The sequence below is a fragment of the Microbacterium deferens genome, from assembly GCF_045517775.1.
Lineage (GTDB): Bacteria > Actinomycetota > Actinomycetes > Actinomycetales > Microbacteriaceae > Microbacterium.
This window is the reverse complement of record NZ_JBEUWT010000001.1, coordinates 1,214,849-1,272,519: the sequence shown is the minus strand read 5'-3', so window position 1 is coordinate 1,272,519 and position 57,671 is coordinate 1,214,849. Positions and strand designations below refer to the sequence as shown.

At 70.2% G+C, this 57,671-nt stretch carries 47 protein-coding genes (2 of these 47 running past the window's edge); 40 read left to right on the top strand and 7 right to left on the bottom strand.

All coding sequences use genetic code 11. The annotated features are described in order from the left end of the window. On the bottom strand, positions 1 to 946 hold the 5' portion of the coding sequence (hydA, locus tag ABTU82_RS06075) for a dihydropyrimidinase (protein ID WP_407172352.1). It extends 485 nt beyond the left edge of the window; 946 of the gene's 1,431 nt are visible here — the first part of the coding sequence; it begins with the start codon at positions 944 to 946; the stop codon falls past the left edge of the window. Between the two features lie 88 nt (positions 947 to 1,034). After that, on the bottom strand, positions 1,035 to 1,883 hold the full coding sequence (locus ABTU82_RS06070) for a nitrilase-related carbon-nitrogen hydrolase (RefSeq protein ID WP_407172350.1): 849 nt from the start codon (positions 1,881 to 1,883) through the stop codon (positions 1,035 to 1,037). 139 nt (positions 1,884 to 2,022) lie between these two features. Between ABTU82_RS06070 and ABTU82_RS06065 the strand changes: the two genes are divergently transcribed. The 4 genes from ABTU82_RS06065 to ABTU82_RS06050 all read left to right on the top strand — a co-directional run bounded on the left by ABTU82_RS06065 (position 2,023) and on the right by ABTU82_RS06050 (position 6,294). Beyond that, positions 2,023 to 3,162 carry a sensor histidine kinase gene (locus ABTU82_RS06065; RefSeq protein WP_407172348.1) on the top strand — a complete coding sequence of 380 codons (1,140 nt, stop codon included), beginning with the start codon at positions 2,023 to 2,025 and terminating at the stop codon, positions 3,160 to 3,162. Then, entirely contained in the window at positions 3,159 to 3,812 is a 654-nt protein-coding gene (locus ABTU82_RS06060; protein WP_407172347.1) for a response regulator, read from the top strand. Before ABTU82_RS06065 ends, ABTU82_RS06060 begins: the two co-directional genes overlap by 4 nt. A gap of 242 nt (positions 3,813 to 4,054) precedes the next feature. After that, a complete protein-coding gene (locus tag ABTU82_RS06055) occupies positions 4,055 to 4,834 on the top strand; it encodes an ABC transporter ATP-binding protein (protein WP_116648256.1) in 780 nt (259 codons plus the stop codon). Next, complete coding sequence (locus ABTU82_RS06050; RefSeq protein ID WP_407172344.1) at positions 4,831 to 6,294, top strand: ABC transporter permease; 1,464 nt, start codon at positions 4,831 to 4,833, stop codon at positions 6,292 to 6,294. The genes ABTU82_RS06055 and ABTU82_RS06050 overlap by 4 nt, the downstream gene beginning before the upstream one ends. Positions 6,295 to 6,452: 158 nt before the next feature. Here ABTU82_RS06050 and ABTU82_RS06045 read toward each other — a convergent pair whose 3' ends face one another. The 4 genes from ABTU82_RS06045 to ABTU82_RS06030 all read right to left on the bottom strand — a co-directional run bounded on the left by ABTU82_RS06045 (position 6,453) and on the right by ABTU82_RS06030 (position 9,002). After that, the gene (locus ABTU82_RS06045; RefSeq protein WP_116648258.1) at positions 6,453 to 6,959 is read right to left on the bottom strand and encodes a hypothetical protein; all 507 of its coding nucleotides are present in this window, start codon (positions 6,957 to 6,959) and stop codon (positions 6,453 to 6,455) included. 36 nt (positions 6,960 to 6,995) lie between these two features. Continuing rightward, complete coding sequence (locus ABTU82_RS06040; protein ID WP_407172342.1) at positions 6,996 to 7,484, bottom strand: SprT-like domain-containing protein; 489 nt, start codon at positions 7,482 to 7,484, stop codon at positions 6,996 to 6,998. 44 nt (positions 7,485 to 7,528) lie between these two features. Continuing rightward, entirely contained in the window at positions 7,529 to 8,056 is a 528-nt protein-coding gene (locus ABTU82_RS06035; protein ID WP_116648260.1) for a hypothetical protein, read from the bottom strand. Between the two features lie 79 nt (positions 8,057 to 8,135). After that, the gene (locus tag ABTU82_RS06030; RefSeq protein ID WP_407172341.1) at positions 8,136 to 9,002 is read right to left on the bottom strand and encodes a spermidine synthase; all 867 of its coding nucleotides are present in this window, start codon (positions 9,000 to 9,002) and stop codon (positions 8,136 to 8,138) included. A gap of 158 nt (positions 9,003 to 9,160) precedes the next feature. On the opposite strand from ABTU82_RS06030, the gene ABTU82_RS06025 reads away from it, so the two are divergent. The 6 genes from ABTU82_RS06025 to ABTU82_RS06000 all read left to right on the top strand — a co-directional run bounded on the left by ABTU82_RS06025 (position 9,161) and on the right by ABTU82_RS06000 (position 20,877). Beyond that, positions 9,161 to 9,916, top strand: a complete 756-nt coding sequence (locus ABTU82_RS06025; protein ID WP_407172339.1) for a 5-oxoprolinase subunit PxpA — start codon at positions 9,161 to 9,163, stop codon at positions 9,914 to 9,916. A 10-nt stretch (positions 9,917 to 9,926) separates the two neighbouring features. Continuing rightward, positions 9,927 to 10,571, top strand: coding sequence for a 5-oxoprolinase subunit B family protein (locus ABTU82_RS06020; protein ID WP_407172337.1), 645 nt, complete (start codon positions 9,927 to 9,929; stop codon positions 10,569 to 10,571). Then, positions 10,568 to 11,437, top strand: coding sequence for a 5-oxoprolinase subunit C family protein (locus ABTU82_RS06015; RefSeq protein WP_407172336.1), 870 nt, complete (start codon positions 10,568 to 10,570; stop codon positions 11,435 to 11,437). Before ABTU82_RS06020 ends, ABTU82_RS06015 begins: the two co-directional genes overlap by 4 nt. Before the next feature lie 1,021 nt (positions 11,438 to 12,458). After that, the gene (gene rpoB, locus ABTU82_RS06010; RefSeq protein WP_407173297.1) at positions 12,459 to 15,959 is read left to right on the top strand and encodes a DNA-directed RNA polymerase subunit beta; all 3,501 of its coding nucleotides are present in this window, start codon (positions 12,459 to 12,461) and stop codon (positions 15,957 to 15,959) included. 107 nt (positions 15,960 to 16,066) lie between these two features. After that, positions 16,067 to 19,957 (top strand): DNA-directed RNA polymerase subunit beta', encoded by a 3,891-nt coding sequence (gene rpoC, locus ABTU82_RS06005; RefSeq protein WP_407172334.1) that lies wholly within the window; start codon positions 16,067 to 16,069, stop codon positions 19,955 to 19,957. 179 nt (positions 19,958 to 20,136) lie between these two features. Beyond that, positions 20,137 to 20,877, top strand: coding sequence for a hypothetical protein (locus ABTU82_RS06000; protein ID WP_407172332.1), 741 nt, complete (start codon positions 20,137 to 20,139; stop codon positions 20,875 to 20,877). Between the two features lie 82 nt (positions 20,878 to 20,959). Here ABTU82_RS06000 and ABTU82_RS05995 read toward each other — a convergent pair whose 3' ends face one another. Next, the gene (locus ABTU82_RS05995) at positions 20,960 to 21,556 is read right to left on the bottom strand and encodes a hypothetical protein (RefSeq protein ID WP_407172331.1); all 597 of its coding nucleotides are present in this window, start codon (positions 21,554 to 21,556) and stop codon (positions 20,960 to 20,962) included. Between the two features lie 127 nt (positions 21,557 to 21,683). On the opposite strand from ABTU82_RS05995, the gene ABTU82_RS05990 reads away from it, so the two are divergent. From ABTU82_RS05990 to rpsS, 30 genes are all read left to right on the top strand, one after another. Continuing rightward, positions 21,684 to 22,736 carry an ABC transporter gene (locus tag ABTU82_RS05990; protein ID WP_407172329.1) on the top strand — a complete coding sequence of 351 codons (1,053 nt, stop codon included), beginning with the start codon at positions 21,684 to 21,686 and terminating at the stop codon, positions 22,734 to 22,736. Between the two features lie 12 nt (positions 22,737 to 22,748). After that, complete coding sequence (locus ABTU82_RS05985; protein WP_407172328.1) at positions 22,749 to 23,234, top strand: hypothetical protein; 486 nt, start codon at positions 22,749 to 22,751, stop codon at positions 23,232 to 23,234. 62 nt (positions 23,235 to 23,296) lie between these two features. Then, positions 23,297 to 23,971, top strand: coding sequence for a spermidine/putrescine ABC transporter substrate-binding protein (locus ABTU82_RS05980; RefSeq protein WP_116648379.1), 675 nt, complete (start codon positions 23,297 to 23,299; stop codon positions 23,969 to 23,971). Positions 23,972 to 24,100: 129 nt separating this feature from the next. Beyond that, the gene (locus ABTU82_RS05975; RefSeq protein WP_116648271.1) at positions 24,101 to 25,234 is read left to right on the top strand and encodes a serine/threonine-protein kinase; all 1,134 of its coding nucleotides are present in this window, start codon (positions 24,101 to 24,103) and stop codon (positions 25,232 to 25,234) included. Then, the gene (locus ABTU82_RS05970; protein WP_407172327.1) at positions 25,235 to 31,153 is read left to right on the top strand and encodes an Ig-like domain-containing protein; all 5,919 of its coding nucleotides are present in this window, start codon (positions 25,235 to 25,237) and stop codon (positions 31,151 to 31,153) included. Positions 31,154 to 31,184: 31 nt separating this feature from the next. Then, the gene (locus ABTU82_RS05965) at positions 31,185 to 32,150 is read left to right on the top strand and encodes an AAA family ATPase (RefSeq protein WP_407172325.1); all 966 of its coding nucleotides are present in this window, start codon (positions 31,185 to 31,187) and stop codon (positions 32,148 to 32,150) included. A gap of 28 nt (positions 32,151 to 32,178) precedes the next feature. After that, on the top strand, positions 32,179 to 33,552 hold the full coding sequence (locus ABTU82_RS05960) for a DUF58 domain-containing protein (protein ID WP_407172323.1): 1,374 nt from the start codon (positions 32,179 to 32,181) through the stop codon (positions 33,550 to 33,552). Next, a complete protein-coding gene (locus ABTU82_RS05955) occupies positions 33,549 to 36,008 on the top strand; it encodes a transglutaminase domain-containing protein (protein WP_407172321.1) in 2,460 nt (819 codons plus the stop codon). Before ABTU82_RS05960 ends, ABTU82_RS05955 begins: the two co-directional genes overlap by 4 nt. Continuing rightward, positions 36,005 to 37,504, top strand: coding sequence for a DUF5684 domain-containing protein (locus ABTU82_RS05950; RefSeq protein ID WP_407172319.1), 1,500 nt, complete (start codon positions 36,005 to 36,007; stop codon positions 37,502 to 37,504). The genes ABTU82_RS05955 and ABTU82_RS05950 overlap by 4 nt, the downstream gene beginning before the upstream one ends. Further along, positions 37,501 to 38,130, top strand: coding sequence for a flagellar biosynthesis protein FlhF (locus ABTU82_RS05945; protein WP_407172318.1), 630 nt, complete (start codon positions 37,501 to 37,503; stop codon positions 38,128 to 38,130). Before ABTU82_RS05950 ends, ABTU82_RS05945 begins: the two co-directional genes overlap by 4 nt. A gap of 102 nt (positions 38,131 to 38,232) precedes the next feature. Beyond that, on the top strand, positions 38,233 to 39,321 hold the full coding sequence (locus tag ABTU82_RS05940) for an RDD family protein (RefSeq protein WP_407172317.1): 1,089 nt from the start codon (positions 38,233 to 38,235) through the stop codon (positions 39,319 to 39,321). Beyond that, the gene (locus tag ABTU82_RS05935) at positions 39,318 to 43,790 is read left to right on the top strand and encodes an FtsK/SpoIIIE domain-containing protein (protein ID WP_116648277.1); all 4,473 of its coding nucleotides are present in this window, start codon (positions 39,318 to 39,320) and stop codon (positions 43,788 to 43,790) included. The genes ABTU82_RS05940 and ABTU82_RS05935 overlap by 4 nt, the downstream gene beginning before the upstream one ends. A gap of 120 nt (positions 43,791 to 43,910) precedes the next feature. Further along, positions 43,911 to 44,198 (top strand): WXG100 family type VII secretion target, encoded by a 288-nt coding sequence (locus ABTU82_RS05930; protein ID WP_116648381.1) that lies wholly within the window; start codon positions 43,911 to 43,913, stop codon positions 44,196 to 44,198. Positions 44,199 to 44,289: 91 nt separating this feature from the next. Continuing rightward, a complete protein-coding gene (locus ABTU82_RS05925) occupies positions 44,290 to 44,586 on the top strand; it encodes a hypothetical protein (protein WP_116648278.1) in 297 nt (98 codons plus the stop codon). Beyond that, on the top strand, positions 44,583 to 45,953 hold the full coding sequence (locus ABTU82_RS05920) for a hypothetical protein (RefSeq protein WP_407172315.1): 1,371 nt from the start codon (positions 44,583 to 44,585) through the stop codon (positions 45,951 to 45,953). Before ABTU82_RS05925 ends, ABTU82_RS05920 begins: the two co-directional genes overlap by 4 nt. Positions 45,954 to 45,963: 10 nt before the next feature. After that, complete coding sequence (locus ABTU82_RS05915) at positions 45,964 to 46,794, top strand: hypothetical protein (RefSeq protein WP_407172314.1); 831 nt, start codon at positions 45,964 to 45,966, stop codon at positions 46,792 to 46,794. Continuing rightward, a complete protein-coding gene (locus tag ABTU82_RS05910) occupies positions 46,791 to 47,384 on the top strand; it encodes a hypothetical protein (RefSeq protein ID WP_407172312.1) in 594 nt (197 codons plus the stop codon). The genes ABTU82_RS05915 and ABTU82_RS05910 overlap by 4 nt, the downstream gene beginning before the upstream one ends. Next, entirely contained in the window at positions 47,381 to 48,034 is a 654-nt protein-coding gene (locus ABTU82_RS05905; protein ID WP_133241762.1) for a hypothetical protein, read from the top strand. The genes ABTU82_RS05910 and ABTU82_RS05905 overlap by 4 nt, the downstream gene beginning before the upstream one ends. A 317-nt stretch (positions 48,035 to 48,351) precedes the next feature. Further along, a complete protein-coding gene (gene rpsL, locus ABTU82_RS05900) occupies positions 48,352 to 48,720 on the top strand; it encodes a 30S ribosomal protein S12 (protein WP_017201609.1) in 369 nt (122 codons plus the stop codon). Positions 48,721 to 48,725: 5 nt separating this feature from the next. After that, complete coding sequence (gene rpsG, locus ABTU82_RS05895; protein ID WP_116648283.1) at positions 48,726 to 49,196, top strand: 30S ribosomal protein S7; 471 nt, start codon at positions 48,726 to 48,728, stop codon at positions 49,194 to 49,196. Between the two features lie 91 nt (positions 49,197 to 49,287). Next, positions 49,288 to 51,402 carry an elongation factor G gene (gene fusA / locus ABTU82_RS05890; protein WP_116648284.1) on the top strand — a complete coding sequence of 705 codons (2,115 nt, stop codon included), beginning with the start codon at positions 49,288 to 49,290 and terminating at the stop codon, positions 51,400 to 51,402. A gap of 166 nt (positions 51,403 to 51,568) precedes the next feature. Further along, complete coding sequence (gene tuf / locus ABTU82_RS05885; protein ID WP_116648285.1) at positions 51,569 to 52,762, top strand: elongation factor Tu; 1,194 nt, start codon at positions 51,569 to 51,571, stop codon at positions 52,760 to 52,762. Positions 52,763 to 52,904: 142 nt separating this feature from the next. Next, positions 52,905 to 53,120: an Rv0909 family putative TA system antitoxin gene (locus ABTU82_RS05880; RefSeq protein ID WP_121148509.1), complete on the top strand. Its 216-nt coding sequence runs from the start codon at positions 52,905 to 52,907 to the stop codon at positions 53,118 to 53,120. A 178-nt stretch (positions 53,121 to 53,298) separates the two neighbouring features. After that, positions 53,299 to 54,249, top strand: coding sequence for a hypothetical protein (locus ABTU82_RS05875; protein WP_407172309.1), 951 nt, complete (start codon positions 53,299 to 53,301; stop codon positions 54,247 to 54,249). A 469-nt stretch (positions 54,250 to 54,718) separates the two neighbouring features. Further along, positions 54,719 to 55,027, top strand: coding sequence for a 30S ribosomal protein S10 (gene rpsJ / locus ABTU82_RS05870; protein WP_116648288.1), 309 nt, complete (start codon positions 54,719 to 54,721; stop codon positions 55,025 to 55,027). Positions 55,028 to 55,035: 8 nt separating this feature from the next. Further along, on the top strand, positions 55,036 to 55,695 hold the full coding sequence (gene rplC, locus ABTU82_RS05865) for a 50S ribosomal protein L3 (RefSeq protein ID WP_116648289.1): 660 nt from the start codon (positions 55,036 to 55,038) through the stop codon (positions 55,693 to 55,695). Positions 55,696 to 55,699: 4 nt separating this feature from the next. After that, a complete protein-coding gene (rplD, locus tag ABTU82_RS05860; protein WP_116648290.1) occupies positions 55,700 to 56,362 on the top strand; it encodes a 50S ribosomal protein L4 in 663 nt (220 codons plus the stop codon). Further along, positions 56,359 to 56,655 carry a 50S ribosomal protein L23 gene (gene rplW / locus ABTU82_RS05855; RefSeq protein WP_116648291.1) on the top strand — a complete coding sequence of 99 codons (297 nt, stop codon included), beginning with the start codon at positions 56,359 to 56,361 and terminating at the stop codon, positions 56,653 to 56,655. Before rplD ends, rplW begins: the two co-directional genes overlap by 4 nt. A 25-nt stretch (positions 56,656 to 56,680) precedes the next feature. Continuing rightward, the gene (rplB, locus tag ABTU82_RS05850; protein WP_116648292.1) at positions 56,681 to 57,520 is read left to right on the top strand and encodes a 50S ribosomal protein L2; all 840 of its coding nucleotides are present in this window, start codon (positions 56,681 to 56,683) and stop codon (positions 57,518 to 57,520) included. Positions 57,521 to 57,533: 13 nt separating this feature from the next. Further along, a protein-coding gene (gene rpsS, locus ABTU82_RS05845) for a 30S ribosomal protein S19 (RefSeq protein ID WP_116648293.1) crosses the window boundary here: on the top strand, positions 57,534 to 57,671 show its start. Its footprint extends 144 nt past the window's final position; the window shows 138 of its 282 coding nt (coding positions 1-138); the start codon lies at positions 57,534 to 57,536; the stop codon falls past the right edge of the window.

Genomic DNA, 57,671 nt, shown 5'->3' with positions numbered 1-57,671 from the left:
ACATGTGGTGCTGGTGGCCCTCGGCGCGAGAGCGCAGCGGTGTCGAGCACACCCACTTCGCGCCCTCGAACTGGCCCCACTCCTCGCTGAAGGCGCCGAGCTGCTCCTCGAGCGAGAGGTAGAGATACTGCGGACAGGTCTCGCCGAACACGTTCCAGCCCTGGTCGCGCGCCCAGGCGAGCTGGTCGACGGCCTGCTTCGCCGACACGTGCACGACGTAGAGCGGGGCGCCGGTGAGGTTCGCGAGCATGATGGCGCGGTGCGTCGCCTCCTCCTCCATCTGCCAGGCGCGCGCGATGCCGTGGTAGTACGGTGCGATCTTGCCGGCTTCGGCGAGCTGGGCGGCCAGCACGTCGATCGCCGGGCCGTTCTCGGCGTGCATCATCGTGAGAAGGCCCGTCTCGGCCGACTTCTGCATGGCTCTGAGGATCTGCCCGTCGTCGGAGTAGAAGACGCCGGGGTAGGCCATGAACAGCTTGAAACTCGTGATCCCCTCGTCGACCAGCGAATCCATCGCCCGCAGTGACGCGTCGTCGACGCCGCCGATGATCTGATGGAACCCGTAGTCGATCGCGCAGGTGCCGGCGGCCTTCTCGTGCCACGCGGCGAGTCCGTCCTGCACCCGCTCACCGGTCTTCTGCACGGCGAAGTCGACGATGGTGGTCGTACCGCCCCAGGCGGCGGCGCGCGTGCCCGTTTCGAAGGTGTCGGACGCGTTCGTGCCGTCGAACGGCAGCTCCATGTGGGTGTGCGCGTCGATGCCTCCGGGGATGACGTACTTGCCCGTCGCGTCGATCACGGTATCGACGTTCGCGGCGATGTCGAAGCCCAGCAGCGCCGAGCCCGGCGCCAGCACCGCGGCGATCGTCTCGCCGTCGACCAGCACGTCGGCCAGGCTCGAGCCCGTCGCCGTGACGACGGTGCCACCCGTGATGAGTGTCTTCATGGCCTAACCTCCGTCGCTCCGCTCGGTCTGGAGGCCGACCCGATACCCAGGTGCTCGAGGCGGGCGGTGGCCCGGGCAGTCGCGGCGCTCACGGCTGCGCGATCCCGGTGTAGGAGTCGGGGCGGCGATCCCGATAGAACTGCCAGTCGTCGCGCATCTGCCGCACCATGTCGAGGTCGAGATCGCGCACCAGCACCTCCTCGTGCTCGCCCGAGCCGCGCTCGCCGACGAAATTCCCCCGCGGGTCGATCACCTGGCTGGTGCCGTAGAAGTCCACCGCGAGCTCCCCGTACTCGTTGTCTTCGCGGCCGACGCGGTTGGGCTGCAGCACGAAGTAGCCGTTCGCGACGGCCGCGGCCGGGCCCTCGACCTCCCACAGGCGGTTCGACAGCCCGGGCTTGGTGGCGTTGGGGTTGAACACCATGTGCGCGTCGTTCAGACCCAGCTCGCGCCATCCCTCGGGGAAGTGGCGGTCGTAGCAGATGTACATCCCGATCCGACCGACCGCGGTGTCGAAGACCGGGTAGCCGAGGTTGCCCGGGCGGAAGTAGAACTTCTCCCAGAACCGATCGAGGTGGGGGAGGTGGTGCTTGCGATACTTCCCCAGGATCGAGCCGTCGGCATCGACGAGCACCGAGGTGTTGTAGTAGACGCCGGTCTGCGCCTCCTCGTAGATCGGGAGCACCATCACCGTGCCGAGCTCTCGAGCGAGGTCGGCGAACCGCTGCACGATCGGCCCGTCGGCCGCCTCGGCGAAGCCGTAGTACTTCTTGTCCTGCGTGATGCCGAAGTACGGGCCGTAGAACAGCTCCTGGAAGCAGACGACCTCTGCCCCGTCGGCGGCGGCGTCGCGCGCGAAGCGCTCGTGCTTGTCGAGCATCGAGGCTTTGTCGCCCGTCCACGTCGTCTGGGTGATGGCCGCTCGTACTGTCGTCACTGCTACCTCCATGCTGATCGTGGTGGTGCTCGCCCGCACTGCATCCCTACCGCACCTCGGCCGTCGCCACAACGGTCGGGGCCTCATCTACATCGCGAGGCGGATGCTGGGGGCGGCCCCGACGCGTACGGTGAAAGCGATGTTCCGCCCACTCCGCCCGCACCAGATCGCCCTCGATCTGTCCCTCGCCGGTGTGTTCGCCGCCCTCGCGCTGTCCTTCGAGCTCTCCGCGGGCGGCGGTTCGATCACGAGCTACCTGCCGGTGACCGTGGTGGCCCTGATCTTCACGACCGCGCTGGCGATCCGCCGACTGCAACCGGGGCTGGCGCTGGGGGTGGCGTGGCTGGCGGCGATCCTCCAGATGCTGTTCCTGCTGCAACCGGGCCCGGTCGACGTCGTCGTTTTCGCAGTGCTCTACACGTCGGCCGCGTATGGATCGCGCCTGGTCTTCTGGTGGGGGTTCGCCTCGGCCATCGGCGGTGCGGTGGTGATCACCGTGTATGTCTTCGGCGTGCTTGCCTCGACGGGGGTGGAGAGCCTGCCCCTCGCGGTCGTGGTGCTCGTCGCCGCCCTGTTCGCCCTCCTGCTCTCGTGGGTGACCGGAGCGCTCGTCCGCACCGCGATCCGCGGTCGCGAAACCCGGCGCGCGCAGGAGCTCGCCGAGGGCCAGGCGGCCGCCGAACAGGAGCGCGTGCGCATCGCCCGTGACATGCACGACGTCGTGGCGCACTCGCTGACGGTCGTGATCGCGCAGGCCGACGGGGCCCGGTATGCGGCAGCATCCGATCCCGCCGCCGCCGCCGTCGCGCTCGGCACGATCTCGACCACCGCCCGTGCGGCTCTTGCCGACGTGCGGCTGCTGCTCACGCAGCTGCGGCACAGCCAGGCGCCCGGTCCGCAGCCGACTCTCGCCGACGTCGAGGCGCTCTATACGCAGGTGCGTGCGGCCGGGGTCGAGCTCAGGGTGGACGTCGATCCGGCGCCCGCCCACGAGCAACCCGCCTCGGTGCAGCTGGCCGTGTACCGCATCTTGCAGGAGGCGCTCACGAACGCCCTGCGGCACGGCGACGGCGGCGTCGTCTCGGTGCGGCTGGCGTGGTGGCCCACCCGTGTCGACCTGACGGTCACGAACGGACGGACGAGCGACCCCGCCCCCGGTGGCCACGGGCTGATCGGCATGCGCGAGCGCGCGCAACTCGTCGGCGGGCGTCTCGACGCCGGCGCCGAAGACGCCGACTTCGTCGTTCGGGCGACGATCCCGCTGGGGGTGGAGTCGTGATCCGGGTGGTGCTGGTCGATGACCAGGCGCTCTTCCGCGCGGGCATCCGCATGATGATCGACTCGCAGGACGACCTCGAGGTCGTCGGTGAGGCGGCCGACGGCGCCGAGGGCATCGACGTCATCCGCGCGACGCGCCCCGACGTGGTGCTCATGGACATCCGGATGCCGCGGATGGACGGCCTCGCCGCGGCCGCGGTCATCCTCGCCGACCCCGTTGCCGATCACGTCGAGGGGCCGCCGCGGATCGTCATGCTCACGACCTTCGACCTCGACGAGGCCGCCGCGCGGGCCATCCGCCAGGGGGCCAGTGGATTCCTGCTGAAGGACGCCGACCCCGAGTTCCTGCTCGCCGCGATCCGCACGGTGCATTCCGGGTCGGCCGTGATCGCCGCATCTGCCACCCGCGAGCTGTTCGCGGCCACGACCCCCGCGCCGGTGCCCGTTCCCGCCGTCTTCGAGACCCTCACCGACCGCGAGCGCGAGATCTTCGCGCTCGCCGCCCGCGGGCTCAGCAACGCCGAGATCGCCGCCCGCGAGTACCTGTCGGAAGCCACCGTGAAGACGCACATCAGCCGCATCCTGTCGAAGCTGTCCCTGCGCGACCGCGTGCAGCTCGTCGTCTTCGCCTTCGAGCACGGACTCGCCTGACCCCGAAGCATCCGCGGGGCACTCCTGCCTCTTTCGCAGGACTGTGGCACCCCCTGTCTCTTTCGCAGGAATGTGGCGCATTCCTGCGAAAGACTGCACATGTCGCTGCGGGCATTCGCCGAGAAGTGGCGCATTCCCGAACGGAGGGCGGCCGGATGCTGCGGCAACGTCATCCTCGCGATGTACGCGAATGCGCCGCTCGGGCGACGCGGGGCGCGTGGCCCGATTCGTAGCGTCGAAGCATGGAAATCACCTCGACAGATCTCGGGCTCGCCGCCCGGGTGCAGCAGCTCACCAAGTCCTACGGCGGCGGCGAGAACGCCGTCCGCGCCCTCGACGGCGTCTCGGTCGGCATCCGCCGGGGACAGTTCACCGCGATCATGGGCCCCTCCGGTTCGGGCAAGTCGACACTGATGCACGTCATGGCCGGACTCGACGCCCCCACCTCGGGTCGAGCCTGGATCGGCGACACCGAGATCAGCGGCCTCGGCGACCTCGAGTTGACCCTCCTGCGCCGTCGCCGCGTCGGCTTCGTCTTCCAGGCCTTCAACCTCGTGCCGACCCTCGATGCGATAGGCAACATCCTCCTGCCGTTCGACCTCGACGGGCGCCGCCCCTCGGCGATCGAGCGGGCGCGCATCGAGGGACTCGTCGAGACGCTCGGCCTCACCGCGCGCCTCACCCACCGCCCGCACCAGCTCAGCGGCGGGCAGCAGCAGCGTGTCGCGATCGCCCGGGCGCTGGCCACCGCGCCCGACCTCGTCTTCGCCGACGAGCCCACGGGCAACCTCGACTCGCGCTCGGGCCGGGAGGTGCTGAGGCTCCTCGCCGCGGCCAGCCGCGACCACGGCCAGTCGATCGCGATGGTGACCCACGATGCGCTCGCGGCCTCGCACGCCGACCGCGTGCTGTTCCTCGGCGACGGACGCATCGTCGCCGACAAGCCGCGGCAGAGTGCCGAGCAGATCGCCGCGTACATGCTCGAGACCGAGAGCGCCCTGGCGCCCGAGGTGACGGCATGACCGCGGTCGCGGTGGAGGAGCGCACGGTGCGTCCCGCAGCATCCGCCCGACCGCTGGCGTGGCTGCGCGAACGCGGGATGGGCGCGAGCGTGCTCGTCGCCGCCCTGTCGAGCGCCTTCGCGGTGGTGCTCATGTCGACGACGGCGTTCATCTCGCTCGTGCTGCGCTCCGACCCCTTCATCGGGGGGAGCGAGACGCTGGTCTTCATCCTGGGCTTTCTCACCGTGCTGCTCGTCGGGGTCGCCGTCTACGTCGCCGCGATCGTGACGGCCAACACCTTCGCCACCGTGGTCGCGGGGCGCACGCGTCAGATCGCGCTGCTGCGGCTCATCGGCGCGTCGGCCAAGGCGCAGCGCGCCGAGGTCGCCCAGCAGGGACTGATCGTGGGGGCGATCGGCGCCACGCTCGGCTTCGTCATCGGCACCGTGCTGTCGCTCGGCGGGGCGCAGCTCGCGGTGCAGCTGATGGGCCTCGCGCTGGTCGACGACGTCTCGACGCAGCCGCTGCTGGTGCTCCCCGTCGTCGTCGTCGCCCTGACCACCTGGGGAGCAGCGTGGGCGGGATCGCGCCGCGTGCTGACCGTGACGCCGCTGCAGGCGCTGGGCGGCTCGGTGGAACCGACCCGCGAAACGGTGGCGCGCCGGAGCGGTCGGAACATCGCCGCCCTGGTGCTGTTCGTCATCGGCGGGGGGCTGCTCGCCCTGGGCATCGCGGTCGGTCTGGTCACGCCCCTGGGCGTTGCGATCTCGTTCCTGGGCGGCATTTTCTCGTTCACGGCCCTCGCCCTCGGGGCGACCCTGGTCATGCCGCCGGTGCTCCGCCTGGTCGGGCGTCTGTTCGGACGCTCGGCGACGGCGCGACTGGCCGCGGAGAACGCGCTGCGCTACCCGGAGCGCTCGTCGCGGATGGCGATCGGCGTCGTCATGGGAGTGACGCTGGTGACGATGTTCGCCGTGGCCCTCGAGACCGTCAAAGCGGTGCTGACGGCATCCAGCGGCGGGGAGCTCGACCCCGGGATGGCGACCCTCATCGACTCGTTCTCGGCCATCATGATGACGCTCGTGGCGGTGAGCGCCGTGATCGCCGGCGTGGGACTGGTCAACCTGCTCACGATCGGGGTGGTGCAACGGCGACGCGAGCTCGGGTTGCTGCGGGCGCTGGGGATGTCGAACGCGCAGGTGCGTCGGATGGTGCTGCTCGAGGCCGCACACGTCACGATCGCCGCCCTCTCGGCGGGCCTGGTGCTCGGCATCGCCTACGGCTGGGCGGGCGCGCAGTCGGTGCTCGGGTCGGTGCGGTTCCCGCCCGCATGGCTCTCGCCGACCTTCGTGCTTCCCGCGGTGCCGCTGTGGCCCGTGCTCGCCGTGGTCGTCGCGACCGCGATCCTCACCCTGGTGGCCGCGGTCGTTCCCACCCGGCTCGCCACGCGCGTCGCCCCCGTCGCCGCGCTCGCCGAGTAGCCCCTCCGCCGTCCGTGCCGCAGCATCCGATCAACACGCTCGTGTTCGAATCCACATCCCGTTGCAGCGGCGGGATGTGGATTCGAGCATCACGGGGTGGAGCGGATGCCGCGCAGGGTCGGGGACTCTCACACCGCGCAGCCGGGCCGCCGCGCGGGTCAGGCCTCGGGCTGGGGCTCGGGGTCGTGGGCCCAGGTCGGGGCGAGGGCGCGCAGCCGTGCCGCACGCCACTGCCACGCCGCCCAGAGCGTCGGCCACAGGAGGGGTGCCGCGCGACCACCGATGACGAGGCGATCGCGCCACAGGGTGCGCGTGGGGTCTCCGGGGGCGGGTGACACGGCCATCTGGTGGTCCCACACGTCGAGGGCGGCGAGCGGGCCGGTCAGCGGCATGCCGCTGTCGCGGAAGATGCGCACGCGGGCGCCCGCCGCATCCGTCGTCTCGCGGTCGGACACCGAGATGAGCTGACTGCCGACGGGCACGACGCCGGCCACGCTCAGGCTCACCGGGGCGTCGGTGCCCGTCTCGAACGAGGTCGGAGGGTCGGCCAGCGGCTGCATCTGCATGAGCGGCCCGTAGAGCTCGGCGACCGCCGTCGGGGAGTGGAGGGCGCGCCACGCGGCATCCGCGTCGCAGTCGATCACGAGCTTCAAGAGGATGCGCATGCCTCATCCTCTCTCAGCGGCGACTGCACGAGCGCCTCAGCGCGGAGTTCGTGCGGCGAGCCGGTCGGCGGAGCTGATCTCGCGCCTGGTCCAGGTGAAGAGGAACCGCTGGTCGAAACGCGGCGCGCACGTCGAGCACGACGTGGCCCGCGGTGCGCGGCGATGGCGGTACGCGACGTGGCCCGCGGGGCAGACCCCCACCCAGGGCGCGAGTTCGACGGCGGTCTCGCCGTGGTGGGTGGTGCCGCCGACGTAACCGAGATCGCGGGCGATCGCCTTCCACCGGGGGCCGTGACCGGCACCCGGGCCGGCGATCGCGTGGGCGACCTCGTGCAGCAGTGTCTGGTGGTTCTCTTCGTCGTCGTACCGCGCGGAGAGGTAACGCGACACGGTGATGCGTTTGCGTCGAAAGTCGCACAGCCCGGCACGCAGCTTCGCGTTGTCGAAGCCGAACGACCACGAGGCATCGAGGTGGAGGGCGAGGAGCGCCTCAGCCCAGGTGCGAACGCGCTGCGGTTCGGTCATGCTCGCGACGATAGAACGTACGTGCGACACTCGGCCATCGGGGGTCAGCTGGCGACGGTGGTCCGAGCGCGTCGTCGGTCGGCGGCGTCGATCGCGAGCAGGGTCGCCTCCAGCTGCTCGTCGGTGGCCCCGGCGTCCTGGCGGAGGAAGAGTGCGCGCTTGAAGTCGGTGCGCGCCGACTCGTAGTCTTCGCCGTCGTAGGAGGTCTTGCCGCGGTGCTGGTAGGCGAACGCGGCGATGCCCGACCAGCGCTGGCCCTCGGCCTCTTCGGCGCAGGCGGTGAGCTCTTGCAGCGCGGCGGCGAACGCTCCGCGGTTCTGCAGCACGGTCGCGTGCAGGATGCGGGCACGAAGGAGGTCTTTGCGGGTGCCGCCCATGCGGGCCACGCGCACCGACTGGTCGGAGACCACCAGGGCCTCGTCGAGTCGGTCGAGCACCTTCAGCAGCCACACGCGCTCGAGGAGCGCGGGCAGGCTGCGCTGCACGCCGATCTCTTCGAGACGCTCACGGCATTCCTCGAGATCGACGATCTCGCGAAGCGTGTCGGGGTCGTACCCGTGGATGTAGCTCACTCGCGACTCCTTCCGCCCGTGCCGGCCGCTCAGCAAGTCTGCGGCACGTCGCCGGGTGCCTCGCCCAGGCGCGCCGATCTCACCGGTCGAACAGCGACGGCAGAGGTTTCGGAGACGCCGTGGCGTCGCCGTCGGTCGCCGGTCGGGCACCGCGGACGAACTCGTCGATCTCGGCGCCCTGGGCCACTTTCGCGGGGTGCGGTCCGGCCGCCATCAGCCTCGGCAGCCACTCGACCGGAAGCGGGGACGCCGATGCGACGATCACCAGATTGCCGAACCGGCGGCCCTTCAGCACCTGCACCTCCGCGAGCACGACGACGTGCTCCAGCACCTCCCGGACGGTCGCGACCTGCCGGCGGGCGAAGGCGAGCCCCGCCCCGTCGGCGACGTTCACGAGCAACACCGCGTCGGGGGCGAGCAGGCGCGCAGCATCCCGGTAGAACTCCACCGTGGTCAGGTGCGCGGGGGTCTGCGCCCCGGCGTAGACGTCGGAGACGAGCAGGTCGACTGCGCCGGTCAGTCCTGCCGGGAGCTTCGCGGTGACCACGCGGGCATCGCCGATGCGCACCCTCAGCGAGGCGTTCCGCGGCAGGGGGAGGTGCGTGCGCACCAGGTCGACGAGCGGTTGCTCGAGCTCGACCACCTGCTGGCGCGACCCCGGGCGCGTGGCCTCGACGTAGCGCGGGATCGTCAGGGCGCCCGCCCCGAGGTGCACGGCGGTCAGCGGTTGTCCCGGCAGGCGGAGGAGATCGATGACCGCGCCCATGCGCGCGACGTACTCGAAGTGCAGGTGCGTCGGGTCGTCGAGGTCGACGTGCGACTGCGGCGTCCCGTCGACGTCGAGCTCGTATCCGGAGGTGTACGCCGAAGGCAGCACGCGCGCGATCGTGCCGTCGCCCAGGCGCGCGCGGCCGAGCTCGTCGTTCTCTATCCGCGCCCTGGCCACGCTCCCACGCTAGTGGCGCCGCTCGGTCGCGCCCGACCTCCGAACGTCGGAGCATCGCACGGCCGTCGGAGGTTCGGCGGCGAAAGCTCCGACCTCCGCGCGTTCCTCCGACGCCGTGCGGCGGTCGGGAGCGAGCGGACCGCCGCTACCGTGGGGTGATGGGCACGATCGACCTGAACGCCGACCTCGGCGAGACGATCCGCGGGGTCGCCACGGCCGATGACGAGGCCATGTTCGCGCTCATCTCGAGCGCGAACATCGCCTGCGGAGGGCACGCGGGCGACGCGGCGTCGATGCGGGCGTCGGTGACGCGCGCGGAACGATTCGGCGTCGCCGTCGGCGCCCACCCGTCGTACGTCGACCCCGAGAACTTCGGCCGCGTGCGCCGCGACCCCGGGGCTGTCGCCCTGCGCGCGCAGATCGCGGCGCAGCTCGACGCGCTCCGCGCCGCGGGCGCCGAGATCCGATACGTCAAGCCCCACGGAGCGCTCTACCACGCGGTCGTGGACGACGCGGGGCAGGCCGACGCGCTCGTGGATGCCGTCGCCGACCTCGCGTCCGACCTCGGTCGTCCCGTTGCGCTCCTGGGCGTGGGCGGCGAGGTCGAGCGGGCAGCGGTCGCTGCGGGTCTACCGTTTCGTCGGGAGGCCTTCCTCGACCGCGGCTACCTCTCGACCGGCGCTCTCGTTCCGCGCGGGGAGCCGGGCGACCTCCTCGACGACCCCGAGGCCGTCGCCGCCCGCGCGCGGCGCCTCGTCGCCGACGGCGAGCTCGACGCGGTCGACGGCACTCGGCTGCGACCGAACGCCGACTCGCTCTGCGTGCACGGCGACACCCCGGCCTCCGTCGCGATGGCGCGGGCGGTGCGCCGCGGTCTCGCGGCCGACGGCGTGAGCGTGAGGGCGCCGTGGTGAGGTGTCGGCGATGAGCGGCGGCGACGCCGCATCCGTCGTCGTCCGTCCGATGGGCGACCGGGCGCTCCTGGCCGAGGCCGGCTCGCTCGACGCGGTGCTCGCCCTCCATGCGACGCTGGATGCGACCAGGCCCGCCGGCGTCATCGACCTCGTGCCCGCCGCGCGCACGATCCTGATCGCCGTCGACCCTGCCGTGCTGGCAGTGTCGCGAGCGCGCGCATGGATCGTCGACGCGGCCGAGGCCGCGGGGACGGATGCTGCCGGGCCCGGCCCGCTCGTCGAGATCGCGGTGCGGTACGACGGGCCCGACCTCGCCGGCACCGCCGAACTGCTCGGACTGACGCCGCGCGCTCTCGTCGAGCGCCATCTGGCGACCGAGTGGTCGGTCGCTTTCACCGGTTTCGCGCCGGGGTTCGCCTATCTCGTCGGCGCGGGGTGGCCCTTCGAGGTGCCGCGGTTGGCCGCGCCCCGCACGCGCGTGCCGGCCGGGGCCGTCGGACTGGCCGGATCGTTCTGCGGCGCCTACCCCCGCGAGACCCCCGGGGGGTGGCACCTGATCGGCACGACACGGGCGACCCTGTTCGACCCCGACGCCGACGATCCGGTGCTCCTCGCACCCCGCAGCCGTGTGCGCTTCACCGAGGTGACGGGGTGAGACTGCGCGTGCTCGCGCCGGGCCTGTTCTCGACCGTCCAGGACCTCGGCCGGGCGGGGAGGGCGGCGCTCGGCATCGCGCGCTCGGGTGCCCTCGATCGCGGCGCGCTCCGGCTGGCGAACCGTCTCGTGGGCAACCGCGAGGGCGCCGCGGCGATCGAGGTGGCCGTCGGCGGGTTCCGCGCCGTCGCCGAGTGCGACCTGTGGGTGGCCGTCGCCGGGGCGGGCGGTGACCTGCGCCTGGGCGGCCGCGGGGTCGACTCGCACGCGGCGGTGCGTTGGCCCGCGGGGGAGGAGCTGTCGCTCGCGCCCTTCGTCGCCGGTGTCAGGGCCTACGTGGCGGTGCGCGGCGGGATCGACGCGCCCGTCGTCGCGGGCTCGCGGTCGACCGACACGCTGGGCGGGCTCGGCGGGGCGCCGCTGCGCGTCGGCGACGGGCTCGCCGTCGGGCGGGAGGTTCTCGGCGAGGTGCCGACGATCGACGCCGTCCCCTGGCGCACGCACCCCGAGTCGCCGATCGAGGTGCGTCTGGCTCCCGGTCCGCGGACCGATTGGTTCGCCGCATCCGCCCTCTCCCTCCTCTTCGACGGTGCGTGGACGGTCGGCAGTGCCGCCGACCGGGTGGGGCTGCGCCTCGACGGGCCATCGCTCGAGCGCGTGCACGACGGGGAGCTGCCGAGCGAGGGCATGGTGCCGGGTGCCCTGCAGGTGCCGCCGAGCGGGCGTCCGACGATCCTTCTGGCCGATGGTCCCGTGACCGGCGGGTATCCCGTGATCGCGGTGGTGGCGGATGCGTCGCTGGACGCCCTCGGTCAGGCCAGGCCCGGCGACCGCGTGCGCTTCTCCCACGCGCGCCTGATCGAGTAGGCGACGGCGGCGGCGACGCCCGCCCCCCGCGCGCGCAGCCCCCATCTGCCTCAGTGTCCGCGGCTCGGGCGGGGCTCCGGCAGGCCGGTACCCCGCCGCTCCCGCAGCTCCGGCGTTCCCGGGGTCCCGGGCATCCGCAGTTCCGGCGTTCCCGGGTCCCGGGCATCCGCAGCTCCGCGTTCCCGGGGGTCCCGGGCATCCGCAGTTCCGGCGTTCCCGGGGTCCCGGGCATCCGCAGTCTCCGCGTCCGACGGCGCCGGCGTCCTCCGGCAGTGACCGCAGTCCCGGCAGCTCCTGACTCCCCGGGTTCCGCCCTCCCTTGCGCCCTAACTAAGGATGGGCCCGGTGCATCGCGCGCGACACGCCGTTCAGAGGGCTATGGGCTCGCTCGTATCCTGAGTTCGTGCTGGGCGGGGGATTCGTCCCGGCCTCGCTGCCGAGGCGGCCAGGGGGACGGGCGATGGCCGAGGCCGAAGAGGGCGGTCCGTCCGAGGCCGAAGAGGGCGCGCTGGCCGAGGCCGAAGAGGGCGGTCCGGCCGCGGCGAAGGGGGCACCGGTCCGGCCGAGGCGAAGGGGCAGCGGGCCCGCCGAAGTCCGAGAGGCGGCGCGCGGGGCGGCGCGACACGAACTCAGGCTGAGGCCACAGAGCGAGCCGAAACGACGCGGGGAAGAGGGCGGCGCGCCGCCCTCATCCTGAGTTCGGGCTCGAAGGTAGGGGAGGGCTGGGGGAGGGATGGGGCGGGCTGGGGGAGGGCTGCGGGCGGGAATGCCGAACGTCGGCGCGCGGTTATACCGCAGCGGATCACACGCGTCAAGATTCCGGCTGGACACGGCGCGGGATTCGACATATAGTTGGTCTTTGCGCTCCTCGTATCTCCCTGCCCTCATATGGTGGTCGGCTGTCTCTGCGCGTCCCCGCGATTCCGCGGTGTGCGACGCACAGGGTTTCGGGGCCGAGGAGCACTCCACCTGACGACGAGGAATCATGAGCCCCCTGCCCGGGCTCTGCGGAGGATATCTTTTGGCTGCTGCGCGCAACGCATCCAACACCACCACCAACCAGAAGAACGGTCGCGGCACTTCCCGCCTCTCGTTCGCCAAGATCTCCGACACCCTGCAGGTCCCCGACCTCCTGGCGTTGCAGACCGAGTCCTTCGACTGGCTCGTCGGTAACGAGAAGTGGAAGGCGCGGGTCGCCGAGGCCCAGGCCGTCGGACGCGCGGATGTCTCCGAGATCAGCGGTCTGGAGGAGATCTTCGAGGAGATCTCGCCGATCGAGGACCTCAGCGAGACGATGCAGCTCTCGTTCACGAACCCCTACCTCGAGCCCGAGAAGTACTCCATCGAGGAGTGCAAGGAGCGCGGCAAGACGTACGCCGCCCCGCTCTACGTCGAGGCCGAGTTCATGAACCACCAGACCGGTGAGATCAAGACCCAGACGGTCTTCATGGGCGACTTCCCGCTCCAGACCGGCAAGGGCACGTTCATCATCAACGGCACCGAGCGTGTCGTCGTGTCGCAGCTCGTCCGTTCGCCGGGCGTCTACTTCGACAAGACCCCCGACAAGACGTCCGACAAGGACATCGTCTCCTCGCGCATCATCCCCAGCCGCGGTGCATGGCTCGAGTTCGAGATCGACAAGCGCGACCAGGTCGGCGTCCGCATCGACCGCAAGCGCAAGCAGTCGGTCACCGTGTTCCTCAAGGCCCTCGGCCTCACGAGCGAAGAGATCCTCGCCGAGTTCGCCGGCTTCGACTCCATCGAAGAGACGCTGTCGAAGGACACCATCCTCACGAAGGAAGACGCGCTCCGCGACATCTACCGCAAGCTCCGTCCGGGCGAGCAGGTCGCCGCCGAGGCCGCGCGTGCGCTGCTCGACAACTTCTACTTCAACCCGAAGCGCTACGACCTCGCCAAGGTGGGTCGCTACAAGATCAACCAGAAGCTCGGCCTCGCGGGCCCGCTCAGCGACTCGGTGCTGACCGTCGAAGACATCGTCGCGACGATCAAGTACCTGGTGCGCCTGCACCGCGGCGACACGACGTTCGACGGCCTGCGCGCGGGCAAGCCCGCCGAGATCCGTCTCGACACCGACGACATCGACAACTTCGGCAACCGTCGCATCCGCGCCGTCGGCGAGCTCATCCAGAACCAGGTCCGCACCGGTCTGTCGCGCATGGAGCGCGTCGTCCGCGAGCGCATGACCACGCAGGACATCGAGGCGATCACGCCGCAGACCCTGATCAACGTGCGCCCCGTCGTCGCCGCGATCAAGGAGTTCTTCGGAACGTCGCAGCTGTCGCAGTTCATGGACCAGAACAACCCGCTCGCGGGTCTGACCCACAAGCGTCGCCTCTCCGCGCTCGGCCCCGGCGGTCTGTCGCGTGAGCGCGCCGGCGTCGAGGTCCGTGACGTCCACCCGTCGCACTACGGCCGCATGTGCCCCATCGAGACCCCTGAAGGCCCGAACATCGGTCTGATCGGTTCGCTCGCCTCGTTCGCCCGCATCAACTCGTTCGGGTTCATCGAGACGCCGTACCGCAAGGTCACTGCGGGCAAGGTCTCGGAGCAGATCGACTACCTCACGGCCAGCGAAGAGAGCGACTACATCGTCGCCCAGGCCGGCGCCGAGCTGAAGGCCGACGGATCGTTCGTCCAGGACCGCGTGCTCGCACGTCGCGGCCAGGGTGGCGAGGTCGACCTCTTCCCGATCGACGAGATCGGCTACATGGACGTCTCGCCGCGCCAGATGGTCTCGGTCGCGACATCGCTCATCCCCTTCCTCGAGCACGACGATGCCAACCGCGCCCTCATGGGTGCGAACATGCAGCGTCAGGCCGTGCCGCTGGTTCGCAGCGACTCGCCGTTCGTCGGAACCGGTATGGAGGGCTACGCCGCGATCGACGCCGGTGACGTCGTCACCGCGCAGAAGGCCGGCGTCGTGCAGGAGGTCTCGGCCGACGTCGTGACCATCCAGCTCGACGAGGGCGGCACGCAGGACTACTTCCTGCGCAAGTTCGACCGCTCCAACCAGGGCACGTCGTACAACCAGCGCGTCATCGTCTCGGCGGGCGACCGCATCGAGGTCGGCGAGGTCATCGCCGACGGTCCGGCCACCGAGAACGGTGAGCTCGCCCTCGGAAAGAACCTCCTCGTGGCGTTCATGACGTGGGAAGGCCACAACTTCGAAGACGCGATCATCCTCAGCCAGGAGCTGGTGAAGGACGACACGCTCTCCTCGATCCACATCGAGGAGTACGAGGTCGACGCGCGCGACACGAAGCTCGGCAAGGAGGAGATCACCCGTGATCTCCCCAACGTCAGCCCCGACCTGCTCAAGGACCTCGACGAGCGCGGCATCGTCCGCATCGGCGCCGAGGTTCGCCCCGGCGACATCCTCGTCGGCAAGGTCACGCCCAAGGGCGAGACCGAGCTGTCGGCCGAGGAGCGCCTGCTCCGCGCGATCTTCAACGAGAAGAGCCGCGAGGTGCGCGACACGTCGCTGAAGGTCCCTCACGGTGAGCAGGGCACGATCATCGCGGTCAAGGAGTTCAACGCCGAGGACGGCGACGACGAGCTCGGCTCGGGCGTCAACCGCCGCGTCGTGGTCTACATCGCCCAGAAGCGCAAGATCACCGAGGGCGACAAGCTCGCCGGTCGTCACGGCAACAAGGGCGTCATCGCGAAGATCCTCCCCGTCGAGGACATGCCGTTCCTCGCCGACGGAACGCCGGTCGACGTGATCCTGAACCCGCTCGGCATCCCCGGCCGCATGAACTTCGGCCAGGTGCTGGAGCTTCACCTCGGCTGGATCGCCAAGCAGGGCTGGAAGGTGGAGGGCACCCCCGAGTGGGCGGCCAACCTCCCGAAGGAAGCCTTCGAGGCCGCTCCGAACACGAAGGTCGCCACCCCGGTGTTCGACGGCGCGTTCGAGCAGGAGATCGCGGGTCTGCTCGACTCGACGACCCCCACGCGCGACGGCGACCGTCTGATCGACTCCTCGGGCAAGACGAAGCTGTTCGACGGCCGCTCCGGCGAGCCGTTCCCGGCTCCCGTCTCGGTCGGCTACATGTACATCCTGAAGCTGCACCACCTCGTCGACGACAAGATCCACGCCCGTTCGACCGGTCCGTACTCGATGATCACCCAGCAGCCGCTCGGTGGTAAGGCGCAGTTCGGCGGACAGCGCTTCGGTGAGATGGAGGTGTGGGCCCTCGAGGCCTACGGCGCGGCATACGCGCTCCAGGAGCTCCTCACGATCAAGTCCGACGACATCCTCGGCCGCGTCAAGGTGTACGAGGCGATCGTCAAGGGCGAGAACATCCAGGAGCCCGGCATCCCCGAGTCCTTCAAGGTGCTCATGAAAGAGATGCAGTCGCTCTGCCTGAACGTCGAGGTGCTCTCGGCCGACGGCACGGCGGTCAACCTCCGCGACACCGACGACGACGCCTTCCGCGCCGCCGAAGAACTCGGCATCAACATCTCGAGCCGTTTCGAGTCCTCATCCATCGACGAGATCTGATCCGGAACCGGATGCTGCGGCCCTCCGCCTGAGGGCGACCGGCCGCAGCATCCGACCCCGGACGTCGACCCAAAATTTCAGCGACTGAATTTCTACCAGGAGAATTCGTGCTCGAGTCAACAACTTTCGATCAGCTTCGCATCGGCCTCGCGACCGCCGACGACATCCGTCGTTGGTCCTTCGGCGAGGTCAAGAAGCCCGAGACCATTAACTACCGCACCCTGAAGCCCGAGAAGGACGGTCTGTTCGGCGAGCAGATCTTCGGTCCCTCCCGTGACTGGGAGTGCGCGTGCGGCAAGTACAAGCGCGTCCGCTTCAAGGGCATCGTCTGCGAGCGCTGCGGCGTCGAGGTCACCAAGTCCTCCGTCCGTCGCGAGCGCATGGGCCACATCGAGCTCGCCGCTCCCGTGACCCACATCTGGTACTTCAAGGGCGTCCCCTCGCGCTTGGGCTACCTGCTCGACATGGCGCCCAAGGACCTCGAGAAGGTCATCTACTTCGCCGCCTACATGGTCATCTCGGTCGACGCCGACGCGCGTCACCGCGACCTGGCCACGCAGGAGAACAACATCCGTCTCGAGCTGAAGACGCTCGGCGACCGCCGCGACTCCAAGATCGCTGCCCGCCTCGCCAAGCTCGAGGAGGAGCTCGCCGCTCTCGAGGCGGAGGGTGCCAAGGCCGACGCCAAGAAGAAGGTCAAGGACGCCGCCGAGAAGGAGATGTCGCAGGTCCGCAAGGGCGCTGACGAGCAGATCGCCAAGCTCGAGCGCGTGTGGGAGGACTTCCGCACGCTCGAGGTCGGTGCCCTCAAGCCCGAGGACGACGTCTTCCACGAGCTGCAGGACCGCTTCGGACAGTACTTCGAGGCCCACATGGGCGCCGAGTCGATCCAGCGTCGTCTGGCCGCGTTCGACCTGCAGGAAGAGGCCGACAGCCTCCACCTGCAGATCTCCGAGGGCAAGGGCCAGCGCAAGATCCGCGCGATCAAGCGCCTCAAGGTCGTCAACTCGTTCCTCCAGACCGGCATGAGCCCGGCCTCGATGGTGCTCGACGTCGTCCCGGTGATCCCGCCGGAGCTGCGCCCGATGGTGCAGCTCGACGGTGGCCGCTTCGCGACCTCCGACCTCAACGACCTCTACCGTCGTGTGATCAACCGCAACAACCGTCTGCGGCGCCTGCTCGACCTCGGTGCTCCCGAGATCATCGTGAACAACGAGAAGCGGATGCTGCAGGAGGCCGTCGACGCGCTGTTCGACAACGGCCGTCGTGGCCGCCCCGTCACCGGTACCGGCAACCGTGCGCTGAAGTCCCTGAGCGACATGCTCAAGGGAAAGCAGGGTCGTTTCCGTCAGAACCTGCTCGGAAAGCGCGTCGATTACTCGGGTCGTTCGGTCATCATCGTCGGTCCGCAGCTCAAGCTCCACCAGTGCGGTCTGCCCAAGCAGATGGCGCTCGAGCTGTTCAAGCCGTTCGTGATCAAGCGCCTGATCGACCTCGGTCACTCGCAGAACATCAAGGCCGCCAAGCGCGCCGTCGAGCGCACGCGTCCCGAGGTGTGGGACGTGCTCGAGGAGATCATCCGCGAGCGTCCCGTGCTGCTCAACCGTGCGCCGACGCTTCACCGTCTCGGCATCCAGGCGTTCGAGCCGCAGCTCGTCGAGGGTAAGGCCATCCAGCTCCACCCGCTCGTCTGCGCGGCGTTCAACGCCGACTTCGACGGTGACCAGATGGCCGTCCACCTGCCGCTGTCGGTCGAGGCCCAGGCCGAGGCCCGCATCCTCATGCTCGCCTCGAACAACATCCTGAAGCCGTCCGACGGCCGCCCGGTCACCCTGCCCTCGCAGGACATGATCATCGGCCTCCACCACCTGACCACGGTCAAGAAGGGTGCGATCGGCGAGGGTCGCGCGTTCGGTTCGGTGGGCGAGGCGATCCTGGCCAAGGACGAGGGAACCCTCGACCTGCAGGCCAAGGTCCGCATCCGCATCCCCGGTCTGTCGTTCCTCGAGTCGGAGGGTGAGACCCCCGAGACGATCGAGGCGTACGAGCGCAACGGTCTCGTCGAGGCGTCGCTCGGACAGGCGATCTTCAACGACACGCTCCCCAAGGGCTACCCGTTCGTCCGCGAGCAGGCCGACAAGGGCAAGCTGTCGCAGATCGTGAACATGCTGGCCGAGGAGTACCCGAAGACCGAGGTCGCCGCCTCGCTCGACCGGATCAAGGACGCCGGCTTCTACTGGGCCACCCGTTCGGGTGTCACGGTGGCGCTCAGCGACATCCTGACCCCGCCGAACAAGGCCGAGATCGTCGGCGGCTACGAGAAGCAGGCCGCGAAGGTCCAGTCGCAGTACGAGAAGGGTCTCACCACCGACGCCGAGCGTCGTCAGGAGCTCATCAAGATCTGGACCGAGGCGACCGACGAGGTGCAGAAGGCGATGCGCGCCAACTTCCCCGAGGACAACACCATCAACCGCATGGTGTCGTCGGGTGCTCGTGGTAACTGGCTGCAGATCCGGAACATCGCCGGTATGCGAGGGCTCGTCAACAACCCCAAGGGTGAGATCATCCCGCGTCCGATCATCTCCTCGTACCGCGAGGGTCTGTCGGTGGCGGAGTACTTCATCGCGACGCACGGTGCCCGTAAGGGTCTGGCCGACACGGCCCTCCGTACGGCCGACTCGGGCTACCTGACGCGTCGTCTGGTCGACGTCTCGCAGGACGTCATCATCCGCGAAGAGGACTGCGGCACGTCGAAGGGCCTCGAGCTCCCCATCGCCCTGGTGGGCGCTGACGGAACGCTCACCCGCGACCCGAACGTCGAGAACTCGGTGTTCGCCCGTACCCTCGCCTCCGAGGTCGTCGACGCCCAGGGCACCGTCCTGGCCGACGCCGGCGACGACGTGGGCGACGTGCTCATCAACAAGCTGGTCGAGGCCGGTGTCGAGACCATCAAGGTGCGCTCGGTGCTGACCTGTGACTCCGCTGTCGGCGTCTGCGCGAACTGCTACGGCCGTTCGCTGGCCACCGGCAAGATCGTCGACATCGGCGAAGCGGTCGGCATCATCGCGGCCCAGTCGATCGGTGAGCCCGGAACCCAGCTGACGATGCGTACCTTCCACACCGGTGGTTCGGCGTCGGCGGAGGACATCACCCAGGGTCTTCCCCGTGTGCAGGAGCTCTTCGAGGCCCGTACCCCCAAGGGTGCGTCGCCGATCGCCGAGGCCGATGGCCGCATCACGATCGACGAGACCGAGAAGGCCAAGAAGGTCATCCTCACGCCCGACAACGGCGACGAGGCGGTCGTGTACCCCGTCCTGAAGCGCGCGACGCTCCTGGTCGAGGACGGCCAGCACGTCACCGTCGGTCAGCCGATCCTCGTGGGAACGCTCGACCCCAAGGAGGTCATGCGTGTCATGGGTGCCCGCGAGGTGCAGCGTTACCTCGTGAACGGCGTCCAGGGCGTGTACCGCTCGCAGGGTGTGCCGATCCACGACAAGCACATCGAGGTCATCGTCCGTCAGATGCTGCGGAAGGTCACCGTGGTCGACCACGGCGACACCACGCTGCTCCCGGGCGAGCTGGTCGACTTCAAGAAGTACCAGAACATCAACCGCGAGACCGTGGGCGAGGGCAAGCGCCCCGCGTCGGGTCGACCGGAGCTGATGGGTATCACGAAGGCGTCGCTCGCGACGGAGTCGTGGCTGTCGGCCGCATCGTTCCAGGAGACGACCCGCGTTCTCACGCAGGCCGCCATGGAGGGCAAGAGCGACCCGCTCGTCGGCCTCAAGGAGAACGTCATCATCGGAAAGCTCATCCCCGCCGGAACCGGACTTGCGAAGTACCGCAACGTCGCGGTCGAGGCGACGGAGGAAGCGAAGAGCGAGCGGTACCCCAACCGCATCTTCGCCTCGGACGGCGCGTACAGCGACGCCGACCTGAGCTACGTCGATTTCGACAGCTTCTCGACCGACGACTTCACGCCCGGTACCTACAACTGAGTGAAGAACGGATGCTGACAGCATCCGTGTGACGAAGGCCTCCGCCCCTCACGGGTCGGGGGCCTTCGTGCTGCGTGGCCCCGACGCTGCGCTGCTCCTCGACGGGTTCGGGGCGCGTTCTTCGCTCCGGGGCGGAGTATTGCGCGCCCCAAGAGTCGGAATGCGCCCCAAGGGTCGGAATGCGCCCCACACCGCGAGGGATGGATGCCGGCCGCACGCTCGACCGCCGGCGGAAGGTCCCGCAGCGCGCACGTCGGGCGTGCCGCAGCCGGGGGTTCGACGCCCCGGTGCGTACCGTGGTGGGAGGGGAGGTCGAAGACATGGCCAAGGTGGGTGGACGCAGCGCCTGGATCGCGTGGCCGGCGTTGCTGTTCTGCGCCGCTGTCGTGCTCGTTCTGCTCTGGCTCGCCGCCCCGGGAGTGCCGGGCGCGATCTCGTTCGTCGGCGACACGCTGCGCAGTGCCACGACGGCCTCCGTCGCCAGCGCGCCGGACGAGGCCGAGGAGCCCGCGACCGATTGCCGCACGCTCTACCCCGACCGGCTGTGGGCCGAGCTGACCTGGACGCCCGAGGTGCTCCTCTCGCAGAACGTGTCGGCGCCGGCGACCACGACCACCCTCGCCCAGGCGCTCGCGCCGACGGTGCGGTTCACGTGCACGTGGACGACCGAAGACGGCCGGAGCGCGTCGACGACCCTCTCCGATGTCGCCACCGGGGCGGGGGCGATCGCATCGGCCGCCCTCGCGAGCGAGGGATTCTCGTGCGGGGACGAGGGCGGGCGCCTGCACTGCGAGCGCACGACGGGCGATGTCGTCGAGCTGCACGACCTGAGGGGCACGGCGTGGCTCTCGACGGTGCTGACGAACTGGCAGCCCGAGGAGTACGGCGCCCAGACGGTGGCTCGCGCGTTCCCGCGCTGACCGCGTCAGACACGCCTTCCGGCCGAGGGTCCCCGCCTGGCGGTGTGTCTCAGCCGAGCGCGGTGTCCCGAACGGCGGGCGGTCAGCCGAAGACGCGCTCGATGATGCTGCTGGTGTAGCCGCTGGGTGCCAGGTTCGAGTACGACGTGTCGATCAACAGCCCCTCGCGGTAGAAGAGCGTGCGGCCGTCGGTCGTGCCGTACGTCGGGTTCTGGAACGTCTTCTCGCACCGCGTGCCCTTGTCGGGGGTGAAGCAGGTGAACCCGTCGGAGGCGACGAGGCCGTTCAGCAGGTCGAGCGCCGGCCCCGACGACATCCTCGTGATCGTGGTGACCAGGCTCGTGGTGTCGGCGGCCGGGTCGCGCCAGATGCACGTGAGGGTGTCGCCCCGCGCGCCGGAGGGTCCGAACGACGGGTCGTTGAGCGAAACGCCCGCGAGCTCGGCCAGGACCGAGGCGGACAGGATGCTGCGGCAGTCGGTCGGCAGCGCGGATGACCCCGGCGAACCCGACGGCGACGGCGAGAGGGCGGGGCTGGCCGATGCGCCCGGCGTCTGGCTCGTGGTGGGCGCGGTCGACGGGGTCGCCTGCCCGTCGCCCTCGGGGGCGCATCCCGCGAGCACCACGATTCCCGCCACCGCGACGGCGAGGGCGAGGGTGCGGACGCGGAGACGGGTCATGGGCACACCCTACCGGCGCCGATCGCGACCCCGACATCGACACACGACGGCACGCCTCACCGCCTGGCGAGCACCACGGGGTTAACCTCGTAACGCGGGATCGTGCCCCCGCGGGAGGAATGCGGCGATGAGTGATTCCAGGTCGTCCTACGGCGAACCGGTCGATGAGCCGAAGGATGTCGTCGACCACGACGTCGTCAGCCGCGCCCACGAGGGGCTTGCAGAGGCCGAGGCCGCGCGCCGCGAGGCGGAGGCGGCCGACGCCCCCGGCCCCGAGCGCGCCCCGGTCGACAGCGCCGCCGACGAGCGCGTCGAACCCGTGGCGCAGGATCGCGCGGAGCCCGTCTCCCACGAGCGCGTGGAGCCCGACGGCGTCCCCTGGTACGAGCGCGACGACGTTCCCCTCGACGACGAGCCCGCGGTGACCGCGAGCGAACCCGCCGCCGAGCGCGACACGTCGTACGCGCCCGCCGCGCGGACCGGCGGCACCGCGCAGGCGTCGGAGCCGGCCTCCGTCGCGCCCGAGCAGACCTACGCCGCGCCCGAGCCCGCCTCCGCGCCTGAGCCGTCCTACGCGGCCGGGGCCGCGGCGGCGACGGCGCCCGCCGCCCAGCCGATCTTCGTACAGGCACCCGAAGCTCCGCGCGCGCGGGGCAACCGCGGCGCCGCCGGCGCCATCGGGCTGCTCGCGGCGCTCGTCTTCGCCGTGCTCTTCCTGGCCGCCTGGCTCGGTCTCGAGCTGCTGTACGACGGCGGGATCACGCTCGCCGAGGTGCCGCAGGCCGCCCTTGCGGCGCTCACGACGTGGACGCTGTGGGTGCCGGTCGTCGCCTTCTACATCGGCTTCTGGCTGCTCGGCGCCTTCATCAACCGTGGGCGCTGGGGGCACTGGGTCGTCTGGGGCATCCTGGTCGGTCTGTTCGCCTACGCCGGCAACCTGCTCGGCGAGCTCTTCCAGGCACCGTTCTGGATGCTGACGGCGCGAGAGGGCGCGACCCTGGTCGAGGAGCAGCTGCTGGCGCCTCTGTCGATCGTCGCCTTCGTGCTCGGACGCGAGCTCACCATCTGGTTCGGCGCATGGGTCGCCGCCCGCGGACGCCGCGCCACCGAGCTCAACGACGAGGCGCAGCGCGAGTACGAGCGCACTCTCGAAGCGGGTCCGCAGCTGCGCCAGGGCTGATCGGATGCGGCGATGACGGGCGCGTCGGAAACAGAGGGCGGCCCCGTCCGCCGCTCGATCGCGGTCGCCTTCGCGAGCGTCGGGTTCGCCGCCCTCGCGATCTGCGGGCTCGGCGTGACGAGCCTCGTGCTCGATGCGGACGTGATCACGACCCCCGGGGGCGGACAGATCCCCGGCATCGTCGGGATGATCGTCGCGCTCGCCGTCTTCGCCGGGTCTCTCGCCGCCGCGCTGCGGGCGCCGCATCCGTCTTTCTGGAGTGCGCCGGTCGTCGCTCTCGCGGTCTTCCTGCTCTACGGCGGGGGAGTCGCGATGGGCGCGGCGATCGCGGGTGTCGACCCGGCGGCGGCGGTGGCGGCCGCGGGCCGCACGCTCGTCAGCTGGTTCGGTGTGATCGTCGTGGCCGCCGCCGTCGTCGCGGCGTGGGCCGGTATCGCACTCGTCCGCACCCGCGCCCGACGCCCCCGGTGGGGCTGGGAGGGCGACGAAGACGAGTGACGCGCCGCGCCGCCGATGGCCGGTGCCTGGGAAGTCCGGGCGTGTCGGACTACCGTGGGACCGTGGAGCGGTCGCTCGAAACCCAGGTCAGCCAGGCCGTCGATACCTGGCTGCGGTGGTTGCCGCGCTGGGAACCCGCCACCCACCGCGGGCGCGTGGCCCCGTGCCGGCGCTGCTTCGGCTCACCGGTGCTGTCGGCCGCGGGTCTCGGATCCGACGTGCCCCACGGTGTGCAGCACGGCCTGTCGACCCGGGTGAAGACGATCGTCGACCACGCCGTCGCCGAGTACACGGCCCGAAACCTCCCGATGCTCCAGGCCGAGCTCGACCAGCAGGCCGAGCGCAACCGCGTCCGCAGCTATCGTCCGGCCGAGGGGCTCGACCCGGAGTTCGAGGGACTCCCGCTCGACCCCGACCCCGACCCTGCGTCGCCCTTCCTCTTCACCCTCTCCGGGCTGGCGGCCGAGGAAGAAGCGGCGATCCCGGCGCTTCCTCCGCTCAGCGACGAGGCAAAGGCGGCGCTGCGGCAGGAGGTCGGGCTCGCCGACGACTACGCGAACATGATCGGCCGGGAGGTGTGCGCGATCCTGCTGCACCACCGGTTGCGCATCCAGGCGGCCGTCGCACAGTACGTCGAGCCCCAGATCGCCGCGATGCTGGAAGAGCTCACCCGCACGCTCGACGCGCCGTTCGAGGCGCCGGCGGATCCGGGCGAGCCGGGCCTGCCGAACCTCTGACCGGATCGGCCGCTCCACGGGCGGGCGGTGGGCGTTCGCGGCGTCGATCTTGTTAGCATTGCCGGGCTCGTACCAGGAGCTGCCCGCGCCGATGTCGGCGCGCTGGGACTGCAAGAATCGGGAGGCCGGGTGCCGACACGCCTGCCTGCCGCGCCCCCGATCCTCCCCGGGCTCGGCTACATCAGACCGCTCGGTTCGGGCGGCTTCGCCGATGTGTTCCTCTACGAGCAGGACATGCCGCGCCGGAACGTCGCGGTGAAGGTGCTGCCGAGCGACGTGCGCGACCCCGACCTGCTGCGCATGTTCAACGCCGAGGCCGACGTGCTCGCGCACCTCTCGGCGCACCCGTCTATCGTCACCGTCTATCAGGCGGGGATCTCGGCCGACGGGCGGCCGTACATCGTGATGGAGTTCTGCCCCGGGTCGCTGTCGCAGCGCTACCGCGTCGAGCGCATGCCCGTTCCCGAGGTGCTCACCATCGGGGTGAAGATGGCGAGCGCACTGGAGTCCGCTCACCGTGCCGGGCTCGTGCACCGCGATGTGAAGCCGAGCAACATCCTCATCACCACGTTCGGTGCCCCGGTTCTCGCCGACTTCGGCATCTCGTCGTCGCTCGCGCGCGAGTCGGCCGACGAGATGCTCGCGATGTCGATCCCGTGGAGCGCCCCCGAGGTCGTCGCCGAGCAGACGGCGGGGTCGATCGCGAGCGAGGTGTGGAGCCTGGGCGCCACGGTCTATTCGCTCCTCGCCGGGCACAGCCCGTTCGAACGGCGCGAGCGCGGGCAGAATACGCGCGATCAGCTGCGTCGGCGGATCGCCCGCGCGTCGTACGTCGAGATCGCCCGCGCCGACGTGCCCGCCTCGGTGCAGAAGGTGCTCGCCCGCGCCATGCATCGCGATCCGCAGCAGCGGTTCGCCAGCGCTCGAGAGGTCGGCGACGCCCTGCGCGAGGCGCAGTCCGAGCTCGGACTCCCCGTCACGCCGCTCGAGGTCGCGGCGGACGAGTGGGCGCCGACGTCGCGCCCGATCGACTTCGCCGACGGCTCCCTGCGGGGTCCGGTGCGCTCGCGCGTGGAGCACACCAGCTCACGCAAGGTGCGCACCGCGTCGGGGATGGCGGGCCTGGCGCGCGACGAGGACACCGACATCTCCGCGTCGCCCGGTCGTCGGCGCAGGGTTTCGCCGTGGATGCTGGCCGGGGGCGGTGTGCTCGCGGCCGGCATCGTCGTCGTGACCACCCTCTTCGTCACGGGGGTGCTCTAGATGCGCCGCCGCACCGCGGCCGGGATCACGGCATCCGCTGTCGCGGCCGCTCTGATCCTCGGCGTCAGCGTGGTGTGGCCCGGTCTCGACGCCCAGCAGACTCCCGAGGTCGACACCTCGGTCTGGGCGCTTCAGACGGGGGAGAACTTCCGCTACGCGCGGGTGAACACGACGATCCGCGAGCTCGACACGGTGCGCAGCGTCACGAACCCCAGCGCCGTCGTGCAGGGCGCCGACGGCGCGTACCTCTATTCCGACAGCTACAGCAAACTCACTCGCATCGACGAGTCGCTTCCCGTCGACCTCGACGACGAGGTGCTCCGCACGTCGCCGTCCACGCCCGCGGGCACCACCCGCGTGGCCACGGCCGGCGATTTCACGGCCTACCTCACCGACACCGGGGCGGTCTTCGCCGGCCGCCTGTCGTCGGGCGACGCCGTCCAGGTCGATCCGTTCGCGTCCGACGACGACGCCCCGCAGTACGCGGCGGACGCCGTCGCGGTCGACCGCACCGGTCGTCTCTTCGCCTACTCCTCGGCCGACGCATCCGTCGTGCGCTACGACATCGCGACGTCGGAGGTGCGCGGTCGCGATCCGCTCGACGCGGATATCGCCTCGCCGTCGCTGACGGCCGCCGGCGACGCGTGGGCGCTCGTCGACGGCGAGTCGGGAGACGTGCGGGTGCGCGATGTCGAGGCGCCGGTCGTCACCGATCTCACCGGCACGATCGCGGTGGGCGAGCCCGACCCCGCCGGTTCGTCGGTCTACCTCGCCGACGAGTCGACCCTGGTGGGCGTGCCCGTCGACGGGTCGGGCGTCGCCACGCAACGCGACGCGGGCGCGTCGGTGCTCGGCACGCCCGCCCCGCCGATCGTGCACGACGGCGTCGTCTACGCCGCCTGGCTCGGCCCGGGCGGCGGTGGCGGAACGCTCTGGCGCAGCGACGTCGGGGAGACGACGCTCGACTACGGCGGCGAGACCGCCCCCGATCAGCGCCGACCGGTCTTCGTGGCGACCGATGACGCGGTCATCCTCAACGAGACGCGCACGGGCTGGGTGTGGACGGTACCCGACGGAGAACTCGTACCGTCGAGCCAGGATTGGTCGCTCGATGACCGCACCGATCCCGACGCCGTGCCCAGCGAGGAGCAGCTGAGCGTCGTGATCGACCCCAAGCCGCCCATCGCCGAGCCCGACGCCTTCGGCGTCCGGGCCGGGAGCCTGGCGACGCTGCCGGTGCTGATGAACGACCACGACCCGAACGAGGACGTGCTGAGCATCGACCCCGCGTCGGTCACGGGGCTCGACCCCCGATTCGGCGCCGTGTCGATCACCGATGACGGCCAGCGCCTCGCGGTGCGGGTCGAGCCGGGGGCGGTCGGCTCGACGAGCTTCCAGTACGCCGTGACCGACGGCACCGCGCAGGGCGGCCTGACCTCCGCCGCGACGACGGTCACCCTGACAGTGTCGACGGCGGATGCCGCGCCCGAATGGTGCGGCGTCGACCGCTGTCTCGTGCGGTGGCCCGAGCCGGAGGTGGCGCGGGGAGGCACCGTCACCGTGCCCGTCCTGCCCGGGTGGGTCGACCCCGACGGCGACCCGCTGCTGCTGCTCTCGGTCGAGAACCCGTCGGGCATCGGCACCGTCGCCGCGTCGCCGTCGGGCGACGTGGTCTACCAGCACAGCGATGACGGCTCGGGCGGCGAACAGCTCATCGAGCTGCCCGTGACGGTGGCCGACACGACGGGGCTGGTATCGCAGCGCTCACTGCTCGTGCGGGTCTCGCCGAGCCCCGCGCTCGCGGTGCAGTCGTTCGCCGCCGTCGATTCCATCGAGTCGGGCATCACGGTCGACGTGGCCCCGCACGTGACGGGCACCTCGGGCTCGCTCTCGGTGTCGTCGGTGCGAGTGCTCGATGACGCGGCTGCCTCGGCGACCGTAGTGGGAGGGTCGACGACCTTCGACTTCTCAGCGCGAGACGCCGGCACGTTCCGGGTCGGATTCACCGTCACCGACGGCGTCAGCGAAGCCACGGGCACCGCGCGCATCACACTCGTCGCCGCCGACGCGCCCGCCGAGCTCGCCACCTCCCCGGTCGTGGCGTTCGTGCGCCCGCAGGAGGATGCGACCCTCGACGTCTTCGCCGCGGTCTCGAACCCCACCCGGCGGGTGCTCCTGCTCAGCGACGTCGTCGCGAACGCCGACGAGGGCGCCACGCTGTCGGTCGACGCCGTGGGGCAGAACGATCTGCGCGTCTCGGGCAGCACGGCGAGCGGCTCCGCCGGGCGGCTCGGCACGGTCTCGTACACGGTCAGCGACGGCACCGAAGACCAAGGGTCCCGCGTCGCGGGCGAGGCCACCGTGTACCTGCTGCCGCCGACGCCCGAGATCGCGCCGATCGCGGTCGACGACAGCGTGGTCGTGCGGGCCGGTTCGCAGATCGACATCCCCGTGCTCGACAACGACATCTCGCCCGCGGGCGGGCGTCCGACCCTGAACCCGGCATCGGTGGTCTCCCGCACCCCCGACGCCCTGGCGTTCGCGTCGGGCGGCGTGCTGCGCTATCTCGCGCCCACCGAGCCCGGCGAGTACGGCATCGACTACGCGGTGTACACGACCGGACTCCCCTCGCTCTCCGACACCGCGACGGTGCGGGTGCGGGTGCTCCCCGGCGACGCGAATCGCGCACCGCGGCCCGACCGCATCGAGGGGCGGGTGCTGAGCGGACAGACCACGTCGATCGACTTCGACGGCTTCGGCATGGATCCCGACGGTGACGTGGTGACCCTCGACCGCATCGTCACGCAGCCCGAGAGCGGTTCGGCGACGATCTCGGCCGACGGTTCGTCGATCGTCTACACGAGTGTGCCCGGGTATCGCGGGCAGGTCTCGTTCCGGTACCGGGCGGTGGATGCTGCGGGCGCGGGCGGCGAGGGCACGGTGCGCGTCGGCGTGCTCGACGCCGACGCCAACCCGAGCCCGGTGACCTTCACCGATTACGTGCAGGTGCAGGCGGGGCCCGGCAACACGATCCGCGTGAGCGCGCTGGCCAACGACATCGACCCCACGCAGGGGACGCTCGCCATCACCGACGTCCGGCCGGATCTGCCCGAGACCCTCGCCGACGGCGAGGTGAACGAGGAGTACACCCGCCTCGCCGCGCAGATCCGCGACGTCGGCGACAGCGACGTGCTTCTGGCGGCGGGGGAGAACCCCGGGACGATGTCGTTCCTCTACGACGTCGAGTCCAGCTCGGGCAACACCGGCCGCGGCCTCATCGTCGTGAAGGTCGTGCGCGAGAGCGTGCCCGACTATCCGATCGTCTCCGACACGGTGCTCACGACCGAGAACCGCGACGAGTTCGCCGACGGCGTCGACGTGCTGACGGCGAAGGCCTCCTGGTCGGGGGGCGACGTGGGCAGCCTCACCGTGGGCCTGTGGGCCGACCCCGGCGACATCCGGGTCGACGGATGGCGTCTGAGCGGCGAACTTCCCCAGACCACCCGGGTCATCCCGTTCGCCGTGACGGGCGAGGCCGCCGGCGCCGAGGTGCGCACCTACGCGTTCCTGCGCGTACCGGGCGACGACGACCTGGCGCTGGCCCTGCGCGCCGGCACCACCGCGCAGCAGGTGAACGAACTCGAGTCGGTCTCGTTCGACATGGCTCAGCTGGTCGCCCTCCCGCGCGGCGCGTCGCTCGAGATCGGTGGCGACGTCCGGTCTGCGGGGGCACGGCCGGCGGCGATCTGCACCGCGGAGGGCGGCACGACGGTGCGCTACGGCTCGGGTCAGGGCGCGCCGTGGACCGACGCGTGCCAGGTTCCCGTGCGGATCGCCGGCACGGAGGACTGGACCTACCTCTCGGTGCCCATCCTGGTGAACGCACTCGACCCGCAGCCCGAGCTGCGCCCCGCATCCCTCACCGTCGGACCCGGCGAGACGGCGACGTTCGACCTGCGAACCATGACGACGTGGCAGCTCCGTGACGACTGGAACGCCCTGCAGTACGGCATCGAGTACAGCGGGTCGGCGTTCGACGTGTCTCTGGCGGGGTCGACCGTCACGGTGACCGGCGATGATCGAGCGCTTCCGGGCTCGGAGAACGCTGTCCTGGTCGGGATCACCAGCCACACCGCGGCCCCCGCCCGCCTCATCCTGCGCGTGGGTGCGGCACCGTCGACGCTGCCGCAGGGCGGGTCGACCGCGCAGCAGTGCTCGCAGGCCGCCGGGTCGTCGTGCACCGTGACGGTCATCGGTTCGTCGGGGGAGGTCAACCCGCTCCCGCGCACGCCCCTGGAGGTCGTCGACGTCCGCCCGACCGGCGCGTGCGTCGGGGTGAGCTTCCGTGTCGCCTCGGCGAACACGGTGACCGCGTCGTGGACGGCGGATGCCCCGGGAGCGACCTGCAGCGCCTCGTTCTCGGTGCGCGATGCCCAGGGACGTGTGACGGCCGGCCCCCGGGACGGACGCCTGCTGCTCGATCTGCAGGGCTTCCCGAAGGCTCCGGGGAGCGTTCGCCAGACGGCGTACGCCGACGGCTCGGTGACCCTCCGCGTGGATGCGGGGGAGTCGCGCCAGGCTTATCCGTCGCTCTCCGGTTTCGTGATCCGTCAGGCCGGGCAGGAGGTCGCGCGCTGCGGCGTCGACGGCGTCTGCCCCGCGATCGCCGCCCCCAACGGCGAGCAGCGCTCGTACGAGGCGTGGGCGGTGAACAGCACCGGTGAGTCGCGGTCGAGCGTGCGCACGACCGCGTGGGCGTACGACGCCCCCGATGCCCCCACCGGCGTCACCGCCGCGCCCCTGCCGAACGGCGAGGAGGGCAAGCTCGCCACCCTGTCGATCTCCGGCATCGACACGCCCTCCACGGGCCGGCTCGTCGTCTCGAGCCCGGCCGGTGAGACGCGCGAGGTACGCGTCGGGCAGAACCAGAACTCGCTCGAGGTGGGGTCGTTCAACGTCGGGTCCAACGCCTCCACTCCTGTCACCGTCACGCCGGTCTCCCGGTTCGATCTGCCACCCGGGCTCGGCGGTCAGCCGTCGGGTCAGGCGGCGACGGTGCAGGCCAACGGCATCGGGGCACCGACCGGCCTCGTTCTCAACCTCACCGCGGAGTCCAGCGGCGCGGGGGAGGCGACGGTCGTCGCAACGGCCAGCGCACAAAGCAACGGCGTGGGGTCGGAGGTGTCGTACGCGATCGCCGAGGGCCGCACCTGCACGTCGCGCGACACCGGCCAAAGCCGCACCTTCACGGGCCTGGACGAAGGCGAGGAGTACTCCTTCGTCGTCTGCGCCGTATCGACCTACGGCGGTCGCGAGTTCGGCACCTCCACCGTGCGCGACAACCGCATCCGCGTGCAGTCGACGAAGACCCCGTCGGGGTGGACGTTCGAGGTCAACCGCACCCCGGTCGTCGGCGAGAGCCGGGCGGAATGGCGCATCACGGCCGAGCCGGAGTCACGCGAGAACCCGCCACGCAACTACCGCGCGCAGTTCAACCGGTGGAATGGCGGCACCACGGTCTTCGACCAGGATCCGGGGATCACGGTGCAGTACGTCCGAGACGGATGGTCGCCGTCCCCCGCGGCTCCCGTCACCGCTCGCGAGGGCAGCGCGCCCTATCAGGTGTCCGCGCAGTGGTCTGTGACGTCCTGCCTGGGCGGTCAACCGCTCGTCGCCGGGGGCACCGTCTCGATCGCGGGAGGCACGGTCTCCGCCGACGTCTCTTCCGCCGTCATCACCTACTACGACGCGAACGGCCGCCTCGTGCCCACGGTGACTCCCGGCACCGTGCCCGCCGACGCCGCATCCGTTCGCGGCATCCCGGTGACAGCGAGCGTTGGGCAGTGGAACCTGCGCGACGCCTCGGGCACCATCTCGGGTCGATGCACACCGTCGGCGCCCGAGCAGTCCGCCCCCTGACCTTCCCTTCCCCACGACACAGGAGAGCACGATGACGATCACCCAGGAGCAGGCGACGTGGTTCGCCGACACCTTCGCGCAGATCGCCGACAACGTCGAGCGCGCCGTGCTCGGCAAGCGGCGGGTCGTCGACCTCGTGCTCACCGCGATGCTCAGCGACGGACACGTGCTGCTCGAAGACGTGCCGGGCACGGGCAAGACCTCCCTCGCCCGTGCGGTGGCGCAGTCGGTGCAGGGCACGAACACCCGCATCCAGTTCACCCCCGACCTCCTCCCCGGCGACATCACGGGCATCACGGTGTACGACCAGAAGACGGGCGCCTTCGAGTTCCACTCCGGTCCGGTCTTCGCCAACATCGTGCTCGCCGACGAGATCAACCGGGCGAGCCCCAAGACCCAGTCGGCGCTGCTCGAAGTGATGGAGGAGAAGCACGTCACCATCGACGGGGTCACCCGCGCGGTGGGCGACCCGTTCCTCGTGCTGGCGACGCAGAACCCGGTGGAGCAGGCGGGCACCTACCGCCTGCCGGAGGCCCAGCTCGACCGCTTCATGATGCGCACCTCTCTCGGGTATCCCGACCACGCCGCCACCGTGCGCATCCTCGACGGCGCAGCGGTCGCCACCGACGACCTCTCGCCGATCATCACACCGCAGGCGCTGGCGGGGATGGCCGACCTCGCGGCAGAGACCTACGTCGACGCCCTCGTGCTCGACTACATCGCGCGGCTCGTCGACGCGACCCGATCGGCCGACGAAGTGCGGCTGGGTGTCAGCATCCGCGGCGCCCTCGCCCTCACCCGCGCGACCCGCGCACGCGCCGCGTCGCAGGGGCGCACCTACGCCACCCCCGACGACGTGAAGGCGCTCGCCGTGCCCGTGCTCTCGCACCGCCTGATCCTGCACCCCGAGTCCGAATTCGACGGCGTCACGCAGGAGGCCGTGATCGGCCAGGTGCTCCTCGACGTCGCCCCTCCCACGCAGCGCGAGACCGTATGAGCGCTGACCCGAGCCCCGGCGACGCGGCATGAACACGGTCGATTCGCGTCTGACCCGCACCTCCGCCGCGTCGTCGACGACCACGTCGTCTCGCACATCGATCACCTCGACGACCTCCCGGCGGCGCGAGCGGGCGATCGTGCGCGCCGCGGTGCGCACGAGCATCGCCCTCCGCGCCACCCGCGAAGCGCTCGTCGCCGCGGTCCGCTGGGCGGGGCGCACCGTCCGACCCGCCGGTGCGCTCGTGGTGATCGCTGCCACCGCCGGGCTCATCGCCGGCATCGCCTTCGGGTGGGTCGAATGGATGGTCGCCGGGGTCGTCTCCGCGCTCCTGGTGGTCATGGCCGTCCCGTTCCTGTTCGGCGCCCGCGCCTACGAGGTAGACCTCACCCTCACCCACGAGCGGGTCGTGGCCGGCCAGGGCGTGACGGGCCAGATCGTCGTCCGCAACGACGGGCGGCGCGTCGCCCTCCCCGGGCGCCTCGACATCCCCGTGGGTCGCGGACTCGTGGAGTTCGGGGTGCCGCTCCTGCGTCCGGGGAGCACGGTGGCGCAGCCGCTCGAGATCCCCGCTCTCCCCCGCGGCGTCGTGAGGGTCGGGCCCGTCACCACCGTGCGCAGCGACCCGGTCGGGCTCCTCCGGCGCGAGCACGCGTTCGACGACGTGCGCGACCTGTTCGTTCACCCGCGCACCACCGCGATCCCCTCCACGAGCGCGGGCCTCATCCGCGACCTCGAGGGCAATCCCACGCGCCGTCTCGTCGACTCCGACATGTCGTTCCACGCGATCCGCGAGTATGCCCCGGGCGACTCGCAGCGCCAGGTGCACTGGAAATCGACGGCGAAGACCGGGCGCCTGATGGTGCGCCAGTTCGAGGAGTCGCGCCGCTCCCGCATGGCGGTGGTGCTCGGCGTCGCCGAGCCCGAGTTCGCCGACGCCGACGAGTTCGAGCTCGCGGTCTCGGCCGCCGCATCCCTCGGCCTGCGCGCCGTGCGCGACGCGCGCGACCTCGACATCGTCTCGGGGTCCGAGATCCCGCGGGTGGTGCGGGGCCGGCTCCGCGCCATCCAGCACATCGCGACCGTCTCGCCCCGCGCGATGCTCGACGGCTTCAGCGCCATCACGCGCCTGGAGAACACCATGCCGGTCGACGAGGTGTGCCGCCTGGCCGCCGAGGCGAACGAGCGTCTCTCCATCGCGTTCATGGTGGTCGGTTCGACGGTGCCGTTGCAGCGCCTGCGGCAGGCGGCGCTCGCCTTCCCCGCCGACACCGCTCTCGTCGCCGTCGTCTGCGACGAGAGCGCGCACCCGCGCATGCGCGTGCTGTCGGGGCTCTCGGTGCTGACGATCGGCACCCTGGACGACCTCTCGGGCCTCCTCGCACGGGGGGCGGCGTCGTGAAGGGCCCCCGGATCGCCGCGGGCGCCGTCTACGTGGCCGCGACCGTGCTGGTGGCAGCGCTCGCCGCGTGGCCGATCTACGCGTCGACGGCGTTCCTGCTCGCGGCCGGTGCCGGAGCCCTCGTCGGCGCGGGGATCGCCGTCGCCGCGCTCCTGCGACGCTGGGGCGGCTGGATCGTGGCGGCCCTGCTCGTCGGCGCGTTCGCCCTCCTCGCCGTGCCCCTCGCCGTGCCGTCGCGGCTCGTCGGCCCGGCCGAGATGCTCCAGGGTCTCGGCGAGGCGTTCGCCGGCGTGATCGTCGGGTGGAAAGACCTCGTCACCGTCGACCTCCCCGTCGGCGCCTACCGCAACCTCCTCGTCCCGGCGCTCGTGATCTTCCTCGTCGGCACGACCGTGGCACTGCTCCTCGCCTGGCGCGATGACCGGTGGGCGAACGCCTCGGTCGTCGTGGGCCTCGGCATGGTGTCGTTCGGGCTCTTCTTCGGTCGCACGTCCGTCAGCTCCGCGCTCGTGCTCGGGCCGCTCACTCTCGCCGCGCCCGTCGAGACCCTCGTCGGGGTCTGCGCCCTCGGCTCCGCGCTGATGTGGCTCGCGTGGCGTGCGCGCGACGAACGCGTCGCGGCGCTGCAGCGCGCCACGTCGGCGACCGGCGTGCGCCTGTCGCGCCGCCCGTCGAGCGCCGATCGGCGCCGAACGGCTCTCGGCGCGGGGATGCTCGCGATCGCGGTGGTGGTGGCTGTGGCGGTCGTGCCGTGGGCTGCACGGGGAGCCGATCGGCAGGTGCTCCGGACGGCGGCAGGCCCGGAGCTCGAGATCGCCGCCGCGGTGAGTCCGCTGTCGGACTATCGGATGCTGTTCTCCGACGAGCGTGCCGATGACGTGCTGTTCACGGTCAGCGGCGACGCGCTTCCCGAGCGGGTGCGCGTCGCCACGCTCGACGGTTACGACGGCGAGATCTTCCGCCCGGGCGGCGACGGCAGCCGGTTCGTGCGCGTACCCTCCGTCCGCGATGCGGGGGAGGGGACGCCGATCGACGCCGAGGTCGAGATCGGCGATCTGGGCGGCATCTGGATGCCCACCGCGGGCAGCCTCGCCCGCGTGGAGTTCGCGGGCGATCGTGCGGCAGCGCTCGCCGACAGCTTCTACTACGACGTCACGGCCGGCGCGGGGGTGCAGACCGCCCAGGGCGGGCTCGCGGCGGGCGATCGCTACCGGCTGCGGGGCGTCGAGCCCGCCGTCGCCGATCTCGCGTCGATCGGCGAGCCGGGCGGTGATCCGGGCGGTGTCGTCCCGCCCGACAACCTGGCGGCCTGGGTCGACGAGCACGCCGTGGGCACGGGCGGTGCGGCGCTCGACGGGCTCGTGCGGCTGCTGCGGGAGCGCGGCTTCCTCAGCCACGCGCTGGACGAGGGCGAGCAGACACCGGTGTGGAGGGCGGGGCTCGCGGGCTACGTCTTCCAGCCCAGCGCGTCGGGGCACTCCCTCGCGCGCATCGACACGCTCTTCTCCCGCCTGATCGAGCGCGAGAGCGACCCGCGGGCCGTCGCGTCCGACAACTTCGTGGCGGCCGTCGGCGACGACGAGCAGTTCTCGGTCGCGGTCGCGCTCGTCGCGCGCGAGCTCGGCTTCGCCTCCCGGGTGGTGGTCGGTGCGCGACTGACCTCTTCCGATCCGGGGCTCAGCACGTGCGAGTCGGGCACCTGCCGCGCGAAAGACCTCGCCGCGTGGACCGAGGTGCTCTCCGACGACGGCCGCTGGATCGCGGTCGACGCGACCCCCCAGTGGGAGCAGTCGCCGAGCCTGGAGGTCACCGAGCAGCGCGACCCCGAGAACGTCACCGAGGTGCGCCCCGACACCGTCGAGGAGGTCGTGCCGCCCGAGCCCGTGCAGGAGGACTCGGCGCGAGACGCCCCCGACGACGACGCCGGCGGGATCGACCTGGCGTGGCTGTGGCCCATCCTGCGCGTCGCGGGCATCGTGCTGCTCGTCCTCGCGGTCGTCCTCGGTCCGTTCCTGGCCGTCCTGGCCGCCAAGGCGTCGCGTCGGCGCGGGCGCCGGACGACGTCCGATCCCGTCGAGAAGATCGCGGGCGGCTGGGAGGAGTACGTCGACGCGGGCGTCGACGCCGGTCATCCGGCACCGCGCGAACTGACGCGCTCAGAGCTCGCGGCGGCCTTCGGCACCCCGTCGGGCGGGCAGCTCGCGGCCACGGCCGACCGAGCGGTGTTCGCACGCGAGCAGACCACACCCGACGACGCCGCAGAGTTCTGGCGCATCGTCGACGACGAGCGCAGACGCCTCTCCCGTGAGCGTGGATTCTGGCGTCGCTTCGTCACGGCCCTATCGTTGAGATCATTCGTCCGGTTGATCGCGCCGCGCCCCTCGCGCCCGCGGTCGCCGCGGTCCGTCGAGAGGGGGAAGCGCCGACCAGCTGCTGGCGGACGCACCACGACATGAACGACTCTTCCATCGGCGTCGTCGCCGGGCTCATCACGTTCGCCGTGATCGTCGTCCTCTACCTCTGGGCGTCTCTCTCGCTCGCGGCGGTGTTCCGTAAAGCCGGAGAGGACGCCTGGCAGGCATGGGTGCCCATCCTCAACACCGCGGTGCTCCTGCGGCTGGGCGGATTCTCGCCGTGGCTCGTCTTCATCGTCTTCGTGCCGCTGTTCGGTCAGATCGCCTTCGTGGTGATCCTCGTGATCTCGTACTACCGCGTCAACGTCGCGTTCGGCTTCGGCGGGGGGATGACGGTCGTCGCCGCGCTCTTCCCGCTCATCTGGGCGAGCATCGTCGGGTTCGGCTCGGCGCGCTGGATCGGCGAGGAGCAGTCCGGCCCCCGTCGCACGGGGGATCTCGGCGACCCCGCGGATGCTGCGCTGGCCCCGCGCGCGCGAGCGTTCACCGCCTTCGAGCCGATGTTCGCCGATCCGGTCGACACGACGCGCGTCGAGATCCCGCGGGCCGACACCGAGCCTCAGGACGCCGCGCCCCTGTCGACGGGGTTCTGGGCTCCGACCCCCGAGCCGCAGCAGCCCGCAGCATCCATCCCTCCTCCCGCACCGGTCGTCGTGCCGAAGGCCGAGCCCCCCGCCGAGTCGGCGGTCGTGCCGCCGCCCGCGTCGTTCCTCACCTCGCGGCGCTCGACCCGCCCCGCCGCAGAGCCCGATGACAGCGCCGTAGACCCCGAAGACCGCGAGACGCCGCCGTCCGCCTCGAGCGCCGCATCCTCCCCGTCTGCTCCGGCGCTCGACCCCGAACAGCCCCGGCGCGGCCCCGAGCCCGGCGCGCCGATCGAGTCGGTGCCGACCGTGCCGCCGCGCGAGACGCCGGAGGTCGCCCCCGCGCCGGTCGCGGAGGTTCCCGAGCCTCCCGCACCGGCACCGGTGCGAGAACCGTGGGCTCCCGGACCCCTGCGCGCGCCCGCCTCGCCTCCGCGCGATCCCGAGCAGTTCCCCGAACTCAGCGAGGCCATCTCCGCCGTGCCGGGCGCCCCCGATGCGGGTGCCCCCCGGCCGGCGCTGTCGTCGGTCTCGGCGCTGTACGCCCAGGGCGATTCGTCCGATGACGAGGACGACGACCTCGAGGCCATGGATCGCACGATCGTGGCGCGGCGGCGTCGCGTGCCGTGGAAGTTGATTCCGCCGGGCGGTGCTCCGATCGACATCTCGTCGGAGGTCGTCATCCTCGGTCGGCGTCCCGCCCCCGATCCCACCCGGCCCGGCGCGCAGCTGATCGCCATCTCCGACGAGACGCGCACCGTGTCCAAGACGCACGCCCGCCTGGAACTGCGCGGCGAGACGTGGTTCGTCACCGACCTCGATTCGACGAACGGGGTGCTGTTCGCGACCCTCATGGGCACCGAGGTCGAGGCGCAGCCCGGTGAAGAACTCGAAGCGGGCGAGCGGTTCTTCCTCGGCGACGCGGAGGTGCGACTCACGCGGAGCGAGGCGTGAGCGACCGCGACGACGACGACGTCACCATCTGGGCCGGGCGACTGCGCGCGTGGCCGAATCCTCCCCACGAGGAGCAGCAGCACCCGGCTCCGTCACCGGACGACGACGAGACCGTCCTGGCGCGACGCCGCGCGGCGCGGGAGTCGACCGTCCTCGTTCCTCGCGCGTCACCCGCGGGCCCGGTGGAGCCGGCCGCTCCGGCGTTGGCCGAGCCGCTCGATGAGGCCACCGTCCCGGGGCGTCGGCGGCTCGCCGCATCCGACGACGAACGCGACGACGACACCGCCCCCGGCGCGCGCGCCCGCGCCCGCCCCGCCGAGGTTCCCCCGACCCGCGTCCGCCAGTCGGCGGTGCGTGCGGCGCGGGGGCTTCCCGCGGAGCGCACGGCGCGCGTGCCGTCGGTGGAGGACCGCGAGATCTACCGGCCGCGAGCGGTCGAGTCCGAGGTCGTCACGCGTGCGGCTCCGGCCCGACGGGAACCGCAGGTCTCCGTCGATGTGGTCGCCGCAGCGGCCTCGCGCGCTCGACGGGCTCGGCGTCGGGCCGGTGTCGCGATCGCGGCGGGTGCGGCGGCGGGTGCGCTGGCGATCGCAGCGATCGTCTGGGCGATCGTCGTACCGGCGTGACGGCGGCACCGGGGAGGTGTCCGGCCGCGCGCCCGTCCAGGGACGGGTCGGGCAGCGTCGCTGCGATAGGTTTACCAGTCGAGCTTTCTGCGAGGGGGACCGATGAGCGGAGCCGGTGAGACGCGGGATCACACCCCGTCGGATTCGATCGGTGGCGACCCGGAGTCCGCGACGAGACTCGGCATCGTCGCCGCGCGCCCCGGAGTGCGGGCGTGGGCGTTCGCGATCGACGTCCTGATCTGGTCGCTGCTGGCCGTCCCCGCCGGCATCGGCGGTGCCTTCCTCCTCGGGGGAGACGTCTCGTGGGGCCCGATCGTCCTCGTGATCGCCGGTTCGGTGCTGCCGGCCCTGTTCGGACTCGTCCAGCTCGTGCTCCATGGGCGTCGTGGCGTGACCGCCGGCAAGGCTGCGATGCGGCTGCGCTCGGTCTCCGTCGTCGATCTCGGGCGCCCCGGCTTCTGGCGCATCGTGCTCCGCGCCCTCGTCCTGTGCGCCAGCGGGATCGTGCCGGTCGTCGGCCCGGCCGTGATGTTCGCGTCGGGGCTGTGGGATCGTGAAGGCCGCGGGCGCAGCATCCTCGATCGTGTCGCGGGATGCTGGCTGATCGACGCGCGCGCGGGGCTCGACCCGGCCGACGCGCGGGCGCTGCGCCGCACGATCCGCGAGCTCGAGATGCCGCTGCGGGAGGTGTCGGAGGGGCTGCCGTCGCTCGCGTCGAACGGATCCGGCGAGCCGCCGATGCTCGCCGAGCGTCGCTCGAGGGCCGGCGTCGTCGGTGTCTCGGGCGGACCGTGGGCTCCGCACCCCGTCGAGGACGAGGCTGCGGGACTGATCACCGCCGCGCCGCGGATCGAGCACGTGCTCGTCTTCGAGGACGGCTCGAGCGTCCGCGTGCCGGAGTACGGCCTGATCGGCCGCCAGCCCGAGGCCGCACCCGGTCAGACCGCCGAGGTGCTGCTGGCCTTGGAAGACCCCGACAAATTGCTGTCCAAGACGCACCTGGCGTTCGGTCTCGATGCGGGCGGGGTGTGGGTCATCGACCGCAACTCGAGCAACGGGACGACGATCGTCGGGGCGGATGGCGCCGAGACCCCGCTCACCCCGGGGTCGCGCGTCGGCCTCGAGGCGGGCGTCGTCGTGCGCCTGGGTGGCCGCATGTTCCAGGTTCGTCGAGGGGGTCCCCAGGCATGAAGATCAAACTCGCCCTCCGCCGAGAGGCCGCGGCGCCCGTCGACGTCATCGTCACCGCCGACGCCACCGCGACCGTCGAAGACGTGGCCCGATCGCTCGCCGACAGCAGTCGCATCCCGGCGTCGGTCACGCCCACGCTGCTCGTCGCCCCTCCCGGCGAGGAGCCCGCGCAGATGGATCCGACGGCGCTCGTCGCCGACGCGCCCCTCGGCTCGGGCTTCGATGCCGCGGTGGTCGCAGCGACCGCCGACGCCTATGCGTCCAGCGGCGCCACCGCCGCCGTGATGCAGATCCTCAGCGGCGCCGAAGCGGGGCGCGTCGTGCCGCTCGCCCACGGCACCTCGATCATCGGGCGGGTCGAGCCGGCTCACGTGGTGCTGCGCGACCCGATGGTCTCCAAGCGCCACGCGCGCGTCGAGGTCGACAAGGAGATCGAGGTCATCGATCTCAACTCCGCCAACGGGCTCGTCATCGACGGCGGTCTCGTCTCCCGCGTGCGTGTGCGACCCGGCCAGATCATCACGATCGGCGGCACCGACGTGCGATTCGTCCGCACGGCGAACGAGGGCGATGCCGAGGAGACGCGCATCTTCGAGCAGGGCGGGTCTCTGCTGTTCAACCGCTCGCCCCGCGTCGAGAAGCGCTATGCCGGGCGCGAGCACCGGCACCCGATCATCCCGGCCGAGGCCGACCCCCGCATCTTCCCGTGGCCGATGGTCGCAGCCCCCGTGCTCCTGGGCCTCGCCCTGTTCGCCGTGACCCAGCGCCCGACGTCGCTGCTGATCGTCTTCATGGCGCCGCTGATGATGCTCGGCAACTTCATCGGGCAGCGCACGCAGCAGGGCAAGAAGCTCCGTCTGGAGATCGACACGTTCGAGACGCAGATCGACGAGCTCGAAGACGCCCTGCTCGCCGAGGAGGTGGTCGAGCGCGAACGCCGCCGAGAGGAGGCTCCTCCGACGGCCACCGTCTTCGAGCAGTCCATGAAACTCGGCCCGCTGATGTGGACCCGACGCCCCGAGCACTGGAACTTCCTCTCGGTGCGACTCGGGTCGGGCACCGGTCGCAGTCGCAACACCGTGCAGGAGGCGAGCGACCAGCGCGGCATCGCGGAATACTCCGACCGGGTGAACGCCCTCCGGTCGCGGTTCGAGCACATCTCCGACGTGCCCCTCGTGGAACTCCTCCCGTCGGCGGGCGCGATCGGCATCGCCGGAGGACGCGGCGAGGTCGCCGACGTGCTCCGCGGGATCGGCGTGCAGCTGTTCGGCCTCCACGCGCCCAACGAGGTCATCACCGCGGCGATCGTCGACCCCGCCTGGACGCCCGACGTCGAGTGGATGAAGTGGCTGCCGCACACCACGAGCCCCCAGTCTCCGTTCGCCGAGATCGCGCTCGCCGACAGCCCCTCCGCGGCGACCGTGCTGCTCAACGCCCTCGAGGGCGCCGTTCTCGAGCGCCTCACCGGCTCCACCGAGCAGCGGGGACCGCTCGCCCCGCAGGACACGTCGATGGAGCTCGGCAAGAGCGTCGGCGAGCGGGCACACAGCCCCGCGAAGGGCGGCGACGTCTCGCTGATCCTCATCGCCACCAACGACGCGCCCGTCGACCGCGCCCGTCTCACCCAGCTGATCGAGCGTGGACCGGATGCGGGGGTCTACACGATCTTCGTCGCCCCCACCGTCGAGTCGCTCCCGGCCGCCTGCCGCACGTTCGTCGATGTCACGAACGGCCTCGACGACGCCGTGGTCGGCTGGGTGCGCGCCGGTGAGCGGGCCGAGGGGGTCAGCGTCGAGGGCGTCTCGCGCGAGTACGCCGAGCACTTCGCCAAGCGGCTCGCGCCCGTCGTCGACTCCAGTTCGGTCGCGCCCGACTCGTCGGACCTGCCCCACAGCGTGTCGCTCCTGCGCATCATCGGCGCCGATCGAGCCGCCGAGACCTCGGCCGTGATCGAACGGTGGCGGCAGAACAACTCGATCATCGACCGGTCGCGCACGCCCCGGCCGCGCCTGAAGCGCGCCGGGACCCTCAAGGCGTTCATGGGGCAGGGGAGCCCCGACGCGATGTCGCTCGACCTGCGCACCCAGGGTCCTCACGCGCTGGTGGGCGGAACGACCGGCTCGGGCAAGAGCGAGTTCCTGCAGACCTGGGTGCTGGGAATGGCGGCCGAGTACAGCCCCGACCGGGTGACGTTCCTGTACGTCGACTACAAGGGCGGCTCCGCCTTCGCCGACTGCGTCGACCTGCCCCACACGGTGGGGCTCGTCACCGACCTGAGCCCGCACCTCGTGCGACGCGCCCTGACGAGCCTGCGAGCGGAGCTGCACCACCGCGAGCACCTGTTCAACCGCAAGAAGGCGAAGGACCTGCTCGAGCTCGAGAAGCGGCAGGATCCCGAGACGCCGCCCGCGCTCGTCATCGTCATCGACGAGTTCGCCGCCCTCGCCACCGAGGTGCCGGAGTTCGTCGACGGTGTCGTCGACATCGCCCAGCGCGGTCGTTCCCTCGGCATCCACCTGATCATGGCCACGCAGCGCCCCGCCGGTGTCATCAAAGACAACCTGCGCGCGAACACCAACCTGCGCGTCGCGCTCCGGATGGCGGATGCCTCGGACTCGAACGACGTCGTCGGCGATGCCGTCGCATCCACTTTCGACCCCTCCATCCCCGGCCGCGGGATCGCCAAGACCGGCCCGGGCCGGCTCGTGCCGTTCCAGGCGGCCTATGCGGGCGGATGGACGACGCAGGAGCCCGACCGTGCTCAGGTGCGGGTCGCGGAGCTCCGCTTCGGATCGGTGACGCTCTGGGAGTCCGAGCGCGACGATGACGGATCTGACGCGCACGACGACGATCTCGGCCCGAACGACCAGAAGCGCCTCGTGGCGAACCTGGTGGCCTCGGCCGAGGAGGCCGGCCTGCCGAAGCCGAGGCGGCCCTGGCTCGACGATCTGGCGGGCACGATCGACCTGCGCGACCTGCCGCTCGACGGAGATGCGCGCATCCCTCTCGGACTCGCCGACATCCCGCAGCAGCAGCTGCAGACGGCGGTCTTCTTCGAGCCCGACACCGACGGCCACATGCTCGTCTACGGAACCAGCGGGTCGGGCAAGAGCGTGGCATTGCGCTCGATCGGCATCGCCGCGGGTGCGCGCCCCGACCTCGGCCGGGTGGCGGTGTACGGCATCGACTTCGGTACCGGCTCGCTCCGCTCGATCGAGACTATGCCGCACGTCGGCGCGATCGTCTCGGGCGACGACTCCGAGCGCGTGCAGCGGCTGCTGCGCACCGTCCGTTCGATCCTCGACGACCGTTCACGACGGTTCTCCGCGGTGAACGCGTCGACGCTCACCGAGTACAGGGTTCTGGCAGACAAGCCCGACGAGCCGCGGATCGTCATCCTCCTCGACGGGTTCGGCACGTTCAAGCAGGATTGGGAGACGGTCTCGGCGCGCGCGCCGTACTACGCGATCTTCATGCGCGTGCTGGGTGAGGGGCGGCCGCTGGGCGTGCACGTCGTCGCCACGGCCGATCGCTACGGGAGTGTCCCCACGGCCGTGAGCGCGAACGTGACCAAGCGCATCGTCCTGCGCATGGCCGACGACGGCGCGTACTCGATCCTCGGGGTGCCGAAGGACGTGCTCAATGAGCGCAGCGCTCCCGGGCGCGCGATCGTCGACGGTGTCGAGACGCAGATCGCGGTCATCGGGGGCACCACGAACGTGGCCGAGCAGAACGCCGCCGCCGAGGCGTTCAGCGCGAGGCTTCGAGCAGCCGGAGCCATCGAGGCCGAGAACATCGGCGCACTTCCGACCGAGCTCGAGGCGTCGAGCCTGCCCGACCGGATCGACGGGCTCCCCGTTCTCGGGATCGGCGATGACACCCTGGGTCCTCGGGCGTTCGAGCCGATCGGAACCTTCGTCGTGGCGGGGCCGCCGCAGAGCGGCAAGACCACGGCGCTGCGGGGCCTCGTCAGAGCGGTGGAGCGCCTCGACCCCGAGGTGGCACTGTTCCACGTCGGCGGACGCCGTGCGGCACTGCGCTCCTTCCGGCCGTGGACGAGGACGGCCAGCAGCCCGGAGGACGTGCGCGCGCTCGCCAAGGAGCTCAAGGACGTCGTCATCGACGACACCCTCACCCAGCGGCTCATGGTCGTGGTGGAGAACATCACCGAATTCAGCGACACCGACGCCGAGCGCCCGCTCAAGGAGTTGTTCCAGGCGATCAACCGCAGCGACCACTTCCTCGTCGCCGACGGCGACGTCGCCCAGCTCACCAGCGGGTTCGGTCTGATCGGGGAACTCAAGGCGGGGCGCCACGGCATCGCGCTGCGGCCCGAGACCTACGACGGCGACTCGTTGTTCAAAGTGCCGTTCCCGAAGGTGCAGCGTCACGAGTTCCCGCCGGGCCGCGGGTTGTTCGTCGAGAACGGCCGCATGGTGACCGTTCAGCTTCCGCTCGTGACCGCCTGAGGCGCGATACCACAACCTCTTGGCCGGCGGGAAGGCCTGTCGGAGGCCGCGAAGAGGTTCGATTAGGGTGGTGGTCGTTCAGGGGTTCCGGCCCCTTTCTCCTCAACGAAAAGGTGCATGATGGCGGATTTCAAGGCGTCCTACGGCGAGATGGAGTCGATGTCGGGCAAGCTCGATTCGGGCCGCGAAGAGATCGGCGACGTCCTCCGTCGTCTGAAGGACGACGTCGACCGGCTTCTGGGAGACGACTTCAAGACCCAGCACGCTTCCGGCAAGTTCGGTGAGGGGTACACCGAGCTGACGACCGGTCTGGAGAAGGCCATCGAGGGCATCTCCGACATGGGCGAGTCGCTGCGCAAGATGATGCAGGCGATCAAGGACACCGACCAGGCGCTCGCGGGCAACTGACGTCCTTTCACCCCGGGCCGTTCTCCACGAGGACGACCCGGGGTGAAAGTCGTGTGCGCGACGGTTCCGGCGACGACGAGGAGGAGACCGCATGGCCAACGACGGGATGGACGTCGATCTCGGGGATCTCGAGCTGATGGTGGGCCGGTTGGACTCGTTCAAGACCGAGTTCGCCGATCTCGGGAAGAACACCGATACCGTGGCGGATGCTGTGGGACGACCCTCTGGGCGGTCAGAACTGCGCAGCAAGGTCGAAGAGTTCCAGAGCGGGTGGGACGGCAACCGCGAGCAGCTCTCGGAAGACCTCGACACCGTCTACCAGCACCTGAAGGACTTCGTCGACACCATCGGCGAACTCGATGTGGAATTGGCGAGTGACCCCGAATGACCTACTCACCGAATCGCGGCTACCGGCTCGAGGAACTCGAGGGCGACCCCTACGACATCGACACCGCCGGGAACGAATACACCCGCATGGGCGAGCGCATGCAGTGGACCTCGGACGAGCTGCAGAAGCTCTCGTCGGAGACGCGCTACAAAGCCGAGGGGCTCGACGCGATCCGTGAACAGGCCGGCGAGCTCGCCGACCAGCTGACGAAGGTCGCCGATCGCTACACGAGCTCCGGGCCGGTACTGGTCGCATACGCCTCCGCGCTCCGCGATGCGCGCACGCGCACCGTCAACCCGCTCGTCGACGACATCGTCGCCGCCATCGCCGCGCGCAACGAAGCCGTTGCCGCCCGCGAGGAGGCCGAGAGCACCGCGGACGACCTCCGCAACCCCTGGCCGTGGCAGGACGACGCCACCGATGCTCAGCTCGCCACCGCCGACCAGGCCGTCTCGAGCACGGGGAGCGCAGCGAACACCGCCGAGAGCGAACTCGAGGGCCTCTGGGAGACCTTCGAGTCGGGCTATTCGGTGTGGGAAGAGGCCTACGAGAAGGCCGTCAACGATCTGGAGACCGCGTACAGCGCGTCGGGGATCGACGACAACCCGTGGGAAGACGCCTTCGATTTCATCGCCCAGGCGCTGACGGTGATCGGCACGATCGCCATCGTCGTGGCGATCTTCGTCGCCGCTCCCATCGCGGCGGTGCTCCTCGTCATCGCCACCGTGGCGGCTATCGCCACCCTCGCCATCCATCTCGGCATGATGCTGGCCGGGTCCAAACGCGTGACGATGGGCGACCTGATCTTCGACACCATCGCGGTGATCCCGTTCGCCGGGGGCGTCGTCAAGGCGATGCGCGGCGGATCCACCTTCTTCCGTGCGCTCGGACCGGCAGCCGGTCTCGGCACCGCGTCGCGGACCACCATCACAGCGGGTCGCAACGCCGTCGAAGACGGTGTGCGCACGATCCGCGGATGGGGCGGCTCGGGCGGGGGACAGGCGGCTCGACAGGCCGCTGCCGGGGGTATCGCGGACGACTTCCTGCGCACCTCGGTCGGCAACTGGGGTCAGGGTGCCTGGAACGCCATCCGGTCGGGCGGTGGTCGTCTCGACGGCCAGGCGTTGAGCATGTCGGAGAACATGCTCACCGCGTGGCCGCGCCCGGGCGGGGTGCCGCGTGTCGCGGCGAACAACTGGCTCGCGAGCGTCGGCGCCCCCGGTACTCTCACGCAGGGATCCAACGTGCTGAACTTCTTCAACGGCATCGAGCAGTCGGTGAGCAGCGGTGTGAGCGCGTTCGGGGGACCCGACATCCCGACCGTCTCCGACATCCCCGGTCTCGACGTCAACCCTGTGGCGAGGTGACGTGTCCGACATGACCACGGGTGTCGTCGCCGAGCTGAAGGACCGCATCCCGGATTTGCGTCGCCGCACACGCCTGGACGCCGTCGTCGAGGCGTCGCGTGCAGCCCTCCTCGTGGCGGTGCCCCGCCTGCGCGGCGACTACGACAGCGTCGTTCGTCGTGCAGGTCCGGCGCCGGCGAGACCTTCGCGTCCGACGTGGGGCGTGCGCGACACCGTCACCGTCGTCGCTCTGCTCCTGGGACTCCTCGTGGCCGGCCTCGTTCTGCCGTCCCCGCGCAACGGCCGCCCCGCGCTCGGGGTCGACACCGCTGCTCTCTGGGTGGGCCTGTGCGCGGTCGCCGCGTTCGCGATCTTCGTCGCTCTCGAACGGGGCCGACGCGACACCCTCCTGCTCGGTGCCCACACGCGGGGCGCCTGGCGCCTGTTCGTCGTGCTCGCCGTGGTGTGGGCGGCGGTGTTCGTCTACATGGTGCTCAACGGGGACGACGTCGACCGCTTCGAGCCCCAGGCTCCGATCGCCGGATTCGTTCTCCTCGGGCTGTCGGTCGTGGGTATGGCGGGGCTCGCGATCGTGGCGCGTCGTCGCGACCGTGTCGCGCTGCTCGACCCCGCCGTGGCGGCGAAGGACGAATGGGGAGTCAGCGCCGGCGGCGACGACCCCATCGACGAGTGGTGGGCTTCTCTGCCCACGAAACTCGCGCCCGCCGAGCGGTCGGTCGCCGACCGCTCGTACGGCACCGCGATCGAGGTGCTGGAGCGCGAGGGCATCATCCGCGGCGGCGACGCACGTCGCCTCCGTCGGAAGAATCCGTCGGTGGTCTGGAGAGGAGACGCCGGATGAGCGCCGTAGAGGTGATCTTCGACAACGATCGCTGGATACGGGTGCCTCTGGACTACGCGGATACCCCGTGGCGCGACGCCGAGGAGTGGGCCGACTGGCTCGCGGAATCGGCCACGAGCGGTCGGCCGGACGCCGAGACCGTCGCGCCCCTCGTGCGCTCCGGCGCACGCGCGGTCGCCCTGTTCCCCGCCGCTCACGTGTGGGCCCGGTTCTGGCACTATCCGATCGCGTCGATCCCGACCGGATTCGCCGACGTCTACGTCCAGAGTCGCGAACCCGACGGTACGGATGCGGAGGATCTGCTCCCCGATCCGGGCTTCACGGCGCTCGATCCGGTCGTGGAGGTCTTCTCGATCGACGGGTTCATCTCCGCGGCACGCCGTCACAGCCTCCCGCTCGTGCTGCGTTCAGAGGACGACGCCGAGCCCGCGGTACTGCCGCGGCTCGAATGGCTGGGCGTCACGCCCGAGTGGGTCTGCTACCTGGTCACGAACGACCACGACCCCGCGGCGATCGCCGACCGGGAAGCCGACGTCGAGGCGCTGTTCCGCAGTATGGCGGAACCCCGCGGACGAGAGACGGATCGATGACTTTGCGCGAAGAACTCATCGGCCGCCGAGCCGCTCCGCCCCGGCCCGCGCCCTACCGCCTCCTGGCCCCGGCGGGATGGCGGAGGGTTCCCGCCGAGGTCCTCACCGACGTCTTCGGCGAGACGGCGGTCGAGCGCCTGAAGGAGGCCGGTCGGCCGGATCTCGTGCTGCAGATGCGGGGGATGCTGTCGCAGCTGCGACGATCCCTGCGGTCGACCCACGTGTTCGAGGCATACCTCCCGCCGACCCTCGACGGCGATCCCCAGCCGGCCGTGCTGACGGTGGCGCCCTTCGTGCGTCCGAGCGACGTCTCGTGGGCCGGTGCGGTCGCTCGTGCCGCCCGAGGTGCCGAGGTCGTCCAGCCGGACTTCACGGCGACCCCGATGTGGCGGTGGGCGAACGATCACAGCGATCGGCGCGGCACGGAAGAGCCCGCGATCCGCACGCGTGCGCAGCACTACGTCGTTCCGGTGGGCGTCGATGCATCCGAACGCCGCGGGCTCCATTTCGTCCACACCGTCCTGGCCGCCGACGACACGCAGCCCGCGCTGTCGGACGACGCCCTCACCCCGACCAGGCTCACGGAACTGCTGCTCGAGACCGGCGACGTCATCCTGAGCACCTTCCGGTGGACCGACGTCGAAGACTGACGCAGCTTCCCCGCCTCGAGGATGCGCGGCATCCGGTGTCGTTTGCCCGCACCCCTCCCGGGGGCGTATGATTGGGCGGGTGTGCGCTCACGCGCGCCCTGCGTCGTGCCCCCGGTGTCTCGCAGGAGCGTTGGTCGCACCATCTCAGGGATGGGCCTGCGAACAGGTCACCCCCACGGCATATCCACCACGAGAAGCGTCAGATCATTCTGCCGCTCGGTGGGTCTATGTGAGCCCGCAACGTCATGAATCGAAAGATCCGGATGCTGCGGGGGAGACACACCCGCTGTCACCGTGCAGCACAACAAGGAGAGAACGTGCCAACTATTCAGCAGTTGGTTCGCAAGGGACGCTCGCCGAAGGTCACCAAGACCAAGGCTCCCGCCCTGAAGTCGAACCCCCAGCAGGCCGGTGTCTGCACCCGCGTCTACACGACGACCCCGAAGAAGCCGAACTCGGCCATGCGCAAGGTTGCCCGTGTGAAGCTCCGCAACGGCACCGAGGTCACCGCCTACATCCCCGGCGAGGGCCACAACCTGCAGGAGCACTCGCTCGTGCTCGTCCGCGGCGGTCGTGTGAAAGACCTCCCCGGTGTCCGCTACAAGATCGTCCGCGGTGCACTCGACACCCAGGCCGTCAAGAACCGTAAGCAGGCTCGCAGCCGCTACGGCGCGAAGAAGGGCTGAGTCAGATGCCTCGTAAAGGTCCCGTCACCAAGCGTCCGGTCGTCAACGACCCGGTCTACGGTGCTCCGATCGTCAGCCAGCTGGTCAACAAGATCCTCGTCGACGGCAAGAAGTCGATCGCGGAATCGATCGTCTACACCGCCCTCAAGGGCGTCGAGGCGAAGAACAGCCAGGACGCCGTCGCCACCCTCAAGAAGGCGCTCGACAACGTGCGCCCCACCCTCGAGGTCAAGAGCCGCCGCGTCGGTGGCTCCACCTACCAGGTGCCGATCGAAGTGAAGCCCCACCGTGCGAACACGCTGGCCCTGCGCTGGCTCGTGAGCTACGCGAAGGCCCGCCGCGAGAAGACCATGATCGAGCGTCTCCAGAACGAGATCCTCGACGCCTCGAACGGCCTCGGTGCCGCGGTCAAGCGCCGCGAAGACACCCACAAGATGGCCGAGTCGAACCGCGCCTTCGCGCACTACCGCTGGTAATACGCCTGAACGTCGACCTCCGGGTCCCGAGCCTGTCGAAGGGCCCGGAGGTCGACGGAATGTCCCTCTCCACAAGTTAGGAACCCCGCCCGTGGCACAAGACGTGCTCACCGACCTCACCAAGGTCCGCAACATCGGCATCATGGCGCACATCGATGCCGGCAAGACGACGACGACCGAGCGCATCCTCTTCTACACGGGCGTCAACCACAAGATCGGCGAGACGCACGATGGCGCCTCGACCACCGACTGGATGGAGCAGGAGCAGGAACGCGGCATCACGATCACGTCGGCCGCCGTCACCTGCTTCTGGGACAAGAACCAGATCAACATCATCGACACCCCCGGTCACGTCGACTTCACCGTCGAGGTGGAGCGCTCGCTCCGCGTCCTCGACGGCGCCGTCGCCGTCTTCGACGGCAAGGAGGGCGTCGAGCCCCAGTCCGAGACCGTGTGGCGTCAGGCCGACAAGTACGACGTCCCCCGCATCTGCTTCGTCAACAAGATGGACAAGCTGGGCGCCGACTTCTACTTCACCGTCGACACGATCGTCAACAAGCTGAAGGCCAAGCCGCTCGTCATCCAGCTCCCCATCGGCGCGGAGAACGACTTCGTCGGCGTCATCGACCTCGTCGAGATGCGCGCCCTGGTCTGGCCCGGCGACTCCAAGGGTGACGTCACCATGGGAGCGAAGTACGAGATCCAGGAGATCCCGGCCGACCTCGCCGACAAGGCCGCCGAGTACCGCGAGCTGCTGCTCGAGACCGTCGCCGAGTCGGACGAGGAGCTTCTCGAGAAGCACTTCGGCGGCGAGGAGCTGACCGTGGCCGAGGTCAAGGCCGCGATCCGCAAGCTCACCATCGCGTCCGAGGTCTACCCGGTCCTGTGCGGTTCGGCGTTCAAGAACCGCGGCGTGCAGCCCATGCTCGACGCGGTCGTCGACTACCTCCCGTCGCCCCTCGACGTGCCGGCCATCGAGGCCCACGACCCGAAGGACGAAGAGATCGTCATCGAGCGTCACGCCGACCGCGAAGAGCCGTTCACGGCCCTCGCGTTCAAGATCGTGACGCACCCGTTCTTCGGTCGTCTCACCTACATCCGCGTCTACTCCGGTCACCTCGACTCCGGCGGACAGGTCGTCAACTCGACCAAGTCCAAGAAGGAGCGCATCGGGAAGATCTTCCAGATGTACGCGAACAAGGAGAACCCGGTCGACTCGGTCACCGCGGGTCACATCTACGCGGTCATCGGCCTCAAGGACACGACCACGGGCGACACGCTCTCCGACTCGCAGCACCAGGTCGTGCTCGAGTCGATGACGTTCCCCGAGCCGGTCATCGAGGTCGCCATCGAGCCCAAGACCAAGGCCGACCAGGAGAAGCTGGGTCTCGCGATCCAGAAGCTCGCGGAGGAGGACCCGACGTTCCGCGTCGAGCAGAACTCCGACACCGGTCAGACCGTCATCAAGGGCATGGGCGAGCTCCACCTCGACATCCTGGTCGACCGCATGAAGCGCGAGTTCCGCGTCGAGGCGAACGTCGGAAAGCCCCAGGTGGCCTACCGCGAGACGATCAAGAAGGCCGTCGAGCGTCACGACTACACGCACAAGAAGCAGACCGGTGGTTCGGGTCAGTTCGCGAAGATCCAGTTCGCGATCGAGCCGCTCGAGGTCACGGCCGACAAGACGTACGAGTTCGAGAACAAGGTCAGCGGTGGCCGCATCCCGCGCGAGTACATCGGCCCCACCGACCAGGGTTTCCAGGACGCCATGAACGTCGGCGTGCTTGCCGGCTACCCCATGGTCGGCGTCAAAGCCATCCTGCTCGACGGTGCGTCGCACGACGTCGACTCCTCGGAAATGGCGTTCAAGATCGCCGGCTCCATGGGATTCAAGGAAGCCGTCCGCAAGGCGAACCCCATCATCCTCGAGCCCATCATGGGCGTCGAGGTGCGTACTCCCGAGGAGTACATGGGTGACGTCATCGGCGACCTCAACTCGCGTCGTGGCCAGATCCAGTCGATGGAAGATGCCCAGGGCGTCAAGGTCGTCAAGGCGAACGTCCCCCTCTCGGAGATGTTCGGCTACATCGGCGACCTGCGCTCGAAGACCTCCGGCCGTGCCGTCTACTCCATGGAGTTCGACAGCTACGCCGAGGTGCCGCGCGCGGTGGCCGACGAGATCGTCCAGAAGACCAAGGGCGAGTAACTCCGCCCTCCGGATGCTGCCGGTGCCGCGCCCCGGTGAGGGGCCGGCAGCATCCACCCCACAACTTCACATCACACCTCTACTAAGCTGAGAACCATCCCCGTAGAGAACCGGTCGCAAACCAGTGCCCGGACCCTCTACACATGACCGTCCTGAGGAGGACCCAGTGGCTAAGGCCAAGTTCGAGCGGACCAAGCCGCACGTGAACATCGGAACGATCGGTCACGTCGACCACGGCAAGACCACGCTCACCGCTGCCATCTCGAAGGTGCTCGCCGACAAGTACCCGTCGGCCACCAACGTTCAGCGTGACTTCGCGTCGATCGACTCGGCGCCGGAAGAGCGTCAGCGTGGTATCACGATCAACATCTCGCACGTCGAGTACGAGACCCCCAAGCGTCACTACGCCCACGTCGATGCGCCGGGCCACGCTGACTACATCAAGAACATGATCACCGGTGCTGCCCAGATGGACGGCGCGATCCTCGTGGTCGCCGCCACCGACGGCCCGATGGCTCAGACCCGTGAGCACGTTCTGCTCGCCAAGCAGGTCGGCGTCCCCTACCTGCTCGTCGCGCTGAACAAGTCCGACATGGTCGACGACGAGGAGATCCTGGAGCTCGTCGAGCTCGAGGTTCGCGAGCTGCTCTCGAGCCAGGACTTCGACGGCGACAACGCCCCCGTCGTCCGCGTCTCGGGCCTCAAGGCTCTCGAGGGCGACGCCGAGTGGGTCGAGAAGATCGTCGAGCTCATGGAAGCCGTCGACGCGTCCATCCCCGACCCGGTGCGTGACAAGGACAAGCCGTTCCTCATGCCCGTCGAGGACGTCTTCACGATCACCGGTCGTGGAACCGTCGTCACCGGCCGCGCCGAGCGTGGCACGCTGGCGATCAACTCCGAGGTCGAGATCGTCGGCATCCGTCCGACGCAGAAGACGATCGTCACCGGTATCGAGATGTTCCACAAGCAGCTCGACGAGGCCTGGGCCGGCGAGAACTGTGGTCTGCTCCTGCGCGGCACCAAGCGTGACGACGTCGAGCGTGGCCAGGTCGTCGTGAAGCCGGGTTCGGTTACGCCGCACACCGGGTTCGAGGGCACCGCCTACATCCTGTCGAAGGAAGAGGGCGGCCGTCACAACCCGTTCTTCACGAACTACCGCCCGCAGTTCTACTTCCGCACCACCGACGTCACCGGCGTCATCACGCTGCCCGAGGGCACCGAGATGGTCATGCCCGGCGACACCACCGACATGACGGTCGAGCTGATCCAGCCCATCGCCATGGAAGAGGGCCTCGGCTACGCGATCCGTGAGGGTGGCCGCACCGTCGGCGCCGGCACGGTCACGAAGATCCTCAAGTAACACCTCCGCTCGCCCCGCGAGCGAACGAGCAGCCCCCCGGGTCCATCAGGATCCGGGGGGCTTTCTCGTTCGCGCGCCAGCCCTTGCAGGGCAGGGAGGCGGCGTCCGAGAATGAGGATCCCGATCACGAGGAGGTCCCACCATGGGAGTCGACGACATCATCAACAAGGGCAAGCAGATGTTCGAGCAGAACCGCGACAAGATCGAGGAGGCCCTCAAGAGCGAGAAGGCCGAAGACGTCAGCGACAAGTTCCTCGACGGCGCCGCCGACGCGATCAAGAAGGTCGCTCCCGAGCAGCACCACGGGAAGATCGACGAGGTCCGCGCCAACGTCGACAAGAACATCGGCAACCAGTAGCGCCGCACCGAAAGTGCCCGTTTCTGCCGAACGTGCCCGTTGAGACGGGCACCCCCGGCGGGAACGGGCACTTTCGACGTCTGGCGTCCTCTCCTCCCCAGGGCGGGGCGCTGAGCGGATGACGCGGGGTCGCGCGATCGAGGGGCCGGGGGAGCGCGGGCGGGGGCATCCTCGGGGGATGCGCGCCGATGGACCCCTCATTCGCACCGCCGATCTCGCCCGCGTCGGAACCGCCGGCGCCGTCAGGGCGCAGATGCGCGCGGGCACTCTGGCGCGCCTGCGGTCGGGGGCGTACGTCGACCCCGACGCGTGGGAGGCGGCGCCTCCCGAGCAGAGGATCCTCCTCCGGGCCCATGCCGTTGCCGCGCGTGCGACGCATGCGCCCGTCTTCGTGGCGACGACCGCCGCCGCCGCGTGGGGGCTGCCGCTCCTGCGGGTCGGTGACGACCGTGTCCACGTCGCGCAGCGGGGCGCCGGGCACAAGAGCCGCGGCGACGTCGTGCGGCACGCGCTGGCGATCGGCGACGACCTCGCTGAGCGGCACGGACTCGTGGTCACCTCTCTCGCGCGCACCCTCTTCGACGTCGCCCGTCTGACGCGCGTGGAGACAGCGCTCGCGGCGGTGGACGGCGGCCTCCGGGCGGTGGCCTGGAGGGGGCCCGGGCGCTACGACGACGATGCGGCCGAGGCCCTGCGCGAGAGCCTGGAGACGATGGCGGATGCGGCGGGCCCGGCCCGCGGCATCCGCCAGGCGCGTTTCGTCATCGCCTTCGCCGACGGGCGCGCGCAGCTGCCGGGAGAGAGCGTCAGCAGGCTGTGGATGCACCGCGTGAGGGCGGAGGCACCGGTGCTGCAGACCGAGGTGCGCGTGCGGGATGGGCGGCGGGCCTACCCCGACTTCGCGTGGCCGAGGCGGCGGCGGTTCGGCGAGTTCGACGGTGACGGGAAGTACGTCGATCCCGGAATGACCGGTGGCCGCAGCATCCGCGAGACGTTGCGCGATCAGCGCGCTCGAGAGTCCGCGGTCACGGAGGCCACCGGGTGGCTGCCCGTCCGCTGGGGATGGGAGCGCCTGGCCTCGCTGACGGCCTTCGCGGCGTTCCTGCGCTCCCACGACGTGCTCGACTGACGCCGAGAGTGCCCGAATCCGCCATTCGAGGCCGCAATTTCGGGCGCCCTCGGCCGAAAGGGGCACCCTCGGTGTGTGCGAGGCTGGGGGAGCGCTGCATATCGCCTGTCGCGACACGCCCGGGTTTGCGACACGCCCGGGCGGCACGTAGACTAATCCAGTTCCACACTCCGGTGGTCGCTCTGTGTGCCGCCGGTCACTGCCAGGGCAGTGCATAGCGACACGAAAGTGAGCTAGGCCGCGGGCAGGAGAACATCCCACCGAAACCCTCCACTCTTTCGGGAGTGCGTCTTCGTGCGCGAGGAGGGGCGGGCCGGATGCTTCGGCAGCCGGTTTGACAGCAGAACAGCGGTGCAGCATCGCTCGTGAGAGCGAGCAGAAGTGCCAGGGCGCGCAAGCGCCGTCGTGCGTCCAATGCCACCGGGTCCGAATGGCCCGGGGTAAGACGCGTAAAGAGAGAGAGCAGACAATGGCGGGACAGAAGATCCGCATTCGCCTGAAGTCGTACGATCACGCCGGACTCGACTCGTCCGCGCGCAAGATCGTCGACACCGTGACCCGTGCCGGCGCTACGGTCGTCGGCCCCGTGCCGCTTCCGACCGAGAAGAACGTCATCGCGGTCATCCGGTCGCCGCACAAGTACAAGGACAGCCGCGAGCACTTCGAGATGCGCACCCACAAGCGCTTGATCGACATCATCGACCCGACGCCCAAGGCCGTCGATTCGCTGATGCGTCTCGACCTCCCGGCCGATGTCAACATCGAGATCAAGCTCTGAGGTTCGACATGGCTGACATCAACTCCAAGATTTCCAAGGGCCTGCTGGGCACCAAGCTGGGCATGACCCAGGTCTGGGATGCCAACGGCAAGCTCGTTCCCGTCACCGTCATCGAGGTGGCTCCGAACGTGGTCACCCAGGTTCGCACCCCCGAGAAGGACGGCTACAACGCCGTGCAGATCGCCTACGGGCAGATCGACCCCCGCAAGGTGAACAAGCCCCTGACGGCCCACTTCGAGGCCGCGGGCGTCACCCCCCGTCGTCACGTCACCGAGATCCGCACCGCGGACGCCGGCGACTACTCGCTCGGGCAGGAACTCACCGCGGAAGGCCTCTTCGAGGCCGGCCAGCTGGTCGACGTCGTCGGCACCAGCAAGGGCAAGGGAACCGCCGGTGTCATGAAGCGTCACAACTTCAAGGGCGTCTCGGCATCGCACGGTTCGCACCGCAACCACCGCAAGCCCGGTTCGATCGGCGCATCGTCGACCCCGAGCCGTGTTTTCAAGGGCATGCGCATGGCCGGCCGTATGGGCGGCGAGCGCGTGACCGTCCTCAACCTCACGGTGCACGCCGTCGACGCCGAGAAGGGTCTGCTGCTCGTCAAGGGCGCCGTCCCCGGCGCACGTGGCCGCATCGTCTACGTCCGCAACGCAGTGAAGGGTGCCTGAACTCATGGCTGACTCGACTCTCGCGCTCGACGTGCTGAAGGCAGACGGCAAGAAGGCTGGCTCCGTGGAGCTGCCCGCCGCGATCTTCGACGTCAAGACGAACATTCCGCTGATCCACCAGGTCGTCGTCGCGCAGCGCGCGGCGGCTCGCCAGGGAACCCACTCGACCAAGCGTCGTGGTGAGGTCTCCGGTGCCGGCCGCAAGCCGTTCAAGCAGAAGGGAACCGGTAACGCCCGTCAGGGTTCGATCCGTGCTCCCCACATGACCGGTGGTGGCATCGTCCACGGTCCGAAGCCCCGCGACTACGGGCAGCGGACCCCCAAGAAGATGATCTCGGCCGCCCTCCTCGGCGCACTGAGCGACCGCGCACGCGGCGACCGTCTCCACATCATCGACTCGTTCGGGTTCGACGGCACGCCGTCGACGAAGGCCGCAGCATCCGTGCTCGGTGCCCTCTCGGCGACGAAGAACGTGCTGGTCGTCATCGAGCGCGGCGACGACGTCGCCGTGAAGAGCGTCCGCAACCTCGCGTACGTCCACGTCCTCACGTTCGACCAGCTCAACGCGTACGACGTGCTCGTCTCGGACGACATCGTCTTCACCAAGGCCGCGTACGACGCCTTCGTCGCGTCGAAGTCGGCGACCACCCAGGAGGTGTCGGCATGACCGTAAACAAGGACCCGCGCGACATCATCCTGAAGCCGGTCGTCTCGGAGAAGAGCTACGGGCTCATCGACGAGGGCAAGTACACGTTCTACGTGGACACCCGCGCCACCAAGACCGAGATCAAGCTCGCCATCGAGAAGATCTTCGACGTCAAGGTCGCCGCGGTGAACACCATCAACCGCGTCGGCAAGGCGCGTCGCACCCGCTTCGGCCTCGGCAAGCGCAAGGACACCAAGCGCGCCATCGTCACGCTGAAGTCGGGCACCATCGACATCTTCACGGCAGTCGGCTGACGGTCGGGACTGAGGACTACAGAACATGGCTATTCGCAAGTACAAGCCCACGACCCCGGGTCGCCGCGGTTCGTCGGTGGCAGACTTCGCCGAGATCACGCGATCGACGCCTGAGAAGTCGCTGCTCCGACCGCTGTCGAAGACCGGTGGCCGCAACAACCAGGGCCGCATCACCACGCGTCACATCGGTGGCGGCCACAAGCGCCAGTACCGTCTGATCGACTTCCGTCGCAACGACAAGGACGGCATCGACGCCAAGGTCGCTCACATCGAGTACGACCCCAACCGCACCGCGCGCATCGCGCTGCTGCACTACGCGGACGGCGAGAAGCGCTACATCATCGCGCCGAACAAGCTGTCGCAGGGCGACGTCATCGAGTCGGGTGCCGGTGCTGACATCAAGCCCGGCAACAACCTGCCGCTGCGCAACATCCCGACCGGTACGGTCATCCACGCCATCGAGCTCCGCCCCGGCGGCGGCGCGAAGCTGGCGCGTTCGGCCGGCGCATCCGTGCGTCTGGTCGCCAAGGATGGCCCGTACGCCCAGCTGCGTCTGCCCTCGGGCGAGATCCGCAACGTCGACGTGCGCTGCCGCGCCACGATCGGCGAGGTCGGCAACGCCGAGCAGTCGAACATCAACTGGGGCAAGGCCGGTCGCAACCGTTGGAAGGGCATCCGCCCGACCGTCCGCGGTGTCGCGATGAACCCGGTCGACCACCCGCACGGTGGTGGTGAGGGCAAGACGTCCGGTGGACGTCACCCCGTGACCCCGTGGGGTCAGAAGGAGGGGCGCACCCGCCACCCCAACAAGGAGAGCGACAAGCTCATCGTCCGTCGTCGTACCGCCGGCAAGAAGCGCAAGTAGGTAGGAACAGAAGATGCCACGCAGTCTTAAGAAGGGCCCCTTCGTCGACGAGCACCTGCTTCGCAAGGTCGTGTCGCAGAACGAAGCCGGTACCAAGAACGTGATCAAGACCTGGTCGCGTCGATCGATGATCATCCCCGCCATGCTCGGC

Coding starts and splice junctions, on each gene's coding strand:
- ABTU82_RS05960 (WP_407172323.1), top strand. CDS start 32,179: ATGAACACGGTCGATTCGCGTCTGACCCGCACCTCCGCCGCGTCGTCG.
- rpsG (WP_116648283.1), top strand. CDS start 48,726: ATGCCTCGTAAAGGTCCCGTCACCAAGCGTCCGGTCGTCAACGACCCG.
- ABTU82_RS05910 (WP_407172312.1), top strand. CDS start 46,791: ATGAGCGCCGTAGAGGTGATCTTCGACAACGATCGCTGGATACGGGTG.
- ABTU82_RS05950 (WP_407172319.1), top strand. CDS start 36,005: ATGAACGACTCTTCCATCGGCGTCGTCGCCGGGCTCATCACGTTCGCC.
- rplC (WP_116648289.1), top strand. CDS start 55,036: ATGGCTGACATCAACTCCAAGATTTCCAAGGGCCTGCTGGGCACCAAG.
- ABTU82_RS05925 (WP_116648278.1), top strand. CDS start 44,290: ATGGCCAACGACGGGATGGACGTCGATCTCGGGGATCTCGAGCTGATG.
- ABTU82_RS06000 (WP_407172332.1), top strand. CDS start 20,137: ATGCGCCCCACACCGCGAGGGATGGATGCCGGCCGCACGCTCGACCGC.
- ABTU82_RS05930 (WP_116648381.1), top strand. CDS start 43,911: ATGGCGGATTTCAAGGCGTCCTACGGCGAGATGGAGTCGATGTCGGGC.
- ABTU82_RS06055 (WP_116648256.1), top strand. CDS start 4,055: ATGGAAATCACCTCGACAGATCTCGGGCTCGCCGCCCGGGTGCAGCAG.
- rplD (WP_116648290.1), top strand. CDS start 55,700: ATGGCTGACTCGACTCTCGCGCTCGACGTGCTGAAGGCAGACGGCAAG.
- ABTU82_RS05920 (WP_407172315.1), top strand. CDS start 44,583: ATGACCTACTCACCGAATCGCGGCTACCGGCTCGAGGAACTCGAGGGC.
- ABTU82_RS05875 (WP_407172309.1), top strand. CDS start 53,299: ATGCGCGCCGATGGACCCCTCATTCGCACCGCCGATCTCGCCCGCGTC.
- ABTU82_RS05905 (WP_133241762.1), top strand. CDS start 47,381: ATGACTTTGCGCGAAGAACTCATCGGCCGCCGAGCCGCTCCGCCCCGG.
- ABTU82_RS05970 (WP_407172327.1), top strand. CDS start 25,235: ATGCGCCGCCGCACCGCGGCCGGGATCACGGCATCCGCTGTCGCGGCC.
- ABTU82_RS05995 (WP_407172331.1), bottom strand. CDS start 21,556: ATGACCCGTCTCCGCGTCCGCACCCTCGCCCTCGCCGTCGCGGTGGCG.
- ABTU82_RS05940 (WP_407172317.1), top strand. CDS start 38,233: ATGAGCGGAGCCGGTGAGACGCGGGATCACACCCCGTCGGATTCGATC.
- ABTU82_RS05985 (WP_407172328.1), top strand. CDS start 22,749: ATGACGGGCGCGTCGGAAACAGAGGGCGGCCCCGTCCGCCGCTCGATC.
- ABTU82_RS06040 (WP_407172342.1), bottom strand. CDS start 7,484: ATGACCGAACCGCAGCGCGTTCGCACCTGGGCTGAGGCGCTCCTCGCC.
- ABTU82_RS05880 (WP_121148509.1), top strand. CDS start 52,905: ATGGGAGTCGACGACATCATCAACAAGGGCAAGCAGATGTTCGAGCAG.
- ABTU82_RS05965 (WP_407172325.1), top strand. CDS start 31,185: ATGACGATCACCCAGGAGCAGGCGACGTGGTTCGCCGACACCTTCGCG.
- ABTU82_RS06045 (WP_116648258.1), bottom strand. CDS start 6,959: ATGCGCATCCTCTTGAAGCTCGTGATCGACTGCGACGCGGATGCCGCG.
- rplW (WP_116648291.1), top strand. CDS start 56,359: ATGACCGTAAACAAGGACCCGCGCGACATCATCCTGAAGCCGGTCGTC.
- rplB (WP_116648292.1), top strand. CDS start 56,681: ATGGCTATTCGCAAGTACAAGCCCACGACCCCGGGTCGCCGCGGTTCG.
- rpsJ (WP_116648288.1), top strand. CDS start 54,719: ATGGCGGGACAGAAGATCCGCATTCGCCTGAAGTCGTACGATCACGCC.
- ABTU82_RS05990 (WP_407172329.1), top strand. CDS start 21,684: ATGAGTGATTCCAGGTCGTCCTACGGCGAACCGGTCGATGAGCCGAAG.
- ABTU82_RS05915 (WP_407172314.1), top strand. CDS start 45,964: ATGACCACGGGTGTCGTCGCCGAGCTGAAGGACCGCATCCCGGATTTG.
- ABTU82_RS06020 (WP_407172337.1), top strand. CDS start 9,927: ATGAGCGGCGGCGACGCCGCATCCGTCGTCGTCCGTCCGATGGGCGAC.
- ABTU82_RS06050 (WP_407172344.1), top strand. CDS start 4,831: ATGACCGCGGTCGCGGTGGAGGAGCGCACGGTGCGTCCCGCAGCATCC.
- ABTU82_RS06025 (WP_407172339.1), top strand. CDS start 9,161: ATGGGCACGATCGACCTGAACGCCGACCTCGGCGAGACGATCCGCGGG.
- ABTU82_RS06065 (WP_407172348.1), top strand. CDS start 2,023: ATGTTCCGCCCACTCCGCCCGCACCAGATCGCCCTCGATCTGTCCCTC.
- ABTU82_RS05935 (WP_116648277.1), top strand. CDS start 39,318: ATGAAGATCAAACTCGCCCTCCGCCGAGAGGCCGCGGCGCCCGTCGAC.